We start from the raw sequence: 54,821 nt of genomic DNA on the forward strand, positions 1-54,821 counted from the left end.
CTTGGATGTGAACGCCTGCGTGGTGATCGGCTGCACCGCGACGTTCGCAGGCCGGGACAACCAGGCCGACGCCGTCTGGAATTGGTTGTCGGGAACGAGGTTTTCCCAATCCTGCAGAACGAGGTTACGGGCCGTGATGGCGTTGGCTGCGATGTTGGCCGCGACGACTGAGTTCGCCTGCAGTTTCGAGGTCGAAATCGCGTCATCGGCGATCTTCGTCGTCGTAATCGCATTGTTGGCTATCTTACTAGCGTCGATCGCCAGGGCCGCCAGTTGCTGGTTGGCAATCGCCCCATTGGCTATCTGTGACGATACCAGTTGCCCGGTGATGTCAGTCGATGGAACGGCGGCCGTCCAAGCGCCGCTATGGTAGCGATAGAGCTTGCCATCCGTCGTCAGGAAAACCTGACGGCCTTCGACATTGCCCGAGGTGGGAAGATCAGAGACGACTTCGACGGCCCTGATGCTGCTGGCAAGGCTGGTCGCGTCCACCGCGCCCTGGGCGAGCTTGGCGGCGGTCACTGCACCATCAGCAAGCTTCGTGGAGATCACCGCGCCGCTCGCCAGCACGTCGGCAGTGACGGCAGCGACCTGCAGCTTGGCCGTCGAAACGGCCTGATCGGCAAGCTTCAGATTGCTGACGGCCTCGTCCATGATTTTTGCGGCCGTCACAGCAGCGTCAGCAATCTTCGAGGCGATGATAGCGCCATCCAGAACGTCGCTGGCCTGGATGAGGACGTTTGGCGTCTTGACGGTCAGCCATGCCGACCAATCGGTTGCCCGGTTCGACTTCGGAAGATAGCGGCCACGCGCCTCATAGTCGGTATTGGAGATCATCCAGTTCCCGGAGATGATCCATGAATAGGGAGAGGCGTACTGGTTGCTGTCGCTATCGAAGACCACGTCCCCGGTCGCCTTGACACGCACCTGCACCCATACGCCCGCCACATCTTCGAGATCCTGCGCGCAACTGATCTTGATCGCCGGCCGGCGATCGATGCCGCCCGCGTCCTTGATGGTGGACGGCTCGACCGTCCAACCGGTCATCGGCTGCGACGGCGCGGTGATCGGCCCGATCCAGCCATTCGGCGCGGGAACGTAGACGGTCGGTGGATCGTAATCGGTCGGGTCGATTTCCAGCAGGGTCACCCGCTGCAGCATGCCCGCCAGACCGGTGATCGCCGTCACGATGAACTTCTTGTTGCCGTAGACATTGCGGGCCGATGTCCAGGACGTGACATCGTTCGGCTCCAGCGCGTAGGCGCTCGGTGGCAGCGTGAGTGTATGGATACGGAAGCGCCGCTGCTCGGCCGCCATCGTCTTCATCAAGTGCTGGACCTGATCCGAAAAGGGTACGGCGTCAAATCTAACGGGAGCCGGCAGCGATCGCTGACCATCTTGCGCTTCCTGATCGAGATTGCGCGCCTCCGGAGCGTCGGTGACGGTCCAGCGCTGCTCCGGTTCCGGATAGGTGCCGGCGATACTGTTGTGCGTAGAGGTCAGCGACGGGAACGGCTCGAAATCCTGTTCGTCGGTGATGATGATCCCGGTGTCATCGAAGGCATAGATCGCAGCACCCGGCGCACCCACAAGCGGCTTGATCATCCCGCCGACTTCCGCGAGCCTGCCGGCGCAAGCCACGCGCAGATCCTCGATAACGTCGAGCGGTTCCTGATCGCACTGGACTTCAAGACCGCAACGATATTGCCCGTCGCGATCGCACTCGTTCATGGCGGCGAACCATGCCGAATTGGGTAGGCGGCTTGCGGCAACGTTCTGGCCGCCAAACACCCATTCGTCTGCCGTATAGTAGACGCCGCGAACGATGTTGTAGGCGATGACCATCGGGTTGAGCGTCGGTCCATATGTTGTCCAGTCGCCAAAGCGATGACTGCCGCTGCCGCCGTTGGTGCTGTCCTTACGCGGATCGTACATCGGCGTCGGATGCGGCTCGACAAGGATTTCTGGCGGGCTGCCGCCAAGCTGCAGATCATTGTCCAGGCGCGTCGTGACGATGACGTACTGGCAGCCCCGGCCGATGCGATCAGCACCATAGGGCCGATCGGGATGACTGCCGAACTTGGAAACTAGGAACGGATCGGCCTGGGTTTGGGTGCCGTCGTAGTACTTGATCCACATGTAAACGGTGCCGTTCGGCTTCATGAACTGCTGAACGGGATAGCCTCGGCCGTCCGGATCCGGTCTGTCCCAAAGGACGCCGCATTTCTGCTGCCCGACCCATAGGCTGCTGATACCCAGCGGCCCCGCGTAGGATGGCAAGTTGCTGATCTCGATGACGTCCGTCAGATAGGCGTTCGGCGTGCCGCCAGCGCTGCCCCACGAACCGATATACTTGCGTCGGCCGCCGACTGCGCGTGATCCCACAGGGAACGTCATCGGCTGGTCGTCGCCCATCTTGATTTCGAGGACGGAGCCGACACTGGATTGTTTGTTTTTCTGCCTGTTGAGCGTCTGCTGAAGCAGGCTGAGGCCAAGGCCCAAGGCTGCTCTTACAATGAGACCGAGAACCGATGCGCCGCTGGCGAGCGCCTGGACGCCTGAAACGACCAGCCCGATCGCGGAGATCGGATCGGCGTGGGCAACGCTCGCAACGAGGAAGAAATTGAGGAAGAGAACAAGCCGAATGAACAAATCAGCCTACCTTGAATGCCATGGATGCTGAGGTGAGCGCCACAGTGCCGACGCCGCCACTTGGCATCAGCACAAGGATGCGCTCACCATTGACGACGCCAAGCGCGTGCCCGATCGGCTTGTCGATCTTGATCGCCGCCACGTCTCCGATACGGGCCTGACTCGGATGGATTTCGGGCAGCATGGAAGCGACCATCTCCCCAAGGGTCGCGAAACCCGCGTGACGAACGATCGCAAGCGCCTCGTCCTCGTTGGAATAGGAGCCCGCGTATTGGGCTGCCAGATCGACGCCCGTCACCGCAAGCACGAGGCGGCCGGCAAAAGATGGTCCGCAGTCATGCACGCCCCATTCGAACGGCGTCGCCTTGATCTCGTCCACGGCGGCCTCGAAGCGAGCGCGCCAATCCGATCTTCTAACGAGCTGGCTCATGCCGACTTTTGACCCCACGGAATTTTCCACGTTGAGACGACGGCCGAATCCTTGCCCCACTGATCGTTCTGGCGAACCATCTGGCCTTGGTGGGAGGATTTGCGCGGATTCTTGCGGGTCAACATCGACATGACATCGCTGACGACCTTGACGACCGCCGAGCCAGTCTCTCCCCGCCGTGGCGTCTTCGCAGGCGCACCGTCCACCCTGCCGAGCATGACGATTTGAGCCGGTGCGATCTGATTGCGCGTGATCGGGTCGATCAGGACTTCATGGATCTCGACCTGGGCCATGCGCAGATCGTACTGGCGGAACAGCTGCTGGGCGGCGCTGGCGAGCTGCGACAGATTAACGGACACGGTCTGCACCGTGAAATCCGATGTTCGGGGAATGTCGCCGATGCTCTCAAGGGCCAGACCGCCGATATATGGCCGGGAAACGACCTGAAGAGTGGTGCCGCTAACGACGCTGATGTTGAGATCTTCGCTGCCGGTCCAGACACCGGCTTCAGCAGGAGCGCCGGTATCCCGGTTCTTCGCCACGAACCATGCCAGCCGGCGCGGTATGAGGCCGGCGCGCGGCGCTGCCATCAGCGCGTTCAACATTGCGGGATCGATATCACGCAAGGTCAGGATCTCCTTTTCTGCAGAACTTTGAAGCCAGCGCCATCGGTCACGTCTCGGGTTGCAGTGCCCGCCTTATGGCTCTCCGGTTCGATGATGACCGGACAGGCGGGACGCTTGACGACGACTAGGCTATCGGCAGTGAAAGACGACGGAAGGTTTGGATAGATCGGAACGTCGAGATTGCCGGCAGCGTCGGCCGCACCTGTTGCGCCGACTTCGACAAAGGCCGCGAGATCCAGATAGTTGATCTGCAGCTTGTCGCCGACCGTCAGGACATAGCCGGGAGGAAAGCCCTTCATGCGGGCGGTGATGCGATCGGGGCCAATCGTCCGGAGCGTGACCACAGCATTGCCGAGGATGGAGCCCTTCGGATCGGCCTGCGGATATTGGCTGATCGGGTCGCACATCATGAAGGCGACTTGCGTTCCCCGAAGCGATCGAATGCGCGCCGCCGCTTGCTTCAGCTCATCGTTGCGGCCAACGCCCAGCGTGACCTCGCCGACCCAGAGCGGGTCCGATAATTCGGCCGTCCACATGTCGCCGCTGCCCGCGCCCGACAGTTCGTCATTGCGCTGGATATTCCAATCGACCGATGCAATCGGAAGGAAATCAAATACCTGCTCAAGCGGAAGTGCGGCCATCAGCGCCACCTCTTGTTGTCGTTGATGAACTGGACGCGATCGGGCAGACCCTTGTCGTATTCCTCAAGGGCGCGCTTCATGCCGGCATAGCCTGCTGCCTCGGCGTCCTTGCTGTCGGCACCAGCCACGTCCAGAGACACGTTCATCTCGGTACGGTGCACGGTGCCGGGGCTGTTCTGGTTTGCTGCTCCCTGCTGCAACGGAGCCGGTCCCGGCGCTGACGTGATCGAGCGGCCGACCGCGCCGCCGTCTGCATAGCCCTGCAGGGTGCGGTGCAGCCGATCAAGGCTGGAAACGCCGGCCCGAGCAGTAGCGGCGGCGCTAAAGACGAACTCGCCCCTATGTACGACGCCGGCCGGTTCGAGCTTGCCACCGGGACCGGTATAGCCGCCGACATCGAATCCAGCGTAAGCGCTGAAGGGGTCAAAGCCAGACGTCGGCACGGTCGCATTCGAGCCGATGTTGAAGCCGCCGCCGCCGCCAAAGCCGAACAGCTTGCCGATGCCGCCAAAGAGGCCACCGAACAGGCCGCCGCCAGAACCGCTCGCGCCGCCTCCGGTGATTGAGGTGGCGAGCTTATTGCCGAATTGATCGAGGCCGCCGCCGAAGGTCGTTAACCCGTTGGCGGCAGTTCCAGTTGCCGAGGTCAGGCCCCCGACACTTCCTGCGGCGGATGAAACGGAGCCACTGAGCTGATTAAGCGAAGTGTTGACTTTGCCGATACCATCGAAGTTGCCGATGCCAGCCTTGGCCGCCCCATACCATGATCCCCAACCGTTCTGCTTGGCATAGTCCAAAGCAAAATCGACGCCTGCAGGACCGTTAGCCGCAATTCTCGGGTCTAGGCCGGTCTTCGCCATGAATGCGTTACCAAGCCCGCCGTTCATGTAAAGCTGATAGGGGCCGAATGACGGTTCCTGCACGCCGTTTTTAAACACGCTAGACTGCATGTTCCAGCTGCTAAGGCCGCCTTCCGACTTCGCCACTCCCAGAGCAATGGCAGGATCCATGCCGCGTTTCAAAGCTGCCTGGGTGATGTAGGATGCAACGCTGCCAGGAGCGCCGTTGCCATTGGCGGCGGTTAGTACCTGACCGATACTGCCTGTTGTTTGCGGAGACGTGCCAAAGAGGTTTAGCCCGCCGCCGATGCCGCCATTGAGCATCACTGTTGCGGCCGTCACGTTCATGGTCGCCACGCTCTGACCGAGACCGCCGAGAATACCGCCGCCCGACTTCTTGCCGCTGAACAGGTCGCCGATCGTGCCGTAATTGGTCCCGAGCAACATATTCTTCAGCGGGTTCGTAACGATCAGCTGTTTGCCCAGATCGAGAAACGTGTTGGCGAGCTTCTTGCCGATGTCACCCGGCTTGTCGCCGCTGAAGATTTCGTCAATGGCGCTCTCTCCGGCCTGCTTGTAGGTATTCCAGGCGTCCTTCGACTTTTCGAGTTGGGCATTGGCATCAGCGATCGCGGCGGCATTGGCGCGGATCATCTGCGCCTGCTGGCTGGCGGCATCGATGCCGCGCGAACGGATATCTTGCTCGGCCTGGACGAGCGCGTTGACGCGAGCTTGCGCCGCCTCGCTCTGGCCCACGACAGCCTGTTGCGCCCGCAGCGTCTCCAGCTTGTCCTGTTGGCCGCGAAGATAGTCGTTGCCGGCAGCCTGTTTTTCGGCGGCTGACAAACCCTCGTAACCGGCGCGCAGATCCGCAATGATCTTCAGCAGCTCTTGCTTTTTTTCGCCTTCGAGCGTGGCGGCGGCGGCAATTAAAGGTCGGAGCTGCAACTCCTCCTGAAGCTTGCGCTGAGCGTCGTCGCTGGTGATTGTACCGGCCGCGACCTGGGCGTTGAGCTTCTGGCGGATACCGATCTCGACAGACATATCGCTGACTTGCTTGGATGCGCCAGCGATGGTGGAATTGATGATGTCGTTGCGGGCACGCTGGACATCTGCCTCTTTCTCGGCAGCGTTGCCTTCCTGGAGGCTGAGCTGCAGACGCTTCTGGCGAGCCGTCAATTCGGCCTGAATGGCAGGATTGCTCTCGTTTTGAATTCTAACGCCGAGCGCATCGATCTCGTTAAGGATCTGCTGCTTGTTGCCGAGCGCGGCAAGAAGCCGCTGCTTTTCTTCGAGCGCGGCATTCTGTTCGCTGGTGATTTGGGGGTCATTTCCCCCGACAGCAACACCGTCTTGTAACTGCCTGATTTGTTGACGGAGCGCCTTTTCCTGCTCCAATGGAGCATTGGCAGGAGATTGGGTTGCAATAGTGATTGCAGCCATACGCCTCTGTTGCGCTTCGAGGTCACCATAGGCACCTCGGAGCCGATTTATCACGTCGAGAAGCTGACGCTTGGTTTCGCCTTCCTCCTTATCTGCGGCCGCAATAAGGGGACGCAACTGCAGCTCTTCCTGCATTTTGGACTGCGCCTGATCAGCCGTCATAGTGCCGGCAACAACTTGCGCATCCAGCTGCTTACGGATCTCCAGCTCCGTTTCCATGTCTGTAGCTTGCGCGCCGGCCGTGGCCACTGCCGATTGAATAATGGCGTTGCGGGCACGCTGCGCCTGCTGTTCGGCCGTCGTCTGATTGATTTCCTGCAGACCCAGCTGAAGCTTCTGCTGGCGATAGGTCAGATCGGCGCGGGTGACGGGATCGCGCGCATTCTGAATCTGAATATCGAGTTGGTCGATCTCATTGAGCCTTGCCTGCTTATCGGCAAGATTGCCAAGAAGCGTCTCTTTTGCCTTGAGTGCGTCGTTGACCTGATTTTGCAATTCAGGAGTTGGTTGATTCCCACCCGACTGCAGCGCAGCGATGCTATTTTCCAGGCCCTGCCGTTGCAGAAGGTCGGCATTCGCAGGCGATTGTTGGGCGATACTGCTGGCATTCGCGGCAGCCTGCTCGGCCTGTGCCCTTGCGCGGGCTAGTGCCTCCTGTTCCTGCTGCCGTCGTCTGATCGGTCCGAGTGTGTCAATGGTCGATTGTGCCGAGGAAATGTCGCGATCAACGACACCAGAGGCCAGCCAACTGCCAAAGCTACCACTCTGCTTCTGGTTCAGCGCGAGGGTAAGTTTCTGCCGCGCTTGTGCAACCTGACTGTCGATCGACGGCCCGGTGATACCACGATCAATGGCAGCGCCAACTTTGTCGTATGCGTTGCCGGCCGCTGTCCCGAGGCGGTCCCAAATTCGCGCCCAACCCGTCGTAGCTTCGCTGGCGCGGGCAAGCCTTGCAGGCAACGCATCGAGAATAACTGTTTGCGCTTCGGAGAGCCGGTTCTGATTGGCGAGCCGGGTCGCGTACTCGGCCGTCGCGCCGTCGATCAAGCCATACTGGTGATACAGAGTCTGCGCGGCTTTCGCCGGGTCGGCGAACATCTGTGCCAGAACAGCGCCAGCCTGATCGGAGTCGACGCCGATCGTTGCGGCAAAGTCTTTCGAACTCGCGATCAGCTTCTCGAAATTTTCCGAACCGATACGACCGGTCGAAAGGAACTGCGCTTCCATGGCGCGAGCAGCTTTAACGCTGACATTGCCAGCAGCCGCGCCGGCCTGAGCGGAGCGCTCCATCTCGCCGGCACTACCAGCAACAGCTCGGCCGAGGCCAGCCGCCGCGATTTCTACCGGTTTGATGGACTTCAGATAGCTGTTCCACGCCATTGCGCCCGCCACCACGGCGGTGGCGGTAGCGGCGATTGCGAGGTTGGCACCAGTCGCCACCTGTCCCACCAGGCGCAATGAATTGCCGACGCCGCCGACAGCCTGCACGGCCTGCGGACCTTGCTGCAAAAGCACCTGCAGCGGCGGCATGCCGAGGGCGAGCGACTGGACAGTATCGTTGGCCTGAAAGCCGAGGTTCTTCAGCTCAAATGAGGTGAGCTTGACGGCATCCTTGTGGCCGAGAAGCGCCGAGGCGGCTCGCTGGGCAGTCGTCGTCTCGCTGTCAAACGCCTTTTGAGCCTTGGCTATGGCAACGGTGTGTTCGTCAGCGCTGAGAGAGTTCGCTTTCTGCAGCGCATCGATATCGGCAAGGGCTTTTTCATAATTGCGCTGAGCCGCATAGAGCGGCAGATAGGCGACCTTCAGGCGTTCGAGATCCTCGGGCGACGATCCGGGACCGGGCGGAGTGGAAGGCGACGGCACCGGAGCGCTCGGCTGCCGCAAAGGATTGGTCTGCGGCTGCTGTGATGGCGATTGCGTAGAGGGTGCAGGGGCGGCCGGCGCACGGGCCTGCTGCGCCAAAGCGTCCGACAATTCCTTATCGGCCTGCACCTGATGCTGTGTCGCGATCGTCGCGCGCTGCAGGGACGCGGTATGCCTGTCAAGTTCGGCCGTCGCCTGAGCGATGACGGAAGAGACACCCGTCATTTTGGCTTTCAGCTCCTCGGCCGATCGACCGTAGGCGGACTCGGCCGTGGTCGGCTGGGATGCAGCCGATGCGGACGTGGTCGGAATAGATGTGACTGTGCGAGCCAGAGCATCGCGAGCTTCGCGCTCGGCTTGCGCTTGTTGCCGGCTGGCATCGGCTGCCTTTTTCGCGGCAGCCGCATCGCGCTCCAACGCGCTTGTGTGTTTGGCTAGCGATTGTGTCGTCTGGTCGGCAGCATTGCCAACATTCGCAAGGTCCGACTTCACCTCATTCGTGGCCGGCTTCACCGCTGACGTATCAGCGGTAAAAACCATCTCAAACTGAAATTCACCTGCCACGGCGATAGACCTCGTTCATAGCGGCCAGTGCCGCATTTTCCATGATCTGGAGATCATCAAAGACATTATCGGGAAGGCCGCGCCGTCTCAGGAAGGCGTCGACAGCCGTGTAATCAAAGCCAGTCAGGAACATGCGAGTGTGCAGGCCAACCGAGCGCCATTGCGTTTCCAAACCAAGGAATGCGAGCACGGCCGGCCAGTTTGACGGCATCACCTCGAAGCCGGCCGCCGTCTGTTTGATCGCCGGGACTTCGACATGGTGGCCCAATATCGCGAAGTCCCGAGCCAGCGCGTCATCAACCTCTACGGGCTTTGATCGATCTCGCTCGCCCAGGTGATCCAATGCCCAGGCGCGCGCCGCCGCCTTTAGTTTCCCAATCGGGGCTTTTCGCCCGATTGAGCCTCGTTCATTGCTCGGTAAACGCCGGTGCGGAACCACGGCTTCTGGATCGCCGCGCGCAAGGCGGCCTCTGTAAACGGCACCGGCTCCTTGTTCTTGCCGACCACGCCGGACCAGTTTTTGGAGAGGCGCACCAGTTCGGCATGTTCGTGAGCAACGATCTCTTCCGGATCGGTCATCTCTGCGACAAGCTTCCTACTCTTGATGTAGTCGTCGCGCTCCTGCAGCTCGAACTCCATGCTGAGCTTCTGCTCGACAAAGCTACCGGGCTTTTCCGGATCGGGGAAAAGCACCACAACGGGCCACCAATAGCGGTCATTCTCTGCAAGTACGAATTCGGTCATTGCCATTTTTCCTAACGTTAGAGGCGGGTAAAATCAGGTGAGCATCATGACGATGTCTTCGGGGCTTCCATCCGTGCAGATGTCGAGGCCCAGCGAATAATTGATGATGTTGTCGGTCTGGCCGATCGTCGGCTCGCCGGTCTCAACGAACTGAGACTTGATGTTGATGGTGTTGCCGGCCGCGACACCATGCGTGAAATCCAGAACGCCACGTTCGCGGAACTTCGCCTTCGTGAACCAATCGACGGTGGCGATATCCGTCGCCTGCACGACGGCGGTGCCGGTGGCAGAGTAATTGGTGATCGGCACGCTCTTCGAGCCGATCAGGAAGCGTGTCACCACCTGATTGCCAAAATCGATTTCGAGGCTCTCGGCGACAGCTTGCCAGCCATGCAGCTTCATCTGCGTGACTTCCGGTGAGACGGGCTCGGGCGTCAGCCATCCGGTTTTAGCGACGACAGGATTGGGCTGGTCGCTAATCAATCCCCAAAGGCCGGTGATCGTGCCATGCAGTTGCGGAATGCCCAGCGAATTGATCGTTGCCTTCAAAGCGGCGCTGCAGCCCAGAAGGATATGGCGGACACCGTCGAGCACGACATAAACCGAAGCATGTTCGCGGTTGGCGTCGATACGGCGATATTCGACGCTGGTTGTCGCGGTGATGATCTCGTTGAAGCTGCCGATCCGCATCAGCGTGCCCCACTTGGGCGGCGTGCCGGCAACGCCGGAACCGGCAAGCTCTACGTCGAATTCGATCTGGGCGTTGAGACCGGTCAGAATGACGCCTTGGTTGCCCTGATTGGGCAGGACGAGATTTCGCTGTACGCGTGTTGCGACCATCGGCCGGAAGGTAACGTTGGAGAAAATCATCGCCTCGGCGGTGGTGGGCTGAGCGTCCTCGCCCTCTGTCGTTTCGATGTCGATGAGCACAGCCATCTTGTTAAAGAGGCGCGGTTCAAGACTAACCAGAGTTGGAGCTACCATCTTAGTCCTCCTTCGTTTCGTTGCTGGAAGGTGCCGAGGCGGCCTGAGCACCCTTCAGACGAAGGGGAGGCAAGACGATATCGGCGGCTTTGTCCGGCGCTGCAGCCGGGACGCTAGCTTCGGTCGCCGCGATCGGCGCGGGCGGCGTGTCGCTGACAACGCCGGTAACAGGGTCGCGGTAGAAGCGACCGCCTTTGTTCGGAGACTCGGTCATGAAGAGGTTCCCGTTAGAAAATAGGTGGTTTCGAACGCCTGGACGTAGACCACGGCGCTGTCATCGAGCGGAGTGGCCTCGCCGCTGACGAGTTCGCATGGGACGCTGCCTGAAGCCGGTACCCAGCCGGCAAGCGCCTGCTGAATATCGAGCTTGTAGGTATCGAACTGGCTGATGCGTTTGGCACCGGACGCGTCGTCATCGTTGCGAACGACAAAGGCGACCATGACCTGCACGGTGACGTTCTGCCTGAAGCCACCGCCCATCAGCTGGTTCTTTCCGGCGCGTTCGCGGAAGGGAATGACGAACGCCGCGCCGGTCTCCGGAGCAGACATGTTCGCCAGCGCCTCAAGATTTTCGAGGATCTCAACAGATGTCAGAGCCTCGGCCTTGTCGGCCAAGCGGTCGCGGAACAGGTTCAGCATTCGTTGAACCCCTGCAGGGCGCGCCGGCTGAAGCGCGGCGGCGGTGCTGAAATCAGATAGGTGCCGCTGGCGAGCGACGGCGTTTCGCCCGAAGCCTGCGGCAAGGTGATTTTGCCGGCCGCGACATCCTGGAGCTGACTGATGGCATTGTCGTAATCTTCCTTGACCAGCTCCGGACGCTTGGAGCGGTGCAGGTAATAGCGGGCAAGCGAAACAGTCCAGTTTCTAACGAGGGCTGGCACCTCAACAAAAGGAAGCGTGTACTTGGTCGCGGCATAGCCGTTGATCTCGGCTTCGGCCGTGGCAAGAGCGGACGCGATTACGTCGGCGTCGGCAACGCCATCCTTGTCGCGATCGGCCGTATCCAGAATTTCTCTCTGGCCGGCGCGCTCTATCAGATCATCTAGCGTGGCATACGGCATCGCGGGTTTCCAACTGGTGACGGGTGGCGGGGCAGCCGAGAGGAGAGCTGCCCCGACGATGTGGCGCAGGGACGTGGCCCGCGCCGGGTTATTTCGCGGGCTTCGCCTTGTCTGTTTTCAGGGCGTCCAACTCCGCCTGGATCGCTGCGACCTTGGCATCGGCTTCCTTGCGGTAGGCCGCGAGCTGATCATTGGCGGACGCCTGGGCTTCCTTGATCTGCTCTGCCGCTGCGGTCTCCGCGTCGGCAATGCGCTGGTCGGCCGCCGTCCGGATCTCGGCGATTTCCTTGTCGGTGGTTTCGCGCAGAAGGGCGAGCTGATCGTGGAGTTCGGCGATTTCCTGTTCGCGCCGATCCCACATGCCCTGCAGCAGACCTTCCGCGAGCGCGACACCAGGGTCTTGACGATCGTTGGCGGATGTTGCGGTCGCCCACTTAACCGTGGGCAAGGCACCGGCCTCTACCAGATGTTCGATCTCGGTATCCGTTACCGAGACCGACTTGCCGGCGGCGTAGCTTTTGCCACCGATCTTTGCGGGACCGATCAGCGTGACCTTGGTTGTCTCAGCCATCCGATCGCCCCTTAAGCTGCCTTGGCGCCAGCGTTCTGGAAGAGGAATCCGCCCTCGGCACCAACCAGATATGGACGGCGCTCGACCGTGGTCGGATAGATCCAGCTGCTGGTCGGGCGGTCATAGTACGGTTGCTCGACCTGCGGATAACCTGACAGCTCATAGGTGTAGCCGTAAGATGGTTCCTGATAGTTGCCGCCATCCGTGGGCACATAAGCGAGGATTGCATCGTCACCCCAGATGTCCAGTGCAGGGGCGCTGTCGTCGGCATTCTCCGGCAGATACACGGCGCGGCCGACCACGACGTTCGCCACGTCGAAGAAAGACGCAAGCATCGCGATCGTGACGGACGAGGAGCTGGTATATTTGAACTGCTCCTTGATTTTCGGATGCCGCTTTAACGACTTGAATGAGGTTGCGCTGAGCGCCAGGGTATTGGCGTACTGGCCGATCGACTGGCGCACCACCTCCTGCGCCTCATCCATGTCCGTTTCCGGATCGCTGTCCGGACTGGACCAACGATCAGCGCCCGCCAAAGCGAGCTTGTGCTTGTTGTCGTAGCTGGCAGGATCGCGGGCAAGCTTTGCGGCTTCCGCTTCTGCACCGAGTTCGGTGACGTTCACGACCAGCTTGACTGCGCCGGCACCGAGATCCACACCGGGGATACTTTCAGCTTCCTGCTGATGCTCGATCGGCACGACGCCTTCAAGGGAGTCCTGACGGAGCGCGATCGGATCACTTCCAAACCCGTACTGGATGCGCTTGCGAACCGCGCCGGGCGCGCGCTTGGTATTGACCAACCGAAAATCATCCTTGCCAAACCGAAGCACCTGCATCGAGCGGTTCGAAACCGGAACGCGGGGGAAAAGCGATGTGGCGATGAACGCGGAATTTTTATAGCCGCGCGCATAGTTCGAGAGGATGGGATCGATCACAGCGGCAGTGCGCTGGTTCAGGACGTTGGACATGCGGAGCTACCCTCAGTGTTTGAAGATTTCGACAAATTCGCCATCGGCCGCGTCGGTATGCGCGATGGCAAACGGGTTGACGGAGTTGGCGGCGGCGGCTTTCACGCCGCCACCAGCGGCGGAAATGACTTTGGTGCCCTTTGTGATCGCGCCGTTCGCCTTCACGCGGACAGTGCCGATGAACATACCGGCGACGGCAAGGCCGACCTCGGTGGCGGGGTTGAGCGCCACCGCCTTGACCGGCGCGTCGTCGGCTGTGACCTTGGCATCGCTGTAATCGACGAGGTCGTAGGCGTCGAAGACCGTCGTCGCGATCAAAGTGTCGGAAAAGACCGAATTAAAAGTCTGCATGGACTGAAACCCCCGTTAGGAAACCGCGTGGACGGCGGCAAGATAATCCGTACCCGGATGCTCTCGCACGTAAGCCAGCGCCTTCTGGTGAATCACGAGCTGGCCGGCATCGACTGCCTTGCCATCGGAAGCGAATGAGGCGCTGCCACCGCCAGCCGTTTCGGCCGGCAGGTCCAACTGGCCGAACGAAACCACTTTCGGTTGCGCGTCGAGGATCTCGCGAAGCATCGTGGCGACCGGCAACGTCGTGGTCGTATCACCGGCTGCAAAAGAGACGGAGACATCAACAGGCAGGGCGTCAAGAACGGCAACAACCTTGTCCTTCGATGCGGCGATGAGCTTGCCACCGGCAACCAGCGCCTCGGCAAAGGCCACATGGCCGGTATGCAGGATTTCGCGCTCGCGCTTCTTCAGCGTCTCTTCGCGAGTATTGAGTTCAGCCTCGCGCGCGGCGAAGGCGGGATTGGGCAGCGTCAAGGACGGCTCCTTTTCAGTGATTTGGAGTTGGGAGTGGCTGGCCCGCGTGATCGGGACCTTCTGGATCAGTCCACCGGCAGAGAATTTGGGGGTGGCCGAAAAGTCGGGCAGCACGGCCGGCGTTGCGGTGGTTTCGCTCAGCCAGTCGATGCTGAAGGACGGCAGCGCCTTGTCGGCATCGTCCAGGCCGAACTTGTCGATGAAGAAGTCGCGCAGCCCGCGAAACAGACTGGCGGCCTGCTCGGAACCCGGATCGCCAAAATTGCTGGTGAAGGTGACGGTGGCGGCGTCGGCGGCAAACTGGACGTTCGCAAGGCCGGCGACGGCGGGAGCCGCGCCACCGAGGAAGCCAACATGCTTGGGGTACCAAGAGCCGGGAACCGGATTGGCCGGTTCGGTCGGCCGGAAGAAGGACATAGAGACCTTCTTGTAATTGCCAGCACGGACGGCATCGGCAAAAGCCGGATAGACTTCGCTGACGTTAGCGAAGAGGCGATCGCTCGAAGCATCGTAATCGAAGCTGTCCACCCATCCGAAAGCCGGCGCATCCGTCTTCGGGTGGCCAATGACGATCGGAGCCGGGGCATTGGCGCGGTCGTAGACGTCTCCGATCGTCTTCAGGTCCGCAGCGGAATACGTGATCGCGTCACCTTCCATCGGCTTGAACGTGCCGCTGCGGAAGACTTCGATACGAGCTTTGATGCTGGTGAGCGTGGTCATGCGGTCCTTCCAAGAAACAATCTGGAAGCGACCTTCGAACATGCTGGAAACAAATGCGGCAGGACGATAGGTCCGCCCAGCCGCTGTTTCGGAAACTCAACTGACAATGCGCTATGGGCCGGAGAGTTTCAAGTCGCGGGCGGCGAAACAGAGGTGACCGGCCCTGTTTCCGTTTCTAACGCTATTCTAACGGGGCTCGACCATATTGGCCGCCCCCATCGTCCACTTCGCAGCTCCATGCGCGCCTACGGGGCGCTAATTCGGTGAGGTGTTTTCGCCTCGCAACCACTCCCGGCCGATCTGGATAATGTCCTTTTCGTTCTCTTTGGAGATATCGAGATAGGTGCGGGCGGGCATGGTGATCGAATGCGCCTTCACCAGCACGTCGCGGGCAAAGTTCGATTTCGACTTCTTGCGGAAGCGCTGGTCAATCTCGTCATTCTTCTCATCGTAATGTTGATAGATCGTTTGGGTGCGCTCCGGCATTTCGATCTCGCCACCATTGTTATGGATGGCGGCATAGGGCAGCGGCGAGCCAATGGTCATATCGTCGTTGCTGGCGCGGTAATTGATGGAGCCGGCGAGCCGACCGCTAGCGCGCAGGATCTTGATCGGGGTTTGTCGCTTTTCCTCGCGCCGCTTTATCGTCGCCGGCATGAGCGTCTTCCACGGCTGGCCGTCAGGCGTTCGCTCCTTCTCAAAGCTGTCAGAGGTGGAATTGAGCATGTACTCCCCCACCTGCACATAGAAGGTGCGGCGGTTTTCGGAGCGCCTGGCCAACGCATCAAGTTCTGCGCTCAGCGCGGCATCCTGAATGCTGACCTTGTAGGTGATGGTGGTGCCGGCCATATCGACTTTCCTTCTGCGTTCGCCTATATTGCTAATGTCGCAAGGCGAGACCGGTGATGGTCAAGATAGCCGAGCGACAAGAGGCCGGATCACTCCCGGCCTTTATCGTTTCTGCCGTTTGAAGAGCAGCTTACCGCCTCGACGCCGATCGAGAGCGCCGAGATCCGGCGCACCCTTCTTCGTGGTGGTGTTGTACGCGGTGATCGCCTGCCAAAGCCGATCGCCAATCTCGAAGACGATCAACAGGCCATTTTTCGGATCTGCGCGGATGTAGCGCCGATCAACGACCAGGTCCTGCTTGCTGTCATCCACGGGGTCGGTCTTGTTCGCTACGCCCAGCCAGATTTCGTCCGGATCTCGGAGCGCCTCGGCGAGCAACGGTGTGATCGTCGCCCGGTCATGTTTCATGACCTTCAGGTTGCCGCTGCGATCGCGGAAGAGCTGATCGGAGATCGGGATCTTGGTACCCGTCGCATCTTCGAACAATACCGCTTGGCCGATATCAGCGCCGAAGGGTCGAAGGAAGCCGCGCACATAGTCTTCGGGCTGAAGGCCATCTTCTAACGGCTTCGCTGCAAAAGGCTTGGCGTTGGCAACGAGATTCGCGATCGGCTCGGGCTGGTCGATCGACACCGCCATACGCGGATTGTCGAGCGAGGGGCCGCCTTCGTCCAGCAGCGCCGAGGGAACCAAACCCTGCTCCCAAAGATGCCCAGGCTGATAATCCCAGCCAAACCCGATGCCTTGTGGCCGCTCGACAAGCTGTCTGGTGACGGGGTCTTGCGCCGGCACCATGAGATCCTCGGGCGCTCTGTCCGGGCCATCCTTGCCGCGCTTCTTCAGGTCGGCCAACGAGAGGGTGCGAACGCCACAGGTGCAGAACCATCCGTTGGGCGGGAAATGGGTATCCCACCACGGATCGTCATGAGCGAGGCATAGGCCGTTCCATTTGACATGCAGGGTGCGTGGATTTTTGGGCACCCGGAGCATTGCATGCCGGTATTCCCAAAACGGGCGAGCCGCGATGACGGCCGGATCGCGCATTTGCTTCAGGCGGCCGGCCATGTAGCTGGTGCGGATGTTTGTTTCGAACATCACACGGGAGCGGAAGCCCGGCTCGCCTTTGTACTGCCAGCCATACTTGGCAACGATCCCGTCGAAATCTTTCCGGAATGTCTCAAGCGTGCCGCCGTTCTCGATCGACAAGGCAATGGCGTTCTGGAAGTCCGACAACATGTCGGTGTCGGTCGCACCCGCCACCACGAAAGCCCGATCATGAAGCCCACGCATCGCGTCGGTCCATGCCTTCGTCGGCTTGACCCGCTTCTGCCGGAAAAACTCTATCTGCTCCTGAAACGGCTGACCGGTAACAGCATCATCAGCGAAGCTGGAGCCGCCTTCCTCGCTGCCGTCGTCATCAAAGACGGCATCGCGACCCTGCAAGGCCGACAGGTCGAAAAGGTTAGAAAGCAGATTGCCTAGAACTAGCGGCGTCCATTTCGCGCCGAGCTCGAGGAGCGAGCGGGCGGCGGACGGCAGATCCTCAGCCGCGTCGATCGCGGCGCGAATGGCATCCAGTCGGCCGTTAAAATACTTGGCCGATGCACTCTCGGCCTGATCGGCCAGAGAGCTAACAGCATCATCGTCAGCCGCGTAGCTTACGCAGATATGGTCTTTTTTTTTAAGGCGGCCGGCCCGTCAAAGAGTGCTGCGAATGCGGCCGATGTCTCCGCTAGCTGCTGCATGCCCCGCTGGCGCTGGGCTTCCTGCCCCATGAAGGAAAACCGAGCCTTCACGAGACTATCAATCGCGGACTCCGAAAGGTTGTCAGTCAGCCCAAACGACGTGATGTATTCTCGCGCGACGTTCTCATCTTCGATCTGAGCGGCCGTGGAGATGACGGAGATCAACGCACCGTTGGTTGCTACCGCAGCGGCCGCCTTGGCGCTTTGTGTGTCCGCCTTCACCTTCTCGTTTTCGGCACGCACCCTGCGAACCCATGGGACGCCAGCGCCGGGGAAATTATAGTCCACCAGCCATTGAAGAAGCGTTCCGTGATGCGTGTCGGCCTGCAGGTCGCCGTCACTGTCGACCAGCATCGCCGACATGTCCGCATGAGTGTCCGACGCGGCCTTGGAGCCGACATCGCCAATATCGGTTGAAAGGGATTCACCAAGCACCGTAATGGTGATGTCTTTGTCCCAATAGTCCAGGAAATCCTCGTAGCTAACGGCACCGGACCGCGATGCCTCAAGGAACTCGACATCCGTGCCGATCGGCAATGTCATGGCGGCGCTGGAGCGGATCTGCTCCAAGGTACGAAGCAGCTTGTTCTGCTCATCGCTCAAGACGCCATAGGGCGTTTTGCCGATGACAGTGGGCTCGGCATATTTGTCGAGGAAGTGCAGCCAGAAGGCTATGCCCTCGCGTTTGAACAACACCGGCCAGAAGAGCCGAGTGCCGAGCCCGAGGCCGTAAGGGTTGTTGCCGCGAACATCGAAGCGGTGGACGATGAACTTGCGGTCAGGCAACTCCAATCCATCACGCATGCTCGTCATAGTCAAAAGCCGGGGACGCCAGTCCTCGTCAAAGACAAATCGGCGCTGGTCATGCGACACAGTAGCGGTCGGAATGATACGGTTGCCGCTTCTTCCCCAAATAACCTCGTCAATGGAAAAGCCCATCAACGTGGCGTCGCACATGTTTTCGCAGAGCCGGTCAAAGGCCATGCCGTTGACGACTTCCTTGCAAAAATCGGCAGCCTCGATGTCGATCGGCGCGTCTGACGCCGGCTCCATTACCCAATCACGGGCCAACAGCAGCTTGGCGCGTTTCTGCAGCACGGCATAGGCACGGCCGTCCCGCTTGATCTCGCTATAGATCTTGAGGCCTTGACCGCCGCCACGCTGCAGGAGCGTATCATCCTGATACTGCAGCGCGCCCGAATAGTACGGAATGGTGATATCGTTGCGAGCGTTAGCGATCAGCGTGGTGGCACTGGCGGGCAGGTTTTTGCGTGTCGCTTGATCAGGGGTGGCATTCGCCTTTTTGGGTGTCTTCACTGGCGTAAGCCTCTCATGATGTTAGAGCCACCTCGCGCGCCTCCAGTCTGGACACCACCCGAGGAGCCGGCTGACGCGCCACCCGAGTACATGAGACCGTATTGCCAGAGCATATCGAGGCAATCCGGACCGTCGTCGTGGTCCGCATCCGGCCATTGCTGCAGCTGATCGATGAGGGTTTGTTGCGTGCTGTTGATGCGGATCAATCCAGCCGCGATCGGTGGCTGAAGGCGCTCAATGCGTAGATCCTTGTCGGCGTTAGGAGTTACCGGCACGGCGGAAATGGCTACACCTTGCTTTGCGGCCGTCGTCATCAACGTGGTGCGCAGGAATTCCTGAAACTGGACAGACTCCACGAACCAGAGCAGGCAATGATACTGCCGCTGTAGCGCGATGATGTCGGCAATGATGATGTCGGGCAAGCGACGACGGATAGAAGCTTCCACCAGATCCATAGTGCCGTGCAGTCGATTGAAGCCACCAATCAGGATGGCGCTCGGATCTCGGCCGTGGCCCTTTTTACCAAGAGACGGATCGACCGCGCCGAAGTGAATGAGGTCGGGCTGCTTCAGCGTCCAGAAGACAAGATTGCTGAACGGACTGCCGGCATTGATCGGCTTGTTTTGGTATTCGGTCTGGAAGCTGTCGTGATCGGCTGCTCGTTCCAGCATGAGCCATATAAGCGGCTGCATCGAAGGCCAATTGACGATCGCGCCTGCATCCATCTCAGCCTTGTGTTCGGCATAGAAGGCGCGGGCGACTTCCTCGCCATCGTTCTGATAAAATTCCTCGAACGTGTCCCAGAGGTCCATTCGATCGGGAAAATGGATGATTGCCTGAAACTCGGCAACACGCCAGACAGGCGACTTGGCAGCGCGAACAAGCACGGCATCATAATGAAGGACAGTGCCGACCCAGATCACATCCATGGAACCGTCAGGCGGGCCAACCTTCAGGGCGGCGCGCTTGATCCATGTTTCAAGCTTTTTCCGTTGCTCGGGCGAACGGACAGCCTCATCGTTTTCCAGATCGTCAAAGAACATGAGATCGGGACGAAAGGGACCATGGCGGCGGCCACGCAGTTTCTGCAGCGCGCCAAGTCCCTCGACACGGATGTTGCCATTGGTGACGATTTCGCCCTCGCGCCAAACCCGGCCTTGACCGGTCGCATCCGGAAAGTCGTTCGACAAGCGCGGATTTTCCGTCAGCTCTGCCTTGATCGCCTCGATCAGCAGCGCCGCTTGCGCGTACACGTCGCAAACTTCCAGAATATATCGCTTGTAGCCGAGGCAGATGCAGTAGAGCGCGAAGCCGAGGGATAGATGAGTGGATTTTGACGAACCGCGAGGCGCGACCCACAAATCTCTAACGCCCTTTTCAGAGGCTATGACTTCCGGCACCCGTCCAAATATCGCCTCGTGAAAGAGACTATGGTCGCCTTTCACGTAGTGCGGCAGATAGGTTTCCAGAAAGAACTGAAAGCCCGTTTCCGGATGACGGGCTTTGACCAGGCGCTCGGCCTTGGCCTTCGGATCAGCCGGAAATGCCGAAACCGACAGGTCAACCCATCGGGCCAGTTCGTCAGCCTTCGCCGAGATCCACTCGCGGAAATCCTTCTCGCTGACCTTCGCCTTCAGGTTCGGCCTTTTCATGGGGCAAACGCGGTCGCGATACGGTCACCGAACGGGATCAGGATTTCCTGCACCACGGAAATGTGCTGCGGGAACTGCTCCTGAACGAAGCTGACCAGATGTTGAACGACGGACTGGGCAACGCCGAGTTCGGAAATCTTCGGTGCGAGCTTGCCGGCCGACGCGGTGACCTTCACCATGGCATCGCCCAGGGCGACCATGTGCTTGATCTTCTGATCGAGCGTCAGATCCTTGTTGTTCTTGACCTGATCGAGAAGTGCCTGCGCCATGATGACGAAATCTTCCGTCACCGAGGAGACGACGGTATCAAGACCTTCGCCAGCGATCGTCGCGGCCGATCGGGCCATATCCCAATCGTCACCGTTAGCCTTCGCCGTCTTCTTCCAACGGCCTAGGGTTGCCTGACTGACATTGAGTGACACCGCTATGGTGGCCATCGTCATGCGGCGGTAGACATAGTCTGAGCGTGCCTTGCGGCGGGTATCGGCATCGTTAGACATGCAGGCCGCCTTTCAGGATGAAGACCACGATGGCACTGATCATGGGTCCAGCGATCGCGGCGGCGGCCCACAACAGCACACGACGAATGCCCGAGTTCGAGTCTCGGATCGCCGTCTTGATCTCATTCAGCGAGGATTGAATTGTGCTCATGCGTTCGTTGGTGACCGCGCCGTCTCGCTCTAGGATGCCGACACGATGATCCAGCTTTTCAATTCGGGCTTCGTGTTGATCGACACGAGCCGTCAAATATTCATTGTCCGCCACAGTAAGCCTTTCTGAACGCGGGATGGGCCGACAAAGGGTGGCGTGGGCCACCCTCTGAAAGCATCTGGGTTTGTGATTACCGGGTGACGGGCGGACTTGCTCCGGTGGTAGCGGCTGTGCCTTCCACGACCTGCAGGGCCACCTTCATAGCAGTCTGAACAGCCGCACCAGTCGCATCGACGCCAGATGAATCGGCGGCAGGCGGAACTGTGAAGAGGGCTGAACTTGGTCCATTAAGCCAGTTGAAGACGGTCGGCCAATTGGCGGTAACAAGATCTTCCAGTTGCTTGGCTTCAAGTTTGAAGAAGGAGATCGTGTCGGGGTTCTTGTCCTGCAGATAGGCAACGGCGTCGGAGAGAACCTGACCAAGCGTTACCGCCGAAATCGGCAAGCCCGATTTCGTCACCGCGAACTGGATGGCGTTCTGGATCGCTGAATGAAGCCGGTCGTTGAAAAGCTTCTCCAACTGAGCGCGCTGGGTAGCATCCTTCACGCCTAGCAGGCCAATAGCACCGCTGACGAGTGGAGCGCCCGTTAGAAGTGCGAAGGCGCAGCCGACAATAATGGCGAAGGACTCCACCATGCCGCTGATTTTCGCAAGCGTATCGGAGAAGCTCGCCGCTGCCACCGGCGCACTGCCGTCCTGGGCGAAGGCGCAGATACCGCCAACCATCAGGAAGGCCAACGCGGTGGCGATCAGGGCAAACGGGTTGGGAGGAATGATGTCGGCCGCGACAGATCGCAGACCCGCAAAAACGCCAATAAAGCGTGACGTCAAGGTCATAGGGGTTCCTTTGGTTTGGAGCTACTGGCCCGATTTCTCGCGGGCCTTGTTGATGGCATCGATCGCGTCCTGCACCTTCTGCGGGGCATTCTCGATGGTCACGGTGGATGGGTCGGTGCAGAATGCCTGCACGCCGGCATGAGCGGTCTTTTCCGCGTCGATGACGTTGGCCGGCACATGGAAGAACACCGTCGCGATCGTGAAGGCGTCGTGCGTGGCATCCAGCTTGGGGCAGAGCTGCGCAAGCTTCTGCTGAATCGTCTGATCCGCCTCCGCAACCTTGCTGGTGACGCAACTGGAGAGCGCGACGGCTGACAAGACGGCGACTGCGGAAAGGGACATGAGAAGGCGCATACAGGCTCCTTTCAGGGGCTCTAGGTCAGTTGAGGAACTTGCGGTCACGGAGCGCGCCGATGGTTTTGGCACCGGCCACACCATCGACTGTCAGACCGGACGCCTTCTGAAAGGCGCGAATGGCCTGCTCGGTGCCGGGACCGAAAAAGCCGTCAATGGTGAGGTGATAGACGCCGGCTGCAGTCAGGCCGCGCTGCAGATCTTCGATCGAGGAGCCACTCATGCCGCGTCGCAGGACAGCAAACTGCTGTTCGCGTGAGACAAGATCTGCGACCAAAGTGCCGATAACGGTTTTCGCCCTGGCGAGGTACTTGGACCGGCTGGCAAGACCGTTGCGGCCGCCATTGATCTTGAGCGTGATGGCAACGAGATCGTCTTTGTCGGCAAGGCTATTCAAGCCGTTGACGGACCAGAAGTAGACGGCGGCCCAGCCAGCCCATGGGAATTGTGCGACCCAATCCGGCTGCGCCTCGAAGTCCGGGCAGCTCGGCTTGACCTTGCGCATCCAGTTCGTGAACGCACGATAGTTACTGCGGCCGGTCAGTTGGATGGGGCCACGGCCCTTGTATCTGACACCGTCGCCTGCGTTGACATTGCCGAGATCCTTGCGGCCCTCGTAGGCCTGCCCGGTGGCATATTCCACGACCGTCCGAAAGGCATCGCTTTCGTGAGCCGTCTGAGCAAGGAAGTGCTCCAGCCGCAGCGGCGTATCGATCTGAAAGGCAGTGCATGCCTCGGGCAACATGTCGCCGAACGAATCGGCGATAGCGATCTGTATTCGAGAGCGACCACCGGCGATCGCCAATAGCGTGCTGCCATCAATTCGGGAAAGGAGTGTAGACATGTTGCCTCGCGTGCCGGTGGTTGCGAGGCAAAAGGAACTGGTTTTCGTGGAAACTATCGCCCGGACGGAAGGTCCGCCCGGTATCAGTCGAACAGTTTCAACTGGCTGGTGTTTTCAGACGCATTCGCCATCCGGCGCACATGGCGCTGCGAAATGCACAGTAGCCGAGCAATCTCGGCTCGGGTCTTGCCCTGCTCCTGAAGCAGAAGCACGTCGCGGCGGGCGTTTCGCCGGCTGCGCATGTGCGGCACATAGACGGTTTGTCCCGACAGGAAGTTACATAACGCCAATCCGTCTTGCTTGCCAAGAGCGACGACAACAGGATGGTCATCGCCCGGATGCCGCCTAAACTTGACTTCGGTCCCCCCGAAATGTTCCACAAACCGAATGAACACACCCATGCCGAAGACTTCCGCGACATCTACCAGCGAGCGCGGCACTTCGTGCAGGTTGTTCGGAATGTGGTTCAAGTCGTACGTCCTTCAAGCCTGCCGGCGAGGCTAAGTTGCCTATTCGTGAGTTCGCGTAGTGCCGCTTCCAGCTTCAGCCGCCGCGCCGATCGCGGCCGCATCCGATCAATTTTCATCTTCAACGCTTGTCGCTCGGCGGCGATCGCGAGGATTTCAGAGCGCACCGACCAGCCGAACAAAGGAAGGTTCGAATTGGCCGGAGCGCGGTTCATGGCGTTAGACCTTGGCGCTCTGGCATCGGCGCTCCATCTGCTTGAGCGCCTCGATCAAAGGGGATGCCTGATCGTAAGTCAGAAAGTCCGGATCGTCGGTACCGGTGCGTTCTTTCACGAAAGAGCGAAGGGCTTTCCGCGATCCGTCCTGAATGACGCCGCCGCGATGGCAGGACTTCCAGAGGGCATGGATCAACCGAATGTATGACTTGGTAGAGGCCGGTAGGGACTTGCCGCTCTTGCGGACATGGAACCCTTTCCGCTTCAGCTCTTCGATGACATCAAGGCGCTGGCCTTCTGTCATGACCCGCAGGGAGTTGACGCCGGCTACGCGCACATAAAGTGCGCGTATCGTTTCTTCGTCCATGCCGAGTTGCTGGCGGGCAATGTTGATAACGGCGATGGTATTCATGCTGCCACCTTCCGACCGTGATAGGTCAGCTCAGTCGGATGGCAATTGACGGCTTGTTTGTCTCCCTGGAAACAAACACGCACGTAGTGTTGGTCGCTACCGCCTTCTCGACGGATCACGCCGTGCCGGCCGGTGACATGGTGGGTGACGAACTGACCGGGAACCGGATCGACGCCGTAGTATCTGCGGACATATTCATAGCTCATGCCGCACCTGCATTCTCGCGCTCTTGCGCCGCCGCAAGGACGGATCTGGCAAAGAACGTCGGTGTGAATATGCGCGCGTAGACGAATTTGATTGTCCAGCCCTCGGCCTGCGCCTCTTGCCAAAACTGGTCTCGAAACTTCGGGTTGGTGAAGGTGCTTGCGATCGCCTCGGCTTCGGTGGGTCGATAGCTATGACCAAGCAAGATGCCCTGTGGGGAGCTAAGGATATAGCCTTGGGTGAAAACGGTCTCTTTCTGGTCGAATGCGCCGGTCATAGCTGCGCAGCCTCCGCACGCCGCCAGTCCGCCTTGGCGATGTCATGGAGCTTTTCCGCAGCCGTCAGGACACGCGGCAGGATGGCAAACGCATCAGGTGCGTGAAGATAGAGGCTGCAGTAGTGATCCCACGTCGCCTCGAACTCGGTCTCGCCGTAGTATTGGCGAGCCTTGACCTCGGCTCTAACGATGAAACCTCCACGGCGGGCAAGAAACATGGCATCCGCTAGGGCGCTTGCCACGGTCTTTGTGTGATGATGGCGGGCGAGATCCGCGATCGGCCGCCATTCCGGCAAATCCTGTTGAAGATGCTCCATCAGGAAGGTCGAGCCAGCGATGTCGTAAAGCCAGCTCGGCGGGTTTTCGGGATCGCCGATCATGCCGATCGGATAGACGGCGGCAACGCGGGCACCAAGGTCGAAGAGGTTTTTCGTCATGGGCGCGCCTCACGCCTTGGCCATATCGACAGTGACGGGCCTCCAGTCATCCTTTACGGATGCACGCTCATAAAAGCGCATGTACTGTTTGGAATATTGGACGGTGATGGCGTCATCGATCGCACGCATGGCGTTGCCCCAGCGCTCGTCATCGATATCGAGCTTGGTCAGCTTCTTGATTTCGCGGAGGTTGACTTTGCCTTCCTTATCGACATCGAAGGCGCGGGTGATGATGGCGCGGATCTCCGGCCGGCCTTCGTCAGTCCATTCCCGCAGGCACTCGTCAATCAGGCTCTTGGCAACCTGCAGCTCTGGACCGGCCGTCTCGAAATCGTTGATTTGAACCTTGATCATCAACAGGCCGTCGAACGTGGTGTAGGTCCGATTGCCCTTCACGCCCCCGGCCTTCGCGCCGTATTCCTGCTCAAGGATGGCGTCGTAACCGTCGAGATCGTCAAAGGAATGCTTTCTGAAGCGGCCGATCTGCGCGGAGATATCTTTGGCATGAGCCATTACCTTGCGCACAGTTTCATCGCGAAGGATTTCGGCCGGCTTCACCATTTCAAGGGGGACAAGATTGCCCTTGCTATCGGCCATATACTTGCGGCCGCTGACATCGATGACGCCTGCCGGTTCGATTGCGGTCAGGTTGGTGGAGGTGTGCAAGGCGGAAGTGACGCTGGTGTTCATAATGGTCCTCGTGGCTACTGGATGGGAAATTGCGAGACGGGCTGCTTGGCTTCGAGCCACGCCTTGAGAGAGACGACGTTGCTCGGCAGAGCGGTTGGATCAGGCGTTTCAAGACGCCGTTCCATCGCCGCGGAATGCTCCTCGCAGACCTTGAGGATGCGAATGGAGCCTTCCAGCGAATCGCGGGAAATCGGCAATTCGTTCTGCAACGAGGTCTCTAATGCTTGCCGCAGCAGTTGCAGGAAGAAGGACACCTTAAGCATGTTGTTCCCCTTTCCCGCCGAAGCTCACCAGATGACCGTCCAGCGGTACATGCGGGCAATGGGTCAGCTGTTCGAGCCTGTTTTCCATGTTGCGCGCCTCAAGTTCGAAGGCGCGCAACGTTAGGAATAAGCCGCGCGGGTCGTCGTTTTTAACGCCGGCACGGAACCGCTCGCTGAGTGTACGGATCGCGTCAGACAGCATTTTTCACCTCACTTTCTCTGACGAGAGGGTTGTTCTTGCAGGACCGGCAGGCAGCCCAATGCTTGAGCTTTGCCGGGTCGCTGGTGTTCATGGGAGCCGAGAGATGGTCGGCGCAGGCATCGGGGGTGATTGAGGCCCGCAAATGCGGGCACCAGACTTGATGGGCGTAAAGCGCCATGACCTTCGAGGCGTGCTTCTCGGCAAACTTGTCCATGCCGGCCGAATACTTGCCGGCGACGATCAAGGAGATTGCCGTACGGGACACGTCCAGTTCGTCGGCAATCGCCTGTTTGGAGCGCCCAGGCTTTGCCGCCTCGGCACGCAGCACGTCCACCCACTGTGGATCTTGGAGAGGCATCAGGGTTGGATGGCGCACGCAATGTCCTCACCGGTGTTGAAATCGTGGATGACGCCGCTCTTCGGACGATATTGCGGGGCGATCGGGCCAGTATCGCGCAGAAGCCGGTAGCGCTTGAAACCCGTAGATGTGAGGCGCGTACCGGCCTGCCGAACCGGCAATTCCGCGATATAGCCGCAAGCCTTCAGGTGACGAACAAAGCGGCTTGCATTGTCCTTCGGATTATCATCCTCGGCGGTGGCGGCTGCCATGACGACATCGGCAAGCGTGAACGTCCCGCCCATCCGCATGGCGCTCCAAACACGCTGGCGGAACGTATTCCGTACCGGCTTGCGTACCTTCGCGGTATCGGGCCGCCAAGGGCCAGCCTTAATCACCTCGCCACGTTCTGCAGCTACTCGGCCGGCGTCCGTTAGCTGGTAGCAGCCCGTCTCAATCCGTTCCAAGTAACCACGCAGAACAAGTCTGGCTGCACCGTCAGAAATCTGACGGCGGTCAAGCCCTAGTTGTTCGTTCAAGGCATCAATCGTCTGGCAGGCGCCGTCGCTGAGATGATGCAGAATTGTCGTCGGCAATGAGCCGGCGTCCAGCTTGTCAGCCATCACAGCACCTCGGGAACGATGATTGGCTGATTGTTGCGCCGGTCATTCATGATGACCTGCCCGCCCATGTCGCGCAAAGCGATGCCGCTACCGTTCGGGTCAAAGTCACCCCGGAAGGCGAAACGCTCGATATTCGCGATAGCTTCCAACACCTCGCGATTGAAACCCTGAGAGACGGTCAGGACAAAATCTACAAGATCGGCGGCGACCGGCACTTCGCAACGCTGTTTGATGAGCAGACGCACATCATCCTTAGTCGCCTTTTCAAACCGGACCTTCTGAGAAACGCGGGAGGAAACCTGCGGGAACCGAGCAAGGTTGTCGTTAACGCGCCCCATGCCGACAAGAATCGTGGGCAATTCGATCATGTCGGAGATATCGCGGATCGTCTCAAGGATCTGCGCCCTGGACGAAACGTGATCCGCCTCGTCAATCACCAGACCGAAGGAGCGCCGCGACATGATGGCGGAAGTCTGCCGAACAGCCAGTTCCTCAAGAACCTTTGTGTACTTTTTCTGGAAGGAATGGGGCGGATGCACCCGCAGGCTATCGAGCAGCTCGGTCATGAACCACGACGGCGTCCATTCCTTCTTTGCGCGTAGGTAGATGCAATTATTCTGAGCCACCCAATGTTTGAGCGTCGTCGTTTTCCCAAGGCCGGGAAGCCCATCGACAACCACTAGGCAGGCTTCCTGCGCGCCGCGATCTTCAAGAGCGGACAAGGCCGACATGAAACGCCGAACGTTGCTAGTCTCGACAAAAACAGTCTTCATGCTAAATTCCTCGTTGGTAAGATTGGTCAGGCAGCGGCGCGGATGAGGTTTCGAAGCGCGTCCACGTCGATGCCTGACAGTCGAAACAGTTCAATTGCCGAGGCTTTGTTGAGAGCCTGCCGCAAGACGCGAACTTGGTTACTGGTGAGATCATCCGGATTTTCGAGAGCCCACGCCGCAAGCGCCTCGTCGCTTGCAAAGGTCCGCCTGCGCGGGCTCTCGACGGCTCCGGTCGCCGTGTTGGATGGTGTGACAAGGACGAGCTCACGGGCCATCGGCTCGGGCGTAGCGTCGATGATGAGCGGCATTGGCCTTTCGGCCGCCTGCTCCAAAAATCTGCCGGGAGACAGTTCGGCCTCGACCACGGCGAGCTTGTCGTGAAGGCGCTTGGCGCGGGTGGTCGCACGCTTTTCCATCGCGGCGCGTTCCATCGTCAGCGGAATGTAGCGCTCCTCATTGCCCGCGAAGATAGCGACGCAAATCGACCGGCCCATAAGCTCCTCACCGGAGGAACGATCGATCTCGCGCACCCAAACCTTAGAGCCGTCGTGAATGTCGTAACCGACGAGGACATGGTCGCCGTGGAACTCTTCAAGCCCGAGATGGAAATAGAAATTGGTGAGAAACTCGACCATCGATCGAGAAACTTTGCGCTTGACGTACGGCCGGAAGAGATCGTCTTTCTCGTGTTCCAAAACCGGCACAGCTTCGAGACCGGTTGATACTTGATATTCCCAATACTGGTTGGGTGACATCTTGCCGGGTAGCTCGGAATGGGAGCGATCGTTGTAGTCTGCTATCGCGTTCCGGCAGCTTTCCAAGAACTCCATGAATGTCGGGAGCTTGGCGCTGGTCCCGATCTGCTTCAGGTCGCGGCGCGTCTCCTTGAAAACGCGCTGCTTTGCCTGCCGGTCCATCATGTCGCCGATGTAGGTTTGGAACGATCGAGCAAGGCGGTTCCAAACCGAACCGTTGAACCGCTCGATGATGCCGCGCGCCTGCGAATTGTAGGGCAGTGAGTGGAGCTTGGTGATGCCAATTCGCTCGGTCAGGCCCGTCAGCTGATTGTCGAGCAACTCGTTGCGGAAGCCAGGACCACGATCGACATAGAAGATCGCGGGGATACCGTGCTGTTCGCACGCATGGCGGAGGGCGTCGACCACACCGCCGCTATTCTCGGCCAAACCGATCGAGAAACCGACGCAACGGCGCGTGGCAACGTCAACGACCGAGGTGATTTCTGGCCTGAATGGCTGGCCGTGGATCGGGTGAGCGACTTCGGCGTCGAAGGTCTTGCCGTCCGCTGTATAGATGCAAGTCGCGAGGAGATCGGCAGTCGAGCGCATCGTGTAGGCCATGCGCGCTTTCAGCGTCTGCGAGCCCTCCCGGCCGCGATGGCGCTCGACGTTGCCTAGGCGAGCCATTAAGCGGCGAACCTGATCGTAGTGCGGCGGCATGATATGCGCCGGAAGCCCTTGCTTGTAATTTTCTAACGCTTCCGACAGGCAGGGCTTTTGGGGTTTCGCGTAAAACCACAGGAACGACCAGAACCATTCCGGCATATCCTGCTTTTCCTTGGTGGGCAGAGGCGCAAGGCCGGCGATGCCCGCCTTTTCTCGGGTTGCGAACCAGCGTTGAATTGTCCTCATGCTGAGATCCCGGGACTCGTTACCCCGGTCGTTCGCCGTCACGAGAATGTGGTCCATGATGTCAGCGCCGGCCGGATGCACTAAGAAGGCATCAATCGCCTGCCGCTGAGAAAGGCCGTTAGAAATCTGGTAGCGCTCGATCGCGGTTAGTATGGCCGAGCGCGCGGTCATGACTTCTCGCTGCCGCGCGGTCAGGTCAACCGTGGACAAGGCTTCCCGCCGCGCTAACTCGCGGGCCTTCTGCTGCTGCTGCGCCGCCATGACAACTTCGCGGCTATGTTCGGCTTGGAGAGCGGATTGAAGCGCTTCGGGAAGAAGGGAAATATGATACTCGTTTCCGCCGCCGCCCTCGCTGCCCGAGCGCTTCCGGCACAATGGTGTTGTGGCCCACTCGTATCGATCGATGTGGTCCTGCACGCCGCGCTTGCTGTGCGGCAGAGCCTTGAGCTTCAGGCGGACGCCAGCTTCCGCAATTTCCTTGGCAGTGAGGTATAGTGCCAAGTTCATGCCGGCACCTTCCGGCGCTTCGCGTTGCGGCGGGGAGCATACAACTCCGCATATGCGATCGTATATTGCGCGCGTAGGCCCTCGGGGATGCGCTCCCCCGCCTTGCGGCGGCGGCTGTACTCGTTTGCAGCTACCCGAAGCCCGCAACGGCGAGAGCTGTCGTCGCAATCAGGCAGCGGGCAGGTAAGGCATGGGTGAAGGTTCGGTCTCGGGGTCATCTTAGCCCTTTCACGCGGCCCATGAGCGAATCGCGGCGGCGTGTCCGCGCCTCGATCTCTTGGTCTTCGCGCCAAATTTCGATGATATCGGCATACCGTTCGGGCACGGCCACATAGCCCGCGAAGCCGCAAACGAATGCCAGAAGGTCGTAGCACTCGGTCACCTCCAAGAGCGCGATGAAGCGCTCTAGGGTGATCTTGTGATCCTTGCGGGCGGGGCTGGCGTAGCAATCCAGCATGTTCTCCGTCACCCGCTGGTCGAGATACTCGGACATTTCCTGGGCGATCTCGGCTCGGGACTTTCCGTATTTGTCCATCGCCAATTTCACGACGCGGCAGATCTTTACGTCGAGCGTGCCGCCCTTAGTGAGGTCCGGGTCGATGCGCGCCGCGACTTCCTGGGGCTGATAGTCCCGCCACAAATCGAGGGTTTCTGTGTCGCGGCGCTTTGGCATCAGATCCGCCCCGTACGCTGCAACCACTTCACAATGCGATCGGTATGAGGAGCGAAAGCCGTCTCAAGTTCATCGTCAAGCAGCTTGGTGATCGCCCGGTTGAGAGACTCGAACTTCTTCTCAACGTGGTTTGGCAGCCGGCCGTTTTCGATAATGGCCAGCGCGTCGGTTACGCTCGACGCCTTTGGGTCATCCCCCATCATGAGGTCGAGAACCTTGATCTGGATGGCGGGCGTCTGCTCGGAAAGAAGCTTCAGGTTGCCCTGATGCCCTGCGAGCCATGTCTCGGCGCAACGAGCGCGGGACGCAACCGACAGCCCCTTCCAAATCGCGACCGCTATGCGGATTGCGCGTTCGGACAGCCCCACCTTTTCCGCCACAGCAACCGAGAAGCCAAAAACCTCCGGTGCTGGTTGGTCGTCGTTGGCAAACGGCAAAATCTGCCGTTTGCCGCCAGTGTGCTGATTTCCACGATCGCCACCGCGCTTGGCGGCGGGATAAAGACGCTCATAGACCTGCTTCAGTTCGTAGAGGTGGTGGCAGCGATCGAGGGCCTTCAGATCTTGCCGCGCAAGGTTCTCCATGACCTCTTCCATGCGCGCCTCATCGTCGGAAGCAGCCTGGGATAGAGTGTATGGGATTTCCTGCTCGCCATTGAGCCGGAAGGCTTCAAGGCGGTGCAGACCGGTAACCAGCCGGAGCCGGTTGTCGACCAGACGGAGACGAATGGGATGCTGCAACACTTCCGTTTGGAGGATGGCCGCCAGTGCAGCCACCCAGGTTTCGTCCAGCTGGCGGGCGCGGTCATCGGGCACGTCGATATCCGCAACAAGTGCGGATAGCACCGCCCGGTCAGCGACCTTGGTATTGGCTGACAACATCTTGTTCATGCGGCTGCCCTGATGTCAGCGGCCAAGGCAGATTTTTGGCTTTCTAACGATCCCTCATATTTGCTATCAAGGATGCGGGATTTCTTGACGGGATACCGATCCGGCCAAAGCTCTTCGACCTTCATGCCAAGGAACGAAGCAATGGCAGCCTCGGCTTTGCGGTATGGGATAGTCTTGGCTTTCCGGCATGCAGATTTCGGAAGGTTATTAAGCTCGGCGAGCTTGGTGAGCGTCATACCACGGCGGTGAAGCGCCGAGACGATACCATGCCAGTCTAGCTTAGGCTTTTTCACAGTTGCACTCACAGGATTTCTCCCTTCGAAAGCGGGTGTTGGCGCATCCGCTTTTTGTTGGAACACTTGGTACAGTTGTCCTCCGCATCAGCGGTGGACTAAGAGGAGAGTTAACAGAGATTCGCTGTTTTGAAAACAGAGAATTTCTGTATTTGCGATGGCGCGTCCCCAGATATCCAGAACGCCTCTCGGGCAGAGGCTGACCGACGTTAGAAAAGCGCTTGGCTTTGAGGCTAGGCTGCGGCTCGCTGAGGTATTGGAGATGAATGCCGAGACGCTAGGGGGATATGAGCGGGGCGACAGTGAGCCGGACCTGCAGTTCCTTGCCATGTATAAACAGAGATTTTCTGTTAATATGAACTGGCTGATTGGCGGCCATGGCGAGATGTTCGAGGGTCGAACAAACACTAACCAGACACCCGATCAGCTGGACGTTGAGCTAATGGAATCGCTGTCTGATCGTGTTGCTGAGATCTACCGATCTGTTGGGCAAAAGCCGCCTATTCGGCGCTTGGCGCGCGAGGCGGCCAATCTCTACAACGAACTATCGAAAGTCGTTGGCGACATGCGAGATACCGAAGAGATCGCGGCGACGTTGCCCCGTCTGGAATTTGAGCTGAAAAAAAGATTGCAGAAAGCAGATAGCCAACCCGGTACCGGCAAACGTTTGGCCTGATGCTGGTCCGCCTTTGATAGGGCAGCCGTGAGCATCAGCCGGCCACAACGTGACGGCGGGACAAGGTGCAAAAGTGCTGATGAGGTGGGTTGGTTTGTCGGCCGTTATGGCGGAGACATTACCTTATAAGTAGAATTAAGAAATGTTGATGCAACTATTGATCTAAATAAATCTGCGTACTGCATACTATAACGCCCCCAAAACGGAGCTACGTTAGATTGCGCACAATCGTTCTGCAACTGAGAAATTGACATCTCGTATGTAAGTGAGCGCAATCCAGAGCTGCGGTTTTCGCTTGAAGGGAGCGTCTCGATGTGCACAACCTTGCGCCACACGTTCTGACGTCACAACTGGAGAGTAACGAGTGAGCAAAGCTGTGTGCATTGGATTGGCGGCGCTGTTGTCCGCAGGGACAGCCCAGGCGCAAAATGCGGAAGAAACGGCGGCCTTTATCCTCTTCGGAGCCGAGGACGGCAGAACGTATGATGACGGTGCCACGCACTTCTCGATACAGCAGGTCACAGCGTCGCCAGCGGTTTACCATATAACAGTTTCCCCCAGCAGGCCGACGCGAACCGAGGTTAGCGTCGAGCGGATCAACGATTGCAATTACATCGCTAGGTGGAAGGGGAACTATGGGAAAGGCTCTGGCGAAACTAAGATCGACTTCTCCAAGTTTGTGAAGTTCAACCGTTTCGATGACTTTTCGTTTCTTCAATTTAACGGCACGTGTGCCGTTAGCACTGACGGCAAGTGCTCTGACTCTTATGGCGTATCGAAAGGCAGCCAAGCAGACGACGCCCGTACCGATGCTGCGGTGGCCTATCTCAAGACAACATTTTGCTCCGGGTCCGCGTTTTAAGAACGCCTAGCTCAGATCGCCGACGCGTCTTGTCGCTCGATTTTTTGGCCTTCCCACCATCCGACCGGTTCGCACCTTTGCTTGGGGCGTAAATAACCAATAAACTCAGATGCTTGCATGTGGTGGGCAATCGCTCGGAACGGTGCGCAATCTTTTCCCACCTCTAAACCTCATCCCCGCCCCATCTTGCTGGCAGTCGCTCAATCCGTTGGCTGGCTGCCTGCGCGCGAAAACTAGGGTGGAACCCGCGACATCCCTTTGCTAGTCGGCTTTAGGAAGAATGCGTTCTTGTCAGCGCGATTGGCAGAACAATGCGAGAAGAATGCGTGAATCTGTGCCAAAGCTTGCGCGCTTTATCGGCTCTTTCGGCCACCGTTTTGCATTTCCCGCGCTGTCCCGCGTTAGCGCCACGATAGGGATTTTCCTTATATTACCGTGACTTCGGGGTTGGGTTCAGTTCACTGTGACTTGTGACAAAGGTAACACCCCCCTACACCCGCTCCGCATTTAAAAACGGCGGCATTCGGCGGAGAAAAGTTCGTATTCTTTGGATGGTAAAGATGGCCGACGAACAGGCAGCACCGGCGGGGAGGCCGATGCTGCGCTGTGATTGTCCTTTGATGATCAGGACGCTTTGCGCTTACCGGTGACGAGCCTCGTAGAGCGCGACCGCGTCGGCACCGCCCGGAAACTGAAGGCGACCTGTTGTGTCGTGGGCTGCATCCCATATGGCCGCGGCGACATCCGTTTCCTTCGTCGTCATGGCGGGGTGAGCAAATTCCGCGAAGATCGGCGTCGCGAAGCCGGCATAGGTCGGCGGGATCAGATCCTCGATCCGCACATCCGTATTCTGTGCGAAACGCGTCGTCGGGGCATAGCCGGGCTCGACCAGCTTGGCGCGGACATTGAAATAGCCAAGTTCATGCGCGAGCGAGCCGGTAAAACCCTCGATCGCCTGCTTGCTCGCGGTATAGGCCGCCGCCAGCGGCATGGCGGCGAGCGTCACGCTCGAGGTCACGTTGACGATCACGCCGGACCGGCGTTCACGCATCTGCGGTATGACGGCCTGGCACATAGCCATGACGCCGAACGTGTTGGTGGCGAAGACCTTGCGGATGTGCGCCATCGGCGTCGCCTCGAACGCGCCCACAACACCGATGCCGGCATTATTGACCAGCACGTCAATGGGGCCGGCGGCCGCGACGGCGGCGGCGATACTCTCGTCGCTTGTCACATCAAGCGGCATAACGCGCAGCCGGGGCGAGGCCGGGAAAAGGCTGGCGTCGGGGCGGCGCATCGTGGCGATCACATTCCAGCCCTTGTCGAGGAAATGGCGTGCCGTCTCCAGGCCGTAGCCAGAGGATGTGCCGGTGATCAGGATCGTTTGCATGGGAACCTCCATTCGTTTCGGATGGTTCCTTGATAGCGCCGATCATCTGGACGAAATATAATTCATTATCCATTTATATTGTTCAATCGTCCAGGTCGGCAATAAACTCGCCCGCCCTTGATCTCAGGCGTGGCCGACGCTGCCATTCATCCGGGCAAATCTTCCTGGCGGACACCCAAGCCGCTTACGGAACGCCGTGCTGAAGGCGCTGGCAGAATCGTAGCCGATGTCGTCGGCGATCCGGTCGAGGGACTTTGCGCCGCGCAACAAGGCATCCTTGGCCAGCGCCATCCGCCAGCGGACGAGATATTCGATCGGACCGCAGCCGAGCTCCGCGCCAAAGCGCGCGGCAAAGGCGGAACGCGATTGGCCGGCGATTCGGGCAAGGCCTGCAACTGTCCAGTCTGCGCGCACATCGGCATGCATCGCCGCAAGCACGCGCGCGAGCGCCGGATCGCGCATGCCATGCAGCAGACCAGCGCGGTCTTCGCCCATGGTGGTTCCCTGCGAGCGAAGCGCCTCGATGAGAAGAACTTCAAGCATGCGCTGGAGGATCATATCCTTGCCCGGCTCGTCGCCACGGCACTCCTCGGCGATGAGATCGATCAGCCGTCCGAGCCGAGCCGATCGCCCTTCTGATGGCGGAACATGGATCATGCGCGGCAACAGGGCGAGCAGCAGCGGCGCGTTCGCCGCCTCGATACGAAACGTGCCGCCCAGCGCTATGAAATCCGCTTCACCCTCCTGCTCGCCATGGCGCACGGGCACATCCATCGGGTCTGTCGGTGTCCCGCCCAGGCCGGGACGACTGCTCAAGGTAAAGGCAGGGGTCGAGGGCAGGAGCAGAAATGCTCCCGTTTCCAGCTTCAAGGGCTCTTCGCCTTCAAATGCAATCCAGCATTCGCCCTTGAGAATGATCGTAAAGCCGGGGGCGTCATGCGCGGCATAGCGTACGGCCCAGGTGCCCCGGCCAGAAATGGGCTTCGAGATGGCCGTGTTCGGCCGAAGCAGGGCAATCACATCGCTTAGCGGGTCCACGTGGATGATCCATATAATATCGAGACAATTAATTATGGATCGTCCGAAGTGGCAAGTCCAGTGCCTGACGGCGGGCCTGGCTACAGCTTGCGATAGGCAAACATGCTCGTCTCATAAGGGAAGGAAATGTCACCGCCCTTTGAGAGTTCAGGGGTTCGCGCGATCAGCGCCCTTACCCGCTTTTCGACTTCCGCCTGTTTCTGCTGAGGCAAGGCCGCGATGAAGCTGACGGATAATGTCCGTTTGACAATGACCTGTTCTGCCGTTCCAACATGTGCGTTGCGGGCATGGCGCTCATCGATGAACTCAAATCCAGGTGCGGGAAAGACGCGGCGCCATTCCCCCGTCACATAGCGGGGCGTATTTCCCTCCCACTCGTCCGTGATGGCGGACAGTTCAGCGACCCATGGCACGGTCCGTCCCGCCCATTCCAAATGAGCCCCAGCACGCCGCCCGGCGCGAGAATCCGCCTGATCTCCTGCAAGGCGGCTGCGTTTGCGAACCAGTGGAATGCCTGCGCGCAGACGACGGCATCAACGGATGCGTCTGGCAAGGGGATAGCTTCCGCCGAACCGGCCAGAGCCTGGACCTCCGGAAAGTCGGCCGTAAATTGCTCGCGCATGGCATCGATAGGCTCAACCGCAACGAGGGTTCCTCCGCATTGCCGCAACAAGGGCATAAACTTTCCTGTGCCGGCACCCAATTCCAGAACTTTCCGGCCGGGTCCGACACCCACGATGCCGCGCAACCAGTCCAGCGCCTCGGGCGGATAGCCTGGTCGCCCGCCGACATAGGCCGCAGCACCGGTCTTGTAGCCTTCAGATGATGTATGCATTGCGATGGTCCTTGCTTGGTGGGATTTTGCCTGATCGTCGAGGCGGGTGCATTTAGGCGGGCTTAGAGAGCTATGGCGTAGACGTAGGGGTAGACGTAGTTATCATCATCACCCGGCGCGGTGCGCCAATAATTTCCTAATGCATTGAAAGCTCAAAACAGCTTAGCTTCCTAGACCTTGGAATGGCCCGCTACTTCACATGGCTAGAGCACAAAGGTTGGACACATTAGATGGTAGGAAGGTCTCGATGGGGTGCGTCAGCCGGACTCGCCCTTAACGATCATTCCAATTGGTTAACACACCCATCTTGTGAAACGCGCGGCGATGTCCCACTATACCTTCGGGGTAGTCCTGGGTCTTTCGTGTTATGCCGAATTTGCCTTGCGGAAAATATAGAGGCGCTGCCTTGCTGGTAGCTCTTGGTTTATTGGCGGCGAGCGGTAGCCCGGTGTTGGCGGCCCTGTCGTACACCCCCGGGGTGACCGATAACGGGTTGCATTATCTCATAGTGAACGGTGAATTTGAGAGCACGGACGATCTTTCCAAGTTCGTTACCTCTGCTCAGATTAGCAACACGCAGGCTGTGACCTTCAGTTCTCCCGGTGGCAGTGTCGCAAAGGCTATGGAGCTAGGCCGGCTTATTCGGTCTCTGCATCTGGTTACCATGCAGGCTCGCGCCCTTGAGTGCGCCTCGGCATGTTCGCTCGCCTTCATGGGAGGCACTCTACGTTTTGCCCAGCCGGGCGCCATCGGTGTCCATAAATCATCGTTCTCAGACGAGACAACGCTGAATGTTGCGGATGCCGTTTCAGCTGTTCAGCAGATGACGGCCAATATCATTGCCTACATGACAGAGATGGGCGTAGATCCTGCCCTCCTCCAGCTCGCCCTTACCTATAACAGCGATGACATCCGATATCTCTCCGGCAGCGAAATGGAGAAATATCACCTTACGATGACCGGAACGCAACCGAGCGAAGCCCCTACTGCTCAGACGGCAACTATGCCTCTCCCAAGCATCAAGCCGCTCGCTCTGCCTCCAGCCGGCCAAGCTGCGTCCCAGCAACCATCAACCCAGGCAAGCTTACCGCCAACCGCGGAGCCGTTGCCGTCGCTCGCTATCCCAGTTGCCAAAAGCGGCCGCGTGCAGAACTACAAAGGACAAGCACCGCTTAAGGCCGCCCCCTCTTCGGATTCGCAAACCGTTGTGACCTTCATGAACGGCAGCTCGCTTACCATTCTGGACGATACCGGCAAGTGGTTCCATGTCCGGATCGGAAACAAGGTCGGCTACATGTTCCGCTCTTGGGTCTGGGTCGCGGAGTTTGGCGCTGGGCCTTATGGTTCACAGTTCGTCCAGGTGAAGAGCTTCGACAACTACCCCCAGACCGAGCAATACGTTCGCGGTTCGCCGCTTCCGCTTACGGCCTTCCTCGCAAGTAACGGCTGGTTTGCCATCACGCTCGACCGAACGTTTGACCCTGACGACGCCGAGGCGCTGTTGACCAAACTGAAGGCCAGCGGCTCCATTCCAGACGATGCCATCGCTACTTGGGGTAACGCGTTCGTTCGAAAGGTTTGCTGCACAAAGCAGTGATTGCGATCAGCCTTGAGAGGCTTGGTGCCCGCTGCAAATCATGTACCAGCACGCGTCTTTATCTTCGCTCTCTTGCCATCCCGGCAAGCACAGCACCACGCGATGGAATTTCGCATTGCAGAGACCATGCACGGCGAGAAGCCGAGGATCTCCAAAGAAGTACGGCTTGATTTTGTTGTCTCGTACCCATTGAGGAACTGCATTCCAATCCGACACGCCAGCAGTCGTTCCAAGACGGCCTACGGCGCAGGATTTCCAGTTGGATACGGTGATGGTCTGATCGCATGCGGCGGCGAGCGTCGTGACGTGTGCGAAGACCGCTAAAGCCCCGACTAGCACTCTGACTCCAAGCATTTGCTGCCCTCTAATGCTAATACCGTACATCATGGTTGGTTGAAGGCATGAAGGCAACACCGAGTGCATTCTTTGGCGCTTGCCCGTCCAGCACCCTAAAAGAAGTGTTCGCGACACCAAACTGGACCATGACCAGCAATCATTGCTAAACTCCCCTCGACGCCGACAGCCTCCCCCAATAGCAAATCCCAGGCAGAACCCTCATGCCGAAGATCGACATTGCAGCCGTGGCGAAACACAAAGGCACCCGCTACCCCGCCCCATTCAACGATCCATGCGCCGCGCGCGTACGGCAGCGGCTGGGGGATGCCGGCGGCCTTACGGATTTCGGGGTCAATCTCATGCGGTTGCCGTCCGGCAATTGGTCGAGCCAGCGGCATTGGCATTCGGAGGAAGACGAATTCGTCTATGTGCTGGAGGGCGAGCTGGCGCTGATCGAGGATGAGGGCGAGACGGTGCTGCGCGCCGGCGATTGCGCCACCTTCCCGAAGGGCTCCGGAAACGGCCATCACATGATCAACAAGTCGGACACGACGGCGGTTTATCTCGAAGCCGGCGCGCGCTCGCCGACCGACCTCATCACTTGCTCCGACATCGACATGATGAGTTCCAGCACCGACGGCCGGTTCGTGCACAAGGATGGCATGCCCTATCCCGACGGCTAGGCCGCTGCGCGCAATGCGGCGGCGGCGTGCCCGGATGGGAAATAATGACGACATCCTGGCCGTGAGGTCGATCTATTCGACTATGTCGCTACTCACGCGGGTCATCCGGCAGGACAAAAGATGCGTCGGCGCGCCATGCAGCATCACTTCCCGCTCGAAGTCGAAACCGCATTTTTCGAGTACGCGCCGGGAAGCCACATTGACGGGTCGAACGAGGCCGATCACTCGCTCGGCACGTAAGTCGTCGCGCGAAAAGGCCAGAGCCTCCTTCACCAGTTCCGTGGCATAGCCGCGTCCCCAGCAATCGGGATGCAGGTGATAGGAAAGATTGAGCCCCTCGAACTCCTTCGAGACGGTCACGCCACCGAACCCGATCGGCCGCCCTTCAGCCTCGATCGTCCAGCGTCCAAATCCGTGCACACGCCAGTGCGCCCGGTCACGGGAAAGGCGCCGGGCGCTCTCCTCAGGTGAATCCGGCGTCGGATTCGGTCGATGGGCAACAAGCTCGGGACGGGCAAAAAGTGACGTGACGAAGGCAAGATCCCGGTCTTCCGGCATACGCAAAGACAGACGTTGAGTGTGCCGCACCATGAAGACCGCCTTCGGGCTAGACCGCCTCGGCCAGGGCCGGCGGGTCGTAGCAACAGGCGGCCGTGGAAACGCCTATGCTGCAGCCGCTCGCCTCCAGCGCTTCAGTCACCACGTCCACGAACAGGCGGCGCAACCAAACGGCCCGGCTGTCGGCCTGATCGACGCGCCGATAGAGCATCGTCACCGGGTCGGCCGGCAGTTCGAATGGCGGCACCGAAACCGTCAGATCATGCAGCTGCGCCATGCAGCGGGCGATGGATTCCGGGATGGTCGCAATGGCCGGAATGGCCCGCAATGTCATCGGCAGAGCGGAAAAACGCGGCGCGGTCGCCACGACCTGGCGACGATAACCGAGGCGCGCCAGAGCGGCATCCACATTTGTGGATATCGTGCCTTCAATGGAGACGGTCACATGCGGCGCACTGGCAAATTGCTTCAGTGTGAGCGGCGCGGGGCATTTGAGATGGCGGGGATCGTAGATGCAGAGCGATGCCTGCTCGAACAACGGCGCGCGAATATGCCAGGAGGCAGGCTCGTCATGCACGGAGATGCTGAAGTCATAGGCGCCCTCGTCCAGCAGGCGCGCAGCGTCGCGCTTATCGAACGCCACGCTGACCAGCCGCGCATTCGGCGCTTCCTGACGCAACCTTGCCACCAGCGGCCCGAAGAAGGAGGATTCGAGATTGTCGCACATGCCGACGCGGAACTCGCCCTGCCAGTCCGCCGGATCGAAGGCCGCCGGCGGGCGAATGGCGCGCTCGATGCCGGACAGCGCATCCTCGATCGCCGGCGCAATGGAAAGCGCCCGCGGCGTCGGCTGCAAACCGCGCCCGACGCGCACGAACAATTCGTCATCCAGCGTCTCGCGCAACCGGCGTAACGCGGCGGAAAGGCCCGGCTGACCCAGCAACAGGCGCTCGGCCGCGCGGCTCACATTCCGCTCCTGCATCAGCACGGAAAAGGCGAGCAGCAGATTGAGATCGATTTTTCGAAGCGTTGCATCATTCATCATCGCCAGTAATACCTGACATTGTTACTATCAATTTGCAATAGGGTTTGAACGTGTACATTTTCTCGTTCCCTGCCGTTTGCAACCTCCCAAGAGGCGGCAGCACAGAAAGGAACGATCCCGATGACTTCTTCCCAAACCCGAAGCGGGGCTGGCTTGGCGTTGCTGCTGCTTTGCGCCGCCAACTTCCTGGACGCCATGGACGTCTCCACCATTGGCGTGGCCCTGCCCGCAATCCAGAAAGAGCTCGGCATGCAGGCGACATCGCTGCAATGGGCCGTCAGCGCCTATGTGCTCGGCTATGGCGGCTTCCTGCTGCTCGGCGGCCGCGTTGCCGATCTCTTCGGCCACCGCCGCGTGTTTCTCTGGTCGCTCGGCGTCTTTGCTGCCGCGAGCATTGCCGGCGGCTTCGTCGATAGCGCGCCGACCCTGATCGCCGCACGCCTGATCAAGGGCATCGCCGCCGCCTTCACCGCGCCGGCAGCCCTCGCACTGCTGCTCTCCGTCTTCGGAGAAGGCAACGCCCGCGCCAAGGCGCTCGGCGTATTCTCCTCGACAGGCGCCGCCGGCTTCGTGCTCGGCATGGTGCTGGGTGGGGCCGCGACCATCATCAGCTGGCGCGCAACCATCGTCATGGGTGCCCCCGTCGCCATCCTTGCGCTGATTGTCGCGCCCTTCGTCCTGCCCGCCGATCACAAGCGAAGCGGCCCACGCGCCCGCTTCGACTGGGCAGGCGCAATCACCATCACCCCCGGACTGCTGCTCTTCGTCTTCGGCGTCACCAACGCCGCGGCCGACGGCTGGCAGGCATTTGCCACCTGGGGATCACTGGTGGCGGCACTGGCGCTGATCCTGCTGTTCCTGCTGGTCGAGTCACGCCATGCCGACCCAATGGTGCCGCTTGCCATGTTCCGCCGCGCCAAGCTCAGCCACGCCAATGCCGTCGCTGCGCTGTTCCAGGGTGCCTATGTCGGCTTCCAGTTCATTGCGACGCTTTACTACCAGAATGTCGTCGGCTGGTCGGCCTTCGCCACCGGCTTCGCCTTCGCCCTCGGCGGCGTCTGCGTGATGTTCCTCGCCCCTCGCTTCGCCACGATCGGGCAGGCCCGCGGCACGACTTTGCTAATGACGTTCGGCGTCGGACTACAAGCCATCAGCTATCTTTTCTGGGTGCTCTCGGTCGGCCAGATCGACACGATCGTGCTGGTCGCCATCTCGCAGCTCCTGCTCGGCGTCGGCTATGCCATGACCTATCCGTCCATTCAGGTCGCGGCACTGTCCGATATCGAAGAGGATAAGTCCGGTCTGGCTTCGGGCATGCTCTTTGCCTCCTTCCAGATCGGCGGCGGTATTGTCCTGGCGGCAGCCTCGGCTGTCTTCGGCGCAGCCCCCAGCTACGGTTGGAACCCCTATATCGCCGGCATCGGCTTCGTGACGATCCTGGCTGTCGCGATCACGCTGCTCGCCGCCGTCGGCCCGCGGACATCGGCCGCAAGAGCGGCAAACTACCAGGCCGCCGAATAGACCCGAACACCACGACCCGCTCGTCAAAGAGCGGGTTCATTCCTTTCAGGCAGACGCTGCTTCAGCAGCCCGACGCATCAGCAAATCCCGCTCTCTCTGATTTCCGGCAAGCGCCGCGGCCGCCTCGAAGGCACAACACGCCTCGTCATACCGGCCGAGCTTATAGAGAAGATCGCCGCGAACGCTGGGCAGGAGATGATAGCCTTTCAATGCGGGCTCATGCGCGAGTTGCTCGACGATCTCCAGCGCCGCCTCGGGGCCGTCGACCATGCCGATGGCGACGGCGCGGTTGAGCTCCACGACCGGAGAGCGCAGGATCGCGGCGAGCTCCGCATAGAGTTCGGCAATCCGTCTCCAATCGGTTTCCCCGGCTGTGTGAGCCCTCGCATGGCAGGCGACAATCGCCGCTTGAAGGGCATAGACGCCACCGGCGCCGCCCAGTTCCCGCACCCGCGCCAGCGCCTGCAAACCGCGATGGATCTGCAACTGATCCCAAAGCGCACGATTTTGATCGAGCAGCAGGATCGGATCACCGGCGGCGTCCGTCCGCGCCGCCGCGCGGGAAGCGTTCAATTCCATCAGGGCAAGCAGCGCATGCGCTTCCGGCTCCTGCGGCGCCACCGACGTCAGCACCCGGCCCAATCGCAGCGCCTCGTTGCAGAGCTGCAACCGCAGCCAGTTTTCACCCCGCGCCGCCGTGTAACCTTCATTGAAGATCAGATAGACGACCTCCAGCACCGTGGCCAATCGCTGCGACAGCTCCTCGCCATGCGGCGTTTCGTAAGACAGTCCCGAGTCCGACAGCGTCCGCTTGGCGCGGACGATGCGCTGGGCGATCGTCGCTTCCGACAGGAGAAACGCCCTGGCGATCTCCTCCGTCGTCAGTCCACAGACCATCCGCAAGGCCAGCGCGACACGCGCCTCGCGAGACAGCAGCGGATGACAAGCAGTGAAAACCAGCCGCAGCATTTCATCGCCGATATCATCATCCAGGGCGGCATCGAGATCCGGCATGACCTGCTGATCCTCTTCCATGTCCCTGACAATCATGTCGTGCTTGCGATCGAGCATCTGACGACGGCGCAAATCATCAAGCGCCCGGCGTTTGGCCGTCGCCATGAGCCAGGCGCCGGGTCGCTCCGGGATGCCCGCCTCCGGCCAGCGCTCCAGGGCGGCAACCAGAGCCTCCTGCGTCAGATCCTCGGCGAGCGGAACATCGCGCAGCATCCTCGCCAGGCTCGTGATCAGCCTGGGCTGCTCGATCCGCCACACGGCGAGGATCGTCCGATGGGTGCCGGCGGCCGTCACGGCCGCCTCTCCCGATTGCAGATCATCAGTGCCCGACGGCCGCATGGGGGAGCGGATCGCATACACCCTCCGCATGTGGTTCGAAGTAGGCGCGCACTTCGCATGTTCCCTCCCAGCCCGGCATGAAATCCTTGTGCAACTGCATGAACTCGACCGCCAGCGCCACGGCCTCTTCCTTGCTCTGCAGCTCGAAGATCGCATAGCCGCCGACGACTTCCTTGGCCTCCACGAAAGGCCCGTCGACAACGCTCAGCTCGCGATCCCGTATGGTGACGCGAGCGCCGGTCGCAAGCGGCATCAAGCCCGCCGTATCGATCATGCGACCGGCTTTGATCTCCCGATCGGCAAGCTTGTTTATGGCATCGAGAAGCTCCGGTGTCGGTTGCATGAAATCGGTAGAAGTGACGATAGACATGAAACGCATGGGACGATTCCTCCAGAAACGAGCCGCCGGCACCATTGCCGCTCAAATGAACCCGCTCATATTGACGACGAAGCGGCCATCGGAAAATCGACAGGCGCTTTTAAAAAAATTTGCGATCGCTTCCGAACGACAGAAAATCGAACCTCCAGGCCGGCCAATTTACCAATATCGACAGCATGGAAGCAACTTGCCTGGAACCGGAGAGGCTGGACTGGGCGACATCCTGATCCACCGCGTTGCCTTTGTTGACTTCCCACAATCGTTGCAAGATGGTGGGGCCAAATTGGACCTGCGGACTTTGGAATATCCGACGCTTCCCCAGCAGCACGGATTTCCGTAATGCTCCGCAGACAACACGGCGGGAGCTCGTTTCTATGTTCGACCATATCTCGATCGGCGTCAAAGACCTGGCGCGGGCGCAGCAGTTTTACGACGCAACACTTTCGACGCTTGGCTATGAACGCCTGAGCAATTTCGACGGCACCATCGGTTATGGCGCGGAACGGCCCCAGTTCTGGGTCAGCGAAGTGGAGCGGCCGGTGCCCGCCGATCGCGGTTCCGGCCTGCATTTCTGCTTCGTCGCTCCAAGCCGGGAAGCCGTCGACGCCTTCCATGCCGCCGGCATTGCCAATGGCGGCGAAGACAACGGCAAGCCGGGTATAAGGCCAGATTACAGCCAGTTCTACTATGCAACTTTCGTGATCGATCCCGACGGCTATCGGCTGGAAGCCTATTTCAAGGTCGGCGAATAGACGGCAATCCGCAATAAGCGGCGAAATGCAGCCAATCCGCCGACCCAACCTCGAATTCACTTAGCCAGCTAATGGATTTTTTCAGGCATTTCTATCTTTCAGGTTGCTGTCAGGCTTCTGTTGTAAGGGCCGCCGTGGGGCGGCTATAGCGGTGATTTACAAAAACACTGGTGGGCGCTTGTCTTAGATTTGTTTATGACAGTGGCCGGCCGATGTACGACAGTGACCTTGCATACACAAAACGCACGACGTCGGTAGGCACACCCCTCGCGGCATTTTTGGCGCTATTTGCGCTTTGGTGGCTGCTGCTGCTCGTCTTCAATCGATTCCCCGGTATCGACCTGTGGGTAGCTCGGAGCGTTTTCACGGCCGCGCCCTGCGCATCATCGAGTGCCGCAGGCAAAATCTGCGGCACCTTTGCTCTTGCGAGAAATCCCCTTATCGAAGCGCTGCGTGATGTGACGTTGGCCCTTCCCTATATTGCCGTCGTTGTCTTGCTGGCTATCCTCGTCATGTTCTGGCGCAAACACGGCGCTCGTCGGCGAACGCTGAAAACGGATCAGTATATCGCCGCCCTGCTGTCATTGGGTATCGGTTGCGGCCTGATCGTCAATACGTTCCTGAAAGGATATGCCGGCAGACCGAGGCCGCGCAGCACGGACCTCTTTGGCGGCGGACTGGATTTCGTCCAGGCAGGTTCGTTCGCTGGCCGGTGCTTGGGAAATTGCTCCTTCGTTTCTGGAGAGGCTTCGTCCGGCGGTTGGCTCCTCTGTCTGGTGCTGCTGCTGCCGCAGCGCTGGCGCCTCCCGATCGGCATCCCACTCGCCATCGTCTCCGTAATCATGCCTATAATGCGCGTGCTCATGGGCGCCCATTACCTGTCGGACGCTGTCCTCGGCTGGCTTCTGTCGTTGGTGGTCTTTGCGGCTGCGATGGCTGTCATGGATTTCACGCGCTCGGGATCATCCACGCAGTCTTGAAAACAGCAGCGCTCATCCGGCATTGCGCAGACGAATCAGGCGACTGAGCCTGGCTGCCTTGCGGATGCGGGCTGTCATCTCGGCAAGCCCGAAAGGCTTTACGAGATAATCAACGGCCCCGATACCCATCGCCGTCATCTGATCCGACAGCTGATCATAGGCGGACATAACGATCACCGGCGTCGAATCCGCCCGTGCTTCCGCATGCCTTAGCAATGTGAGGCCACTTCCATCGGGCAATCGGAGATCAAGAAGAATGACGTTGTAAGCTCGAGCCATGACGGCGGTCGTTGCGGACTCCAGAGTCATCGACCAGTCCACCGACCAGCCTTCCGCGCACAGATGATCCTGTATCGCGTTGCCGATAGTGGGATTGTCCTCGACCAATAAGACCCGCACGATTGCTCCCTCGTTGCAATCAAGGAGCTATGATGAGGATTTCTGACGGCGACCTGAAATTCAGACGTCGGCGCGGCAAAAAGCAAAGATAATAGGAAGCGACCACAAAACAGCTGTGTTCAAGCGTCTGTCGTTCAGGTATTTGTCAGGAACGGCCGCCATGGTCGCCGGCTTTAACACGCGAACCTGCGCCTTGCGCCACCGGGTTTTCCGGCCCCGCCGACAGCACATGCCTCGGAGAAAACCATTGAACGAAAAAAATATATCTTCTGGCCGACATTTCGTCAGGCCGGCCATCGGCAGTGTTACGCTATGCCTTATAGTCGCTCTTTATGTACTTCTCGTGACGAACCAGATGTTCTGGACCAAGGCCTACAGCTATTTCACGACCGAACCTGCTGCCTTCATTGCCTTCGTGGCCGGTATCTCTGCAGGCATTTTTGCATTCTTCACGCTGTTCTCCGCGAAATATGTCACGAAACCCGTCCTGATCTTCTTCGTGCTTGTGGCGTCGGTATCCTCCTGGTTCAACGATCAGTTCGGCGTGATCATCGACAAGGAGATGATCCGCAATGCCGCCGTGTCGACGGGCGCTGAAGCCGGACACCTGATCACGGCGCGCTTTGCGATGCATGTGCTGCTGACGGGCATTCTGCCCTCGCTGGTGATCATCTGGGTGCGGATCGTCCATCGCCCCATTTTCAAGAAGCTTGTCCATAACACCGCCGTCATTCTCGCCTGCGTCGCCGTCTTCGTCGCTTCAGGCACCACCTTCTACAAGACTTATGCCGGCGTCGGTCGTGCCCATCGCGACCTCATGGATACCCTTAATCCGGTCATGCCGATCACCAGCGTGGTGCGCTACGCCATCGACACGCAAAGGGATGCAAATGTCGTCGCAGGCCCATTGGGGACGGACGCCCGCAGGGTCGGCGTTGTTGATAACGGCAAGCCGCGCGTCACGATCATCGTGGCGGGCGAAACCGCGCGCGCGCAGAACTTTTCGCTCGGCGGCTATGCCAAGATGACCAATCCGGAGCTGGCGAAGCGCAATGTCGTCTACTTCCCCAATACCAGCAGCTGCGGCACGGCGACTGCAACCTCGATACCTTGCCTGTTCTCCGTCTATACGCGGGCGGAATACAGCCATCGCAAGGGGCTGGAGACGGAAAATCTGCTCGATGTGCTGACCCACGCCAAGGTCGGCGTGACTTGGCTGGACAATGACACCGGCAGCTACAATGTAACCGATCGCGTCCCCTACACCTACCTGCCGCCCTCGAACGATCCCCGCTTCTGCAAGGACGGGGAATGCAAGGATGAAATCCTCGTCGACAAGGTCGATGGCTGGCTGGACAAGGTGAAGGGCGATAGCGTCCTCGTGCTGCACCAACTTGGCAGCCATGGCCCGGCCTACTATCAACGCTACCCCGAGGAGTTCCGCCGCTTCCGTCCGGATTGCCGCGCCAACGACTTCGGCTCCTGCTCGCAAGAAGAAATCACCAACGCCTACGACAATACGATCCTCTACACCGATCATATCGTCTCGATGATCATCGACAAGCTGAAGCAGCGCTCGAACTCGCTGTCCGGAGCTGTCCTTTATTTCTCGGATCACGGCGAGTCGCTCGGTGAGAATGGCATCTATCTGCATGGCGCGCCCTATATCATCGCGCCTGTACAGCAGACGCAGGTGCCGATGCTGGTGTGGATGGCCGACGATCTGGCAAAGGCGGGCGGCTACGACATGGCCTGTCTGTCCAAGCGCGCGCCTGAGGGCACGCACTCGCACGACAACATCTTCCATAGTGTTCTTGGGATGATGGACATATCGACGAAAGTCTACGATCCGAGCCTGGACGTATTTGCCGCCTGCCGCACGCCGTCGAACAAGCTGGCGCAGAAGTGATACGCGGCCCTCAGTAGCCGGCAGCCCCGTTTCGGTGGGGCTGCCAAACAATTGGGATTATTCAAAGTCGCTTAGGCTGGCGGATCGTCCGCTCGTTTTCCACATTGCCCGTATTGAGCGTCGTATTCGGCTCGAAGAGCACGACTTCGCACGTCGGTTCGGCGACCGGGCAATGTTCCACGCCATGCGGCACGACGATATATTCGCCCGGACCGAGGACGATATCGCCGCCGTTTTCCTCCCGCAGCTTCATGCGCAGAGTGCCCCTGACGACCAGGAACAGCTCGTCCTCCGCTTCATGATGATGCCAATGGAAGGCGCCATCCAGCTTGACGAGCTTGACCTGAAAATCGTTGATGTCGCCGCCGACGCGCGGGCTCCAAGCCTCGTCGAAGGCTGCAAAAGCCTTGGTAAGATTGACTTTTTTCAGCGTGATCATGCGCTCCTCCTTCTCGCCAGGCAGCTTGATGTCGAAGCTAATATTGGAGGCAGTATCGCCGAACGCAACGCCGACGCTGCGGAATGCGGTCGATTGCCATTGCCATATCGAATTCCTCGAAGGTTTCAGCCGAAACTTTCCGGGTAGTTGACGATCCGGAACGGCGCTACATGCCCTCTCAATATCATTTGGACAGACGACGGGAAAAATCATGACGACAAATAATGTCGAATTCGGACTCGATACCTTCGGCGACGTGACCTTTGACGACAACGGCGCGCCGCTGCCGCACGCGCAAGTCATCCGCAACGTCGTCGAGGAAGGCGTCCTTGCCGATCAGCTCGGCATCGATTTCTTCGGCATCGGCGAACATCACCGCGAGGACTTCGCCGTCTCCTCCCCCGAGACCATACTGGCCGCCATCGCCAGCCGCACCTCGCACATTCATCTGGGATCGGCCGTAACGGTTCTGAGCTCGGATGACCCGATCCGCGTCTTCCAACGCTTCTCCAGCCTCAATGCCATCTCGAACGGTCGGGCCGAGGTGATCCTCGGCCGGGGGTCGTTTACGGAATCCTTCCCGCTGTTCGGCTTCGAGCTGTCGCAATACGAACAGCTCTTCGAGGAGAAGCTGGACCTGTTCGCGGCTCTACTTTCCAACGAGCCGGTGACCTGGCAGGGCAGCATCCGTCCGCCATTGCAAAACCAGCGGGTTTTCCCGACCATCGAGAGCGGCCATCTGAAGACATGGATCGGCGTCGGCGGCAGCCCGGAATCGGTTGTCCGTGCCGCCCAATATGATCTGCCGCTCATGCTGGCGATCATCGGCGGCAGCCCCTATCGCTTCCAGCCCTATGTCGATCTCTATCACCGGGCCTTCGCGCAACTGGGCAAGCCTGTGAGGCCGATCGGTATCCATTCGCCGGGCTATATCGCTGACACCGACGATCAGGCCCGCGAGGAATTGTGGCCCTGCTACAAGGCTATGCGCGACCGGATCGGTCGCGAGCGCGGCTGGCCGCCCATGACCCGAAACGAATTCGAAAACGAGATCGAAAAAGGTTCGCTCTATGTCGGCTCGCCGGAAACGGTCGCCGCCAAGCTCGCCCCGGTTATCAAGACGCTCGGCATCAACCGCTTTCAATTGAAGTACAGCGCCGGTCCGCTCGGCCACGACAAGTTGATGCGCTGCATCGAACTATACGGCCAGAAGGTCATCCCTGCCGTGCGCGCGGCATTGGCGGCATAATTCAAGACCGACCCGGCCGCCTTCCGTGATCGACTGGAACAGCACATGCTTCGCTACGCGGCGAGGCATGTGCTGAATCCTGTTGTCATCACTAAGTAGTAAATGCTACTAATATTAATAGGAGTAGCATTTACTACGAAACGAAATTGCACGAATGACGGAGAAGACGCAGGAGCGGCAGACCTTCGAAAGCCGGGTTCTCGCAGCGCTCGATGCGCTCGCCCCGGCGGAACAGCGCATCGCCCGTTTCTTCATCGACCAGAAGCAGGCGGTCCTGCTGAATTCCGCCGCCCAGATTGCCGAGCGTGCCGGCGCCAGCGACGCGACCGTCGTGCGCACCGCACGTGCGCTTGGCTTCGAAAGCCTGTCTGCGCTGCGTGCCGCCTTGCTCTCCGAACTGACGGGCATGCCGTCACCCGGCGACCGGATGGAGCGGACGCTGGCCGAGACGGGTGGCGATGCGCTTCGCCACGTGATGAGCATCCACGAAAAGGCATTGGAGGCTTTGCGGGATCAGCAGTTCGCGGTAAGCTTTGAACGTTGCATCGATATTCTGGCTGGCGCGGCGCGGCGCCATGTCTTCGGTATCGGCCCCTCAGGCGCCATGGCGGACTATGCCAGCCTGCAATTCAACCGCATCGGCCTGCCGACGAACGCCCTCTCCGTCTCGGGCATTGCCTTGGCGGATCGCCTCCTGTGGGTCGGCAAAGGCGATGCGGTGCTGATGATGGCCTATGCGCCGCTCTATCGCGAAGTCGATATCCTCCTCGATCACGCCGCTCGGCATGACGTGCCGGTCATATTGATCAGCGACGACCTCGGCCCGCTGGTTGCAGGCAAGGTGGCGGAGATCCTTCCCCTGCCGCGTGGCAATGCCGATCATCTCGCCATGCATGGCGGCACGATGGTTCTGATCGAAGCGATGATCGTTGCACTGGCAGCGAGGAACAAGGAAGCAGCCCTCGATAGCCTTGATCAACTCAGCATGCTGCGCGGTTCTATCGACAAGGCCTGGAGCAAACGCGGCACAAGGAAACGGAAGTGAACGTCGAGGCGTCCGGTGCGAGCCAAGGCTCGCATCATGCGGCGGCCATTCGGCCTCGGGCGCAAGTTCACCCAGGGCACGAAGAAAATCTACGGAGAAGACCATGCGAAATCAAAGTCCTCATCGTCATTCGGGAATCGTTTCATGAGCAGCCTCACACCCATTCTCTCCACGGTGACGGCATCCTTCCTTGGTTCTTTCGTCGAGGTCGTGGAAGCCTTCACCATCGTCCTTGCTGTCGGGGTGACGCGCAGCTGGCGCCCGGCGCTGACGGGTGCCGCGCTCGCGCTCGCCGTGCTGGCGGCCCTCGTCCTCATCTTCGGGCCGTTGCTGGCGCTCGTGCCCATCGAAATGCTGCAATTCGTCGTCGGCGTTCTCCTGATCCTGTTCGGGATGCGCTGGCTGCGCAAAGCCATTCTCCGGTCCCTGGGCGTCATCGCCTTGCATGACGAGGAAGCGGCCTTCTCGAAGGAGACCGCATCCTTGAAAGCGCAATCCACGGATCGCCGCGCCGACTACCTTGCCGGCCTCGCCGCCTTCAAGGCGGTGCTGCTTGAGGGCGTCGAGGTGGTCTTCATCGTCATCGCCGTCGGCGGCGCGCATGGCCTGACGCTCTATGCCGGTCTCGGCGCTCTTGCCGCCTTCGTTCTGGTCATGCTGATCGGGTTGCTGGTACATCGTCCGCTTGCCACCGTGCCGGAAAACACCCTCAAATTCGTCGTCGGCCTGATGCTCACCAGCTTCGGCATTTTCTGGACCGGTGAAGGCATCGGCACTCGCTGGCCGGGCGCGGATCTCGCCTTGATCGCCATCTTTGCGATCGTTTCGCTGGCCTCCTTCGCCATTCTTCGCGGCCTGCGCGGCTCCACCGGCACCCCCACAGCAAAGGCAGCCCAATGACCGTGCTCCGTATCGCCCTGTCCGAGCTCATCGGCATGTTCATCGACGACGGCAGCCTCGCGACCCTCTGCCTGATCCTCATCCTCGCAATTGCGGGCGCGGTTGAATTTCTCGCCATGCCGCCGCTCGCGGGGGCAGTTCTCCTGCTGTTCGGCTGCCTCGCCATTCTGCTCTACAGCGTCCGCCGTGCGGTGAAGCGGTGATATTTCATGTTCCCCTGCGAGCCTCTTCGGGCCTGCAGGGGAATATGACCGCCTCAATCGCGAATTCCGCCAAGCCCACCACTGTCGCGCATGTCGCCGGATCTCGCCCCTCGACAGGACCCTTCGCGGATGCGAAGAATTCGGCATCATCAGCCAATTGGAGAAACGGTCACATGAGCAGCGCCCATCCCGAAGTCTATCTGGTGCGGCACGGGCAGACGGAGTGGAGCCTTTCCGGCAGGCACACGGGCCGAACCGACATTCCTTTGACCGCCGCCGGCGAAGAAGCCGCCCGCAAAGTCGCCGGGCGTCTGCCTGCCATCGATTTCGCCGCTGTCTGGTCGAGCCCGTCGCAACGCGCCCAGAATACCTGCGCGCTGGCGGGTTTCGGCGGTCGGCGCATTGTCAAGGACGATCTGGCGGAATGGGACTACGGCGCCTATGAGGGCATCACCACCAAGGCGATCCTGGCCGAACGCCCCGACTGGCAACTCTTCCGCGACGGCTGCCCGAACGGCGAGACGGCAGCCGATGTCGGTGCGCGCGCCGACCGGATCATCAGCGAACTTCGCGCCATCGACGGCTCCGTCCTGATCTTCTCCAGCGCCCATTTCCTGCGGGTCTTTGCCACCCGTTGGGTCGGCCTGCCCCCGCAAGACGGCGCACGCCTGGTGCTCGACACGACAAGCATCAGCGTGCTCGGCTACGAACACGACCTGACCGAGCCGGTCATCCGTCGCTGGAACCAGGTCTAAAAGGACACACCAACTCCGCGTCTCAGGCAGCTGCCGACATCGCAAGCAGCCTGGCAATTCTCTCCGCCGCCGCATTCGCCGCAGCAGCCTCCATGCGGGCGATACCGAACAACATCCCCGGCCGCGATGGCCCGAGATGCAGTGAGGACATGGCCCGCAATGCGAAGCCGTGAGAATTGATGGAGCGAACGGCCGCGACGTCATCGACGGCGATGTCCCGGAACCAACTCGCCAGTTGCTGGCCTCCGTTGCCTTCGCCGACATCAAGCCACGCGCCGCAATGACGATTGAGGGCGGAGACAACAGCGGCCATGCGTTCCGCGTAAACGGCATTCATATGCCTGAGATGCGCGCGAAACCGGCCTTCGTCGATAAAGTCGGCAAGGGCTGCCTGGATATGAACAGGCACGACCGCCCCTCTCAGCCGTTGCGCTGCCTCGACGGTCGCCACGAGCCTGGAAGGCACAACGGCATAGGCGACGCGCAGACCGGGCGCGAGCGTTTTCGAAAACGTGCCGAGATAGGCGACCACTTCGCCACGATCGATGCCCTGCAACGCGGCGATCGGGCGGGAGGCATACTGAAATTCACTGTCGTAATCGTCTTCCAGCACGATCGCGCCCGTGGCGCGGGCAAATTCGAGCAGCGCAAGGCGGCGTGACAGGCTCATGGTCACGCCGGTCGGATATTGATGCGAAGGCGTGACGTAGATCAGCCGCGGCGGCGGTCCGTCCGCGCGGGCAATATCGATGCCTTCCTCATCGCAGGGCACAGCCACCAGAGCGGCACCCGCCATCCGGAGCAATGCGTGCGCGGTGGCGTAGCCGGGATCCTCGATCCATGCGAGGCCACCATTCGGATGATCTGCCCAGAGCAGAACGCTCGCAAGCAGGCTGATCGCCGCGCCGGTCGAAGGCACGATCAACACCTGTTCGGGACGGGCGATCACGCCGCGCGTCGCCGAAATATGGTCGAGGATCGCAGCGCGCAATTCTGGAATGCCGCCATGGGCGCCATAACCGAGATCATGCACCCGAAGTGACCGGCCGCGGGCGCCGAGACATCGCGCCCAGGCGGCATGGGGGAAAGCGGAGACATCTGGCACACCGGGCTCGAACAACCCACCCGTGGCGAACTCTGTGGTCTGGGGCGAGCTGGGCGGTGGCGCTGCGACCTGCCCCTGTAGGGGTGGCGCCGAGAAAGCAGCAACGCGGGTTGCGGCACCTGTCGTCGATTGCAGATAGCCCTCCGCCTTCAGGCGGTCATAGGCGTTGACCACGGTTGAGCGCGCGACACCGAGCGAGATGGCCAGCGCCCGCGTCGAGGGCACGCGTTGCCCCGCTGGCATCTGCCCATGAAGGATACGGTCGCGCATCACGCGATAGACCTGCCCTTCCAGATCACCCGAGGTCCGGTCGAGCGCCGGCCATTGCGCTACAGATGTCATCAAGCTCCAACTGGTCTGTTAAAAATCGAGAAACTGGCTGTTTATAGCCTACCTCTTTGCTGGCAGAGATCAACGATCAATCGATGAGGAAGACATGGCCGATCACTATCCGCCCGCCACAGAGGACTACCCGACTACTGAGCGCAGCCGCGTGCGGCGCAGCCCCCGCCGCGGCAGCCACGCCCGCGCCGAAGTCCACGCCATTCTGGATGCCTCTCCTCTCTGTCACGTCGGCTATGTCATCGATGGTGCGCCGTATGTGACACCGACCTTGCACTGGCGCGAAGGCGAATACGTCTATTGGCATGGCTCGG

Annotated in this window: 66 protein-coding genes (2 of these 66 cut by a window edge); 16 read left to right on the plus strand and 50 right to left on the minus strand. The window is 60.0% G+C overall.

Translation table 11 applies throughout. The features are described from left to right. From AB8B29_RS11075 to AB8B29_RS11155, 17 genes are all read right to left on the minus strand, one after another. Nucleotides 1–2,652, minus strand: partial view of a phage tail protein gene (locus tag AB8B29_RS11075; protein WP_439006494.1) — the 5' portion only. Its footprint begins 2,442 nt before the window's first position; 2,652 of the gene's 5,094 nt are visible here — the first part of the coding sequence; the start codon lies at nt 2,650–2,652; its stop codon lies off the left edge, out of view. Nucleotide 2,653: 1 nt separating this feature from the next. Then, nucleotides 2,654–3,100, minus strand: a complete 447-nt coding sequence (locus tag AB8B29_RS11080; protein WP_439006495.1) for a DUF6950 family protein — start codon at nt 3,098–3,100, stop codon at nt 2,654–2,656. Then, entirely contained in the window at nt 3,079–3,708 is a 630-nt protein-coding gene (locus AB8B29_RS11085) for a hypothetical protein (protein ID WP_439006496.1), read from the minus strand. Before AB8B29_RS11085 ends, AB8B29_RS11080 begins: the two co-directional genes overlap by 22 nt. 2 nt (nt 3,709–3,710) lie before the next feature. Then, a complete protein-coding gene (locus tag AB8B29_RS11090; protein WP_439006497.1) occupies nt 3,711–4,349 on the minus strand; it encodes a hypothetical protein in 639 nt (212 codons plus the stop codon). Beyond that, on the minus strand, nt 4,349–9,058 hold the full coding sequence (locus tag AB8B29_RS11095) for a phage tail length tape measure family protein (protein WP_439006498.1): 4,710 nt from the start codon (nt 9,056–9,058) through the stop codon (nt 4,349–4,351). Before AB8B29_RS11095 ends, AB8B29_RS11090 begins: the two co-directional genes overlap by 1 nt. Continuing rightward, nucleotides 9,048–9,326, minus strand: coding sequence for a DUF1799 domain-containing protein (locus AB8B29_RS11100; RefSeq protein ID WP_439006499.1), 279 nt, complete (start codon nt 9,324–9,326; stop codon nt 9,048–9,050). Before AB8B29_RS11100 ends, AB8B29_RS11095 begins: the two co-directional genes overlap by 11 nt. A gap of 98 nt (nt 9,327–9,424) precedes the next feature. Beyond that, nucleotides 9,425–9,802, minus strand: a complete 378-nt coding sequence (locus AB8B29_RS11105; RefSeq protein ID WP_439006500.1) for a hypothetical protein — start codon at nt 9,800–9,802, stop codon at nt 9,425–9,427. A 33-nt stretch (nt 9,803–9,835) separates the two neighbouring features. Next, the gene (locus tag AB8B29_RS11110; protein WP_439006501.1) at nt 9,836–10,786 is read right to left on the minus strand and encodes a phage tail tube protein; all 951 of its coding nucleotides are present in this window, start codon (nt 10,784–10,786) and stop codon (nt 9,836–9,838) included. Between the two features lies 1 nt (nt 10,787). Next, nucleotides 10,788–11,000, minus strand: coding sequence for a hypothetical protein (locus AB8B29_RS11115; RefSeq protein WP_439006502.1), 213 nt, complete (start codon nt 10,998–11,000; stop codon nt 10,788–10,790). Next, nucleotides 10,997–11,425 carry a phage tail terminator protein gene (locus AB8B29_RS11120; protein WP_439006503.1) on the minus strand — a complete coding sequence of 143 codons (429 nt, stop codon included), beginning with the start codon at nt 11,423–11,425 and terminating at the stop codon, nt 10,997–10,999. Before AB8B29_RS11120 ends, AB8B29_RS11115 begins: the two co-directional genes overlap by 4 nt. Further along, complete coding sequence (locus AB8B29_RS11125; protein ID WP_439006504.1) at nt 11,419–11,847, minus strand: gp436 family protein; 429 nt, start codon at nt 11,845–11,847, stop codon at nt 11,419–11,421. Before AB8B29_RS11125 ends, AB8B29_RS11120 begins: the two co-directional genes overlap by 7 nt. 88 nt (nt 11,848–11,935) lie before the next feature. Continuing rightward, nucleotides 11,936–12,418 carry a hypothetical protein gene (locus AB8B29_RS11130; protein WP_439006505.1) on the minus strand — a complete coding sequence of 161 codons (483 nt, stop codon included), beginning with the start codon at nt 12,416–12,418 and terminating at the stop codon, nt 11,936–11,938. Nucleotides 12,419–12,429: 11 nt separating this feature from the next. Further along, a complete protein-coding gene (locus AB8B29_RS11135; RefSeq protein WP_439006506.1) occupies nt 12,430–13,386 on the minus strand; it encodes a hypothetical protein in 957 nt (318 codons plus the stop codon). 12 nt (nt 13,387–13,398) lie between these two features. Further along, nucleotides 13,399–13,737, minus strand: coding sequence for a hypothetical protein (locus AB8B29_RS11140; RefSeq protein WP_439006507.1), 339 nt, complete (start codon nt 13,735–13,737; stop codon nt 13,399–13,401). 15 nt (nt 13,738–13,752) lie between these two features. Beyond that, on the minus strand, nt 13,753–14,934 hold the full coding sequence (locus AB8B29_RS11145; RefSeq protein ID WP_439006508.1) for a hypothetical protein: 1,182 nt from the start codon (nt 14,932–14,934) through the stop codon (nt 13,753–13,755). A gap of 255 nt (nt 14,935–15,189) precedes the next feature. Continuing rightward, complete coding sequence (locus AB8B29_RS11150; protein WP_439006509.1) at nt 15,190–15,783, minus strand: phage virion morphogenesis protein; 594 nt, start codon at nt 15,781–15,783, stop codon at nt 15,190–15,192. 102 nt (nt 15,784–15,885) lie between these two features. Beyond that, the gene (locus AB8B29_RS11155) at nt 15,886–17,073 is read right to left on the minus strand and encodes a PBECR2 nuclease fold domain-containing protein (protein ID WP_439006510.1); all 1,188 of its coding nucleotides are present in this window, start codon (nt 17,071–17,073) and stop codon (nt 15,886–15,888) included. On the opposite strand from AB8B29_RS11155, the gene AB8B29_RS11160 reads away from it, so the two are divergent. Continuing rightward, nucleotides 17,059–17,265: a hypothetical protein gene (locus AB8B29_RS11160; RefSeq protein ID WP_439006511.1), complete on the plus strand. Its 207-nt coding sequence runs from the start codon at nt 17,059–17,061 to the stop codon at nt 17,263–17,265. The two genes, AB8B29_RS11155 and AB8B29_RS11160, sit on opposite strands and share 15 nt — an antisense overlap. A 176-nt stretch (nt 17,266–17,441) precedes the next feature. Here the strand turns inward: AB8B29_RS11160 and AB8B29_RS11165 are convergent, their stop codons facing one another. The 22 genes from AB8B29_RS11165 to AB8B29_RS11270 all read right to left on the minus strand — a co-directional run bounded on the left by AB8B29_RS11165 (nt 17,442) and on the right by AB8B29_RS11270 (nt 32,168). Continuing rightward, entirely contained in the window at nt 17,442–18,845 is a 1,404-nt protein-coding gene (locus AB8B29_RS11165; RefSeq protein ID WP_439006512.1) for a phage portal protein family protein, read from the minus strand. Further along, complete coding sequence (gene terL, locus AB8B29_RS11170; protein WP_439006513.1) at nt 18,842–20,497, minus strand: phage terminase large subunit; 1,656 nt, start codon at nt 20,495–20,497, stop codon at nt 18,842–18,844. The genes AB8B29_RS11165 and terL overlap by 4 nt, the downstream gene beginning before the upstream one ends. After that, nucleotides 20,494–20,997 (minus strand): DUF1804 family protein, encoded by a 504-nt coding sequence (locus tag AB8B29_RS11175; protein WP_439006514.1) that lies wholly within the window; start codon nt 20,995–20,997, stop codon nt 20,494–20,496. The genes terL and AB8B29_RS11175 overlap by 4 nt, the downstream gene beginning before the upstream one ends. After that, the gene (locus tag AB8B29_RS11180) at nt 20,990–21,313 is read right to left on the minus strand and encodes a hypothetical protein (RefSeq protein ID WP_439006515.1); all 324 of its coding nucleotides are present in this window, start codon (nt 21,311–21,313) and stop codon (nt 20,990–20,992) included. Before AB8B29_RS11180 ends, AB8B29_RS11175 begins: the two co-directional genes overlap by 8 nt. 25 nt (nt 21,314–21,338) lie before the next feature. Continuing rightward, the gene (locus tag AB8B29_RS11185) at nt 21,339–22,046 is read right to left on the minus strand and encodes a hypothetical protein (RefSeq protein WP_439006516.1); all 708 of its coding nucleotides are present in this window, start codon (nt 22,044–22,046) and stop codon (nt 21,339–21,341) included. A gap of 21 nt (nt 22,047–22,067) precedes the next feature. Continuing rightward, nucleotides 22,068–22,400 (minus strand): hypothetical protein, encoded by a 333-nt coding sequence (locus AB8B29_RS11190; RefSeq protein ID WP_439006517.1) that lies wholly within the window; start codon nt 22,398–22,400, stop codon nt 22,068–22,070. 25 nt (nt 22,401–22,425) lie between these two features. Beyond that, complete coding sequence (locus AB8B29_RS11195; RefSeq protein ID WP_439006518.1) at nt 22,426–23,244, minus strand: peptidoglycan-binding protein; 819 nt, start codon at nt 23,242–23,244, stop codon at nt 22,426–22,428. Nucleotides 23,245–23,327: 83 nt separating this feature from the next. Then, nucleotides 23,328–23,714, minus strand: a complete 387-nt coding sequence (locus AB8B29_RS11200) for a helix-turn-helix domain-containing protein (protein ID WP_439006519.1) — start codon at nt 23,712–23,714, stop codon at nt 23,328–23,330. A 216-nt stretch (nt 23,715–23,930) separates the two neighbouring features. After that, nucleotides 23,931–24,338 carry a gp16 family protein gene (locus AB8B29_RS11205; protein ID WP_439006520.1) on the minus strand — a complete coding sequence of 136 codons (408 nt, stop codon included), beginning with the start codon at nt 24,336–24,338 and terminating at the stop codon, nt 23,931–23,933. Continuing rightward, nucleotides 24,335–24,544, minus strand: a complete 210-nt coding sequence (locus tag AB8B29_RS11210) for a hypothetical protein (RefSeq protein WP_439006521.1) — start codon at nt 24,542–24,544, stop codon at nt 24,335–24,337. Before AB8B29_RS11210 ends, AB8B29_RS11205 begins: the two co-directional genes overlap by 4 nt. Further along, on the minus strand, nt 24,541–24,819 hold the full coding sequence (locus tag AB8B29_RS11215; protein ID WP_439006522.1) for a hypothetical protein: 279 nt from the start codon (nt 24,817–24,819) through the stop codon (nt 24,541–24,543). The genes AB8B29_RS11210 and AB8B29_RS11215 overlap by 4 nt, the downstream gene beginning before the upstream one ends. Continuing rightward, nucleotides 24,816–25,256: a hypothetical protein gene (locus AB8B29_RS11220; protein ID WP_439006523.1), complete on the minus strand. Its 441-nt coding sequence runs from the start codon at nt 25,254–25,256 to the stop codon at nt 24,816–24,818. Before AB8B29_RS11220 ends, AB8B29_RS11215 begins: the two co-directional genes overlap by 4 nt. A gap of 9 nt (nt 25,257–25,265) precedes the next feature. Continuing rightward, nucleotides 25,266–25,853 (minus strand): DUF3164 family protein, encoded by a 588-nt coding sequence (locus AB8B29_RS11225; protein WP_439006680.1) that lies wholly within the window; start codon nt 25,851–25,853, stop codon nt 25,266–25,268. Nucleotides 25,854–25,960: 107 nt separating this feature from the next. Beyond that, a complete protein-coding gene (locus tag AB8B29_RS11230) occupies nt 25,961–26,209 on the minus strand; it encodes a hypothetical protein (RefSeq protein WP_439006524.1) in 249 nt (82 codons plus the stop codon). Continuing rightward, entirely contained in the window at nt 26,202–26,411 is a 210-nt protein-coding gene (locus tag AB8B29_RS11235) for a hypothetical protein (RefSeq protein WP_439006525.1), read from the minus strand. The genes AB8B29_RS11230 and AB8B29_RS11235 overlap by 8 nt, the downstream gene beginning before the upstream one ends. Then, on the minus strand, nt 26,401–26,787 hold the full coding sequence (locus tag AB8B29_RS11240) for a MarR family transcriptional regulator (protein WP_439006526.1): 387 nt from the start codon (nt 26,785–26,787) through the stop codon (nt 26,401–26,403). Before AB8B29_RS11240 ends, AB8B29_RS11235 begins: the two co-directional genes overlap by 11 nt. Next, nucleotides 26,769–27,371: a hypothetical protein gene (locus tag AB8B29_RS11245; RefSeq protein ID WP_439006527.1), complete on the minus strand. Its 603-nt coding sequence runs from the start codon at nt 27,369–27,371 to the stop codon at nt 26,769–26,771. The genes AB8B29_RS11240 and AB8B29_RS11245 overlap by 19 nt, the downstream gene beginning before the upstream one ends. Further along, entirely contained in the window at nt 27,371–28,144 is a 774-nt protein-coding gene (locus AB8B29_RS11250; RefSeq protein WP_439006528.1) for an AAA family ATPase, read from the minus strand. Before AB8B29_RS11250 ends, AB8B29_RS11245 begins: the two co-directional genes overlap by 1 nt. A gap of 26 nt (nt 28,145–28,170) precedes the next feature. Beyond that, entirely contained in the window at nt 28,171–30,300 is a 2,130-nt protein-coding gene (locus AB8B29_RS11255) for a Mu transposase C-terminal domain-containing protein (RefSeq protein ID WP_439006529.1), read from the minus strand. Nucleotides 30,301–30,514: 214 nt separating this feature from the next. Further along, complete coding sequence (locus AB8B29_RS11260) at nt 30,515–30,973, minus strand: hypothetical protein (RefSeq protein WP_439006530.1); 459 nt, start codon at nt 30,971–30,973, stop codon at nt 30,515–30,517. Then, the gene (locus AB8B29_RS11265; RefSeq protein WP_439006531.1) at nt 30,973–31,863 is read right to left on the minus strand and encodes a ParB N-terminal domain-containing protein; all 891 of its coding nucleotides are present in this window, start codon (nt 31,861–31,863) and stop codon (nt 30,973–30,975) included. Before AB8B29_RS11265 ends, AB8B29_RS11260 begins: the two co-directional genes overlap by 1 nt. Beyond that, nucleotides 31,860–32,168 carry a helix-turn-helix domain-containing protein gene (locus AB8B29_RS11270; RefSeq protein ID WP_439006532.1) on the minus strand — a complete coding sequence of 103 codons (309 nt, stop codon included), beginning with the start codon at nt 32,166–32,168 and terminating at the stop codon, nt 31,860–31,862. The genes AB8B29_RS11265 and AB8B29_RS11270 overlap by 4 nt, the downstream gene beginning before the upstream one ends. Nucleotides 32,169–32,418: 250 nt before the next feature. On the opposite strand from AB8B29_RS11270, the gene AB8B29_RS11275 reads away from it, so the two are divergent. Both AB8B29_RS11275 and AB8B29_RS11280 read left to right on the plus strand, forming a co-directional pair. After that, on the plus strand, nt 32,419–32,832 hold the full coding sequence (locus AB8B29_RS11275; protein WP_439006533.1) for a helix-turn-helix domain-containing protein: 414 nt from the start codon (nt 32,419–32,421) through the stop codon (nt 32,830–32,832). Nucleotides 32,833–33,196: 364 nt separating this feature from the next. Further along, on the plus strand, nt 33,197–33,694 hold the full coding sequence (locus AB8B29_RS11280) for a hypothetical protein (RefSeq protein WP_439006534.1): 498 nt from the start codon (nt 33,197–33,199) through the stop codon (nt 33,692–33,694). A 640-nt stretch (nt 33,695–34,334) separates the two neighbouring features. On the opposite strand, the gene AB8B29_RS11285 is transcribed toward AB8B29_RS11280, so the two are convergent. From AB8B29_RS11285 to AB8B29_RS11300, 4 genes are all read right to left on the minus strand, one after another. Continuing rightward, nucleotides 34,335–35,084 carry an SDR family oxidoreductase gene (locus tag AB8B29_RS11285; protein WP_113118477.1) on the minus strand — a complete coding sequence of 250 codons (750 nt, stop codon included), beginning with the start codon at nt 35,082–35,084 and terminating at the stop codon, nt 34,335–34,337. Between the two features lie 123 nt (nt 35,085–35,207). Continuing rightward, nucleotides 35,208–36,122 (minus strand): AraC family transcriptional regulator, encoded by a 915-nt coding sequence (locus tag AB8B29_RS11290; protein ID WP_047638716.1) that lies wholly within the window; start codon nt 36,120–36,122, stop codon nt 35,208–35,210. Between the two features lie 80 nt (nt 36,123–36,202). Then, complete coding sequence (locus AB8B29_RS11295; protein ID WP_439006535.1) at nt 36,203–36,472, minus strand: hypothetical protein; 270 nt, start codon at nt 36,470–36,472, stop codon at nt 36,203–36,205. Continuing rightward, nucleotides 36,469–36,957: a class I SAM-dependent methyltransferase gene (locus AB8B29_RS11300; RefSeq protein WP_439006536.1), complete on the minus strand. Its 489-nt coding sequence runs from the start codon at nt 36,955–36,957 to the stop codon at nt 36,469–36,471. Before AB8B29_RS11300 ends, AB8B29_RS11295 begins: the two co-directional genes overlap by 4 nt. Before the next feature lie 406 nt (nt 36,958–37,363). On the opposite strand from AB8B29_RS11300, the gene AB8B29_RS11305 reads away from it, so the two are divergent. Together AB8B29_RS11305 and AB8B29_RS11310 are read left to right on the plus strand one after the other, a co-directional pair. Next, nucleotides 37,364–38,554, plus strand: a complete 1,191-nt coding sequence (locus AB8B29_RS11305; protein ID WP_162740587.1) for an SH3 domain-containing protein — start codon at nt 37,364–37,366, stop codon at nt 38,552–38,554. Nucleotides 38,555–39,111: 557 nt separating this feature from the next. Beyond that, a complete protein-coding gene (locus AB8B29_RS11310; RefSeq protein ID WP_113118475.1) occupies nt 39,112–39,573 on the plus strand; it encodes a cupin domain-containing protein in 462 nt (153 codons plus the stop codon). A 72-nt stretch (nt 39,574–39,645) separates the two neighbouring features. Here AB8B29_RS11310 and AB8B29_RS11315 read toward each other — a convergent pair whose 3' ends face one another. Together AB8B29_RS11315 and AB8B29_RS11320 are read right to left on the minus strand one after the other, a co-directional pair. Next, nucleotides 39,646–40,164: a GNAT family N-acetyltransferase gene (locus AB8B29_RS11315; RefSeq protein ID WP_113118474.1), complete on the minus strand. Its 519-nt coding sequence runs from the start codon at nt 40,162–40,164 to the stop codon at nt 39,646–39,648. 16 nt (nt 40,165–40,180) lie between these two features. Continuing rightward, entirely contained in the window at nt 40,181–41,176 is a 996-nt protein-coding gene (locus AB8B29_RS11320) for a LysR family transcriptional regulator (protein ID WP_113118473.1), read from the minus strand. A gap of 120 nt (nt 41,177–41,296) precedes the next feature. Here AB8B29_RS11320 and AB8B29_RS11325 point away from each other — a divergent pair, with 120 nt between their 5' ends. Then, a complete protein-coding gene (locus AB8B29_RS11325; RefSeq protein WP_113118472.1) occupies nt 41,297–42,697 on the plus strand; it encodes an MFS transporter in 1,401 nt (466 codons plus the stop codon). A 45-nt stretch (nt 42,698–42,742) separates the two neighbouring features. Here AB8B29_RS11325 and AB8B29_RS11330 read toward each other — a convergent pair whose 3' ends face one another. After that, nucleotides 42,743–44,005 (minus strand): sigma-70 family RNA polymerase sigma factor, encoded by a 1,263-nt coding sequence (locus AB8B29_RS11330; protein ID WP_113118518.1) that lies wholly within the window; start codon nt 44,003–44,005, stop codon nt 42,743–42,745. A gap of 25 nt (nt 44,006–44,030) precedes the next feature. After that, entirely contained in the window at nt 44,031–44,429 is a 399-nt protein-coding gene (locus AB8B29_RS11335) for a YciI family protein (RefSeq protein ID WP_047562501.1), read from the minus strand. Between AB8B29_RS11335 and AB8B29_RS11340 the strand changes: the two genes are divergently transcribed. The 3 genes from AB8B29_RS11340 (at nt 44,419) to AB8B29_RS11350 (ending at nt 46,161) form a co-directional block, all read left to right on the plus strand. Then, entirely contained in the window at nt 44,419–44,769 is a 351-nt protein-coding gene (locus AB8B29_RS11340) for a hypothetical protein (RefSeq protein WP_162740586.1), read from the plus strand. The two genes, AB8B29_RS11335 and AB8B29_RS11340, sit on opposite strands and share 11 nt — an antisense overlap. A 34-nt stretch (nt 44,770–44,803) precedes the next feature. Beyond that, nucleotides 44,804–45,181: a VOC family protein gene (locus AB8B29_RS11345; RefSeq protein WP_047562498.1), complete on the plus strand. Its 378-nt coding sequence runs from the start codon at nt 44,804–44,806 to the stop codon at nt 45,179–45,181. A gap of 212 nt (nt 45,182–45,393) precedes the next feature. Beyond that, nucleotides 45,394–46,161 (plus strand): phosphatase PAP2 family protein, encoded by a 768-nt coding sequence (locus AB8B29_RS11350; protein ID WP_047638724.1) that lies wholly within the window; start codon nt 45,394–45,396, stop codon nt 46,159–46,161. 12 nt (nt 46,162–46,173) lie between these two features. On the opposite strand, the gene AB8B29_RS11355 is transcribed toward AB8B29_RS11350, so the two are convergent. Further along, complete coding sequence (locus AB8B29_RS11355) at nt 46,174–46,560, minus strand: response regulator transcription factor (protein WP_439006537.1); 387 nt, start codon at nt 46,558–46,560, stop codon at nt 46,174–46,176. Nucleotides 46,561–46,789: 229 nt separating this feature from the next. Here AB8B29_RS11355 and AB8B29_RS11360 point away from each other — a divergent pair, with 229 nt between their 5' ends. Then, on the plus strand, nt 46,790–48,469 hold the full coding sequence (locus AB8B29_RS11360; RefSeq protein ID WP_234903743.1) for a phosphoethanolamine transferase: 1,680 nt from the start codon (nt 46,790–46,792) through the stop codon (nt 48,467–48,469). Nucleotides 48,470–48,530: 61 nt separating this feature from the next. Here AB8B29_RS11360 and AB8B29_RS11365 read toward each other — a convergent pair whose 3' ends face one another. Continuing rightward, nucleotides 48,531–48,908 carry a cupin domain-containing protein gene (locus AB8B29_RS11365; RefSeq protein ID WP_037195419.1) on the minus strand — a complete coding sequence of 126 codons (378 nt, stop codon included), beginning with the start codon at nt 48,906–48,908 and terminating at the stop codon, nt 48,531–48,533. A 211-nt stretch (nt 48,909–49,119) separates the two neighbouring features. On the opposite strand from AB8B29_RS11365, the gene AB8B29_RS11370 reads away from it, so the two are divergent. The 5 genes from AB8B29_RS11370 (at nt 49,120) to AB8B29_RS11390 (ending at nt 53,060) form a co-directional block, all read left to right on the plus strand. Further along, the gene (locus tag AB8B29_RS11370) at nt 49,120–50,157 is read left to right on the plus strand and encodes an LLM class flavin-dependent oxidoreductase (RefSeq protein WP_037195039.1); all 1,038 of its coding nucleotides are present in this window, start codon (nt 49,120–49,122) and stop codon (nt 50,155–50,157) included. 154 nt (nt 50,158–50,311) lie between these two features. Beyond that, nucleotides 50,312–51,202, plus strand: a complete 891-nt coding sequence (locus AB8B29_RS11375; protein WP_037195041.1) for a MurR/RpiR family transcriptional regulator — start codon at nt 50,312–50,314, stop codon at nt 51,200–51,202. 144 nt (nt 51,203–51,346) lie between these two features. Beyond that, the gene (locus AB8B29_RS11380) at nt 51,347–52,102 is read left to right on the plus strand and encodes a COG4280 domain-containing protein (protein WP_047562938.1); all 756 of its coding nucleotides are present in this window, start codon (nt 51,347–51,349) and stop codon (nt 52,100–52,102) included. Continuing rightward, nucleotides 52,099–52,305 (plus strand): hypothetical protein, encoded by a 207-nt coding sequence (locus AB8B29_RS11385; protein WP_037195044.1) that lies wholly within the window; start codon nt 52,099–52,101, stop codon nt 52,303–52,305. The genes AB8B29_RS11380 and AB8B29_RS11385 overlap by 4 nt, the downstream gene beginning before the upstream one ends. 173 nt (nt 52,306–52,478) lie before the next feature. After that, nucleotides 52,479–53,060 carry a histidine phosphatase family protein gene (locus AB8B29_RS11390; RefSeq protein ID WP_047562484.1) on the plus strand — a complete coding sequence of 194 codons (582 nt, stop codon included), beginning with the start codon at nt 52,479–52,481 and terminating at the stop codon, nt 53,058–53,060. 22 nt (nt 53,061–53,082) lie between these two features. On the opposite strand, the gene AB8B29_RS11395 is transcribed toward AB8B29_RS11390, so the two are convergent. Further along, nucleotides 53,083–54,507 (minus strand): PLP-dependent aminotransferase family protein, encoded by a 1,425-nt coding sequence (locus AB8B29_RS11395; protein ID WP_439006538.1) that lies wholly within the window; start codon nt 54,505–54,507, stop codon nt 53,083–53,085. A 94-nt stretch (nt 54,508–54,601) separates the two neighbouring features. On the opposite strand from AB8B29_RS11395, the gene AB8B29_RS11400 reads away from it, so the two are divergent. Beyond that, a protein-coding gene (locus tag AB8B29_RS11400; RefSeq protein ID WP_113118469.1) for a pyridoxamine 5'-phosphate oxidase family protein crosses the window boundary here: on the plus strand, nt 54,602–54,821 show its start. It continues 464 nt past the right edge of the window; the window shows 220 of its 684 coding nt (coding positions 1–220); its start codon is at nt 54,602–54,604; its stop codon lies beyond the right edge, outside the window.

Source organism: Rhizobium sp. 11_C7_N12_5, from assembly GCF_051811145.1.
GTDB classification, from domain to species: domain Bacteria; phylum Pseudomonadota; class Alphaproteobacteria; order Rhizobiales; family Rhizobiaceae; genus Rhizobium; species Rhizobium lusitanum.

Coding starts and splice junctions, on each gene's coding strand:
- AB8B29_RS11090 (WP_439006497.1), bottom strand. CDS start 4,349: ATGGCCGCACTTCCGCTTGAGCAGGTATTTGATTTCCTTCCGATTGCA.
- AB8B29_RS11105 (WP_439006500.1), bottom strand. CDS start 9,802: ATGACCGAATTCGTACTTGCAGAGAATGACCGCTATTGGTGGCCCGTT.
- AB8B29_RS11110 (WP_439006501.1), bottom strand. CDS start 10,786: ATGGTAGCTCCAACTCTGGTTAGTCTTGAACCGCGCCTCTTTAACAAG.
- AB8B29_RS11115 (WP_439006502.1), bottom strand. CDS start 11,000: ATGACCGAGTCTCCGAACAAAGGCGGTCGCTTCTACCGCGACCCTGTT.
- AB8B29_RS11120 (WP_439006503.1), bottom strand. CDS start 11,425: ATGCTGAACCTGTTCCGCGACCGCTTGGCCGACAAGGCCGAGGCTCTG.
- AB8B29_RS11125 (WP_439006504.1), bottom strand. CDS start 11,847: ATGCCGTATGCCACGCTAGATGATCTGATAGAGCGCGCCGGCCAGAGA.
- AB8B29_RS11130 (WP_439006505.1), bottom strand. CDS start 12,418: ATGGCTGAGACAACCAAGGTCACGCTGATCGGTCCCGCAAAGATCGGT.
- AB8B29_RS11135 (WP_439006506.1), bottom strand. CDS start 13,386: ATGTCCAACGTCCTGAACCAGCGCACTGCCGCTGTGATCGATCCCATC.
- AB8B29_RS11140 (WP_439006507.1), bottom strand. CDS start 13,737: ATGCAGACTTTTAATTCGGTCTTTTCCGACACTTTGATCGCGACGACG.
- AB8B29_RS11145 (WP_439006508.1), bottom strand. CDS start 14,934: ATGACCACGCTCACCAGCATCAAAGCTCGTATCGAAGTCTTCCGCAGC.
- AB8B29_RS11150 (WP_439006509.1), bottom strand. CDS start 15,783: ATGGCCGGCACCACCATCACCTACAAGGTCAGCATTCAGGATGCCGCG.
- AB8B29_RS11160 (WP_439006511.1), top strand. CDS start 17,059: ATGAAGCCCACGCATCGCGTCGGTCCATGCCTTCGTCGGCTTGACCCG.
- AB8B29_RS11155 (WP_439006510.1), bottom strand. CDS start 17,073: ATGCGTGGGCTTCATGATCGGGCTTTCGTGGTGGCGGGTGCGACCGAC.
- terL (WP_439006513.1), bottom strand. CDS start 20,497: ATGAAAAGGCCGAACCTGAAGGCGAAGGTCAGCGAGAAGGATTTCCGC.
- AB8B29_RS11175 (WP_439006514.1), bottom strand. CDS start 20,997: ATGTCTAACGATGCCGATACCCGCCGCAAGGCACGCTCAGACTATGTC.
- AB8B29_RS11185 (WP_439006516.1), bottom strand. CDS start 22,046: ATGACCTTGACGTCACGCTTTATTGGCGTTTTTGCGGGTCTGCGATCT.
- AB8B29_RS11190 (WP_439006517.1), bottom strand. CDS start 22,400: ATGCGCCTTCTCATGTCCCTTTCCGCAGTCGCCGTCTTGTCAGCCGTC.
- AB8B29_RS11195 (WP_439006518.1), bottom strand. CDS start 23,244: ATGTCTACACTCCTTTCCCGAATTGATGGCAGCACGCTATTGGCGATC.
- AB8B29_RS11205 (WP_439006520.1), bottom strand. CDS start 24,338: ATGAATACCATCGCCGTTATCAACATTGCCCGCCAGCAACTCGGCATG.
- AB8B29_RS11210 (WP_439006521.1), bottom strand. CDS start 24,544: ATGAGCTATGAATATGTCCGCAGATACTACGGCGTCGATCCGGTTCCC.
- AB8B29_RS11215 (WP_439006522.1), bottom strand. CDS start 24,819: ATGACCGGCGCATTCGACCAGAAAGAGACCGTTTTCACCCAAGGCTAT.
- AB8B29_RS11220 (WP_439006523.1), bottom strand. CDS start 25,256: ATGACGAAAAACCTCTTCGACCTTGGTGCCCGCGTTGCCGCCGTCTAT.
- AB8B29_RS11225 (WP_439006680.1), bottom strand. CDS start 25,853: ATGGCCGATAGCAAGGGCAATCTTGTCCCCCTTGAAATGGTGAAGCCG.
- AB8B29_RS11230 (WP_439006524.1), bottom strand. CDS start 26,209: ATGCTTAAGGTGTCCTTCTTCCTGCAACTGCTGCGGCAAGCATTAGAG.
- AB8B29_RS11235 (WP_439006525.1), bottom strand. CDS start 26,411: ATGCTGTCTGACGCGATCCGTACACTCAGCGAGCGGTTCCGTGCCGGC.
- AB8B29_RS11245 (WP_439006527.1), bottom strand. CDS start 27,371: ATGGCTGACAAGCTGGACGCCGGCTCATTGCCGACGACAATTCTGCAT.
- AB8B29_RS11250 (WP_439006528.1), bottom strand. CDS start 28,144: ATGAAGACTGTTTTTGTCGAGACTAGCAACGTTCGGCGTTTCATGTCG.
- AB8B29_RS11255 (WP_439006529.1), bottom strand. CDS start 30,300: ATGAACTTGGCACTATACCTCACTGCCAAGGAAATTGCGGAAGCTGGC.
- AB8B29_RS11260 (WP_439006530.1), bottom strand. CDS start 30,973: ATGCCAAAGCGCCGCGACACAGAAACCCTCGATTTGTGGCGGGACTAT.
- AB8B29_RS11265 (WP_439006531.1), bottom strand. CDS start 31,863: ATGAACAAGATGTTGTCAGCCAATACCAAGGTCGCTGACCGGGCGGTG.
- AB8B29_RS11275 (WP_439006533.1), top strand. CDS start 32,419: ATGAATGCCGAGACGCTAGGGGGATATGAGCGGGGCGACAGTGAGCCG.
- AB8B29_RS11285 (WP_113118477.1), bottom strand. CDS start 35,084: ATGCAAACGATCCTGATCACCGGCACATCCTCTGGCTACGGCCTGGAG.
- AB8B29_RS11300 (WP_439006536.1), bottom strand. CDS start 36,957: ATGCATACATCATCTGAAGGCTACAAGACCGGTGCTGCGGCCTATGTC.
- AB8B29_RS11310 (WP_113118475.1), top strand. CDS start 39,112: ATGCCGAAGATCGACATTGCAGCCGTGGCGAAACACAAAGGCACCCGC.
- AB8B29_RS11315 (WP_113118474.1), bottom strand. CDS start 40,164: ATGGTGCGGCACACTCAACGTCTGTCTTTGCGTATGCCGGAAGACCGG.
- AB8B29_RS11320 (WP_113118473.1), bottom strand. CDS start 41,176: ATGATGAATGATGCAACGCTTCGAAAAATCGATCTCAATCTGCTGCTC.
- AB8B29_RS11325 (WP_113118472.1), top strand. CDS start 41,297: ATGACTTCTTCCCAAACCCGAAGCGGGGCTGGCTTGGCGTTGCTGCTG.
- AB8B29_RS11340 (WP_162740586.1), top strand. CDS start 44,419: ATGAAACGCATGGGACGATTCCTCCAGAAACGAGCCGCCGGCACCATT.
- AB8B29_RS11335 (WP_047562501.1), bottom strand. CDS start 44,429: ATGCGTTTCATGTCTATCGTCACTTCTACCGATTTCATGCAACCGACA.
- AB8B29_RS11345 (WP_047562498.1), top strand. CDS start 44,804: ATGTTCGACCATATCTCGATCGGCGTCAAAGACCTGGCGCGGGCGCAG.
- AB8B29_RS11350 (WP_047638724.1), top strand. CDS start 45,394: ATGTACGACAGTGACCTTGCATACACAAAACGCACGACGTCGGTAGGC.
- AB8B29_RS11360 (WP_234903743.1), top strand. CDS start 46,790: ATGCCTCGGAGAAAACCATTGAACGAAAAAAATATATCTTCTGGCCGA.
- AB8B29_RS11365 (WP_037195419.1), bottom strand. CDS start 48,908: ATGATCACGCTGAAAAAAGTCAATCTTACCAAGGCTTTTGCAGCCTTC.
- AB8B29_RS11370 (WP_037195039.1), top strand. CDS start 49,120: ATGACGACAAATAATGTCGAATTCGGACTCGATACCTTCGGCGACGTG.
- AB8B29_RS11375 (WP_037195041.1), top strand. CDS start 50,312: ATGACGGAGAAGACGCAGGAGCGGCAGACCTTCGAAAGCCGGGTTCTC.
- AB8B29_RS11380 (WP_047562938.1), top strand. CDS start 51,347: ATGAGCAGCCTCACACCCATTCTCTCCACGGTGACGGCATCCTTCCTT.
- AB8B29_RS11385 (WP_037195044.1), top strand. CDS start 52,099: ATGACCGTGCTCCGTATCGCCCTGTCCGAGCTCATCGGCATGTTCATC.
- AB8B29_RS11390 (WP_047562484.1), top strand. CDS start 52,479: ATGAGCAGCGCCCATCCCGAAGTCTATCTGGTGCGGCACGGGCAGACG.
- AB8B29_RS11395 (WP_439006538.1), bottom strand. CDS start 54,507: ATGACATCTGTAGCGCAATGGCCGGCGCTCGACCGGACCTCGGGTGAT.